The organism is Roseomonas gilardii subsp. gilardii, from assembly GCF_023078375.1.
In the GTDB taxonomy this organism is placed as follows: Bacteria; Pseudomonadota; Alphaproteobacteria; order Acetobacterales; family Acetobacteraceae; genus Roseomonas; species Roseomonas gilardii.
The window spans coordinates 2,971,660-3,026,027 of sequence record NZ_CP095554.1; the positions used below are offsets into that span (position 1 = coordinate 2,971,660).

At 69.1% G+C, this 54,368-nt stretch carries 55 protein-coding genes, 1 tRNA gene, 1 pseudogene and 1 other annotated feature (2 of these 58 only partly in view); of the genes and pseudogenes, 30 read left to right on the plus strand and 27 right to left on the minus strand.

Annotation, left to right across the window (positions count from 1 at the left end; translation table 11 throughout):
* Window positions 1–67 carry the beginning of a hypothetical protein gene (locus tag MVG78_RS13555; RefSeq protein ID WP_247552298.1) on the minus strand. Its footprint begins 1,358 nt before the window's first position, so 67 of the gene's 1,425 nt are visible here — the first part of the coding sequence; it begins with the start codon at window positions 65–67; the stop codon falls past the left edge of the window.
* Window positions 68–416: 349 nt separating this feature from the next.
* On the opposite strand from MVG78_RS13555, the gene MVG78_RS13560 reads away from it, so the two are divergent.
* The 5 genes from MVG78_RS13560 (at window position 417) to MVG78_RS13580 (ending at window position 3,322) form a co-directional block, all read left to right on the plus strand.
* Window positions 417–821, plus strand: coding sequence for a hypothetical protein (locus MVG78_RS13560; RefSeq protein WP_247552300.1), 405 nt, complete (start codon window positions 417–419; stop codon window positions 819–821).
* Window positions 818–1,174 carry a hypothetical protein gene (locus MVG78_RS13565; RefSeq protein ID WP_247552302.1) on the plus strand — a complete coding sequence of 119 codons (357 nt, stop codon included), beginning with the start codon at window positions 818–820 and terminating at the stop codon, window positions 1,172–1,174. Before MVG78_RS13560 ends, MVG78_RS13565 begins: the two co-directional genes overlap by 4 nt.
* A gap of 141 nt (window positions 1,175–1,315) precedes the next feature.
* Window positions 1,316–1,666 (plus strand): RidA family protein, encoded by a 351-nt coding sequence (locus MVG78_RS13570; protein WP_247552304.1) that lies wholly within the window; start codon window positions 1,316–1,318, stop codon window positions 1,664–1,666.
* A gap of 291 nt (window positions 1,667–1,957) precedes the next feature.
* Complete coding sequence (locus MVG78_RS13575; RefSeq protein WP_247552306.1) at window positions 1,958–2,689, plus strand: CHAP domain-containing protein; 732 nt, start codon at window positions 1,958–1,960, stop codon at window positions 2,687–2,689.
* A 117-nt stretch (window positions 2,690–2,806) separates the two neighbouring features.
* Window positions 2,807–3,322 (plus strand): YidB family protein, encoded by a 516-nt coding sequence (locus MVG78_RS13580; protein ID WP_247552308.1) that lies wholly within the window; start codon window positions 2,807–2,809, stop codon window positions 3,320–3,322.
* A gap of 51 nt (window positions 3,323–3,373) precedes the next feature.
* Here the strand turns inward: MVG78_RS13580 and MVG78_RS13585 are convergent, their stop codons facing one another.
* From MVG78_RS13585 to MVG78_RS13625, 9 genes are all read right to left on the minus strand, one after another.
* Complete coding sequence (locus MVG78_RS13585) at window positions 3,374–4,495, minus strand: toxic anion resistance protein (protein ID WP_247552310.1); 1,122 nt, start codon at window positions 4,493–4,495, stop codon at window positions 3,374–3,376.
* Window positions 4,492–5,193, minus strand: a complete 702-nt coding sequence (locus MVG78_RS13590) for a hypothetical protein (protein WP_247552311.1) — start codon at window positions 5,191–5,193, stop codon at window positions 4,492–4,494. Before MVG78_RS13590 ends, MVG78_RS13585 begins: the two co-directional genes overlap by 4 nt.
* A gap of 13 nt (window positions 5,194–5,206) precedes the next feature.
* Window positions 5,207–5,350, minus strand: a complete 144-nt coding sequence (locus MVG78_RS13595; protein WP_155984495.1) for a hypothetical protein — start codon at window positions 5,348–5,350, stop codon at window positions 5,207–5,209.
* Between the two features lie 71 nt (window positions 5,351–5,421).
* On the minus strand, window positions 5,422–6,324 hold the full coding sequence (locus tag MVG78_RS13600; RefSeq protein ID WP_247552313.1) for an ABC transporter permease: 903 nt from the start codon (window positions 6,322–6,324) through the stop codon (window positions 5,422–5,424).
* Window positions 6,321–7,268, minus strand: coding sequence for an ABC transporter permease (locus tag MVG78_RS13605; protein WP_247552315.1), 948 nt, complete (start codon window positions 7,266–7,268; stop codon window positions 6,321–6,323). Before MVG78_RS13605 ends, MVG78_RS13600 begins: the two co-directional genes overlap by 4 nt.
* A gap of 9 nt (window positions 7,269–7,277) precedes the next feature.
* Window positions 7,278–8,819 (minus strand): ABC transporter substrate-binding protein, encoded by a 1,542-nt coding sequence (locus tag MVG78_RS13610; RefSeq protein WP_247552317.1) that lies wholly within the window; start codon window positions 8,817–8,819, stop codon window positions 7,278–7,280.
* Window positions 8,816–9,877: an ABC transporter ATP-binding protein gene (locus MVG78_RS13615; protein ID WP_247552319.1), complete on the minus strand. Its 1,062-nt coding sequence runs from the start codon at window positions 9,875–9,877 to the stop codon at window positions 8,816–8,818. The genes MVG78_RS13610 and MVG78_RS13615 overlap by 4 nt, the downstream gene beginning before the upstream one ends.
* Window positions 9,874–10,875 (minus strand): ABC transporter ATP-binding protein, encoded by a 1,002-nt coding sequence (locus tag MVG78_RS13620; RefSeq protein ID WP_247552321.1) that lies wholly within the window; start codon window positions 10,873–10,875, stop codon window positions 9,874–9,876. The genes MVG78_RS13615 and MVG78_RS13620 overlap by 4 nt, the downstream gene beginning before the upstream one ends.
* The gene (locus MVG78_RS13625; protein ID WP_247552323.1) at window positions 10,872–11,603 is read right to left on the minus strand and encodes a DUF1028 domain-containing protein; all 732 of its coding nucleotides are present in this window, start codon (window positions 11,601–11,603) and stop codon (window positions 10,872–10,874) included. Before MVG78_RS13625 ends, MVG78_RS13620 begins: the two co-directional genes overlap by 4 nt.
* Before the next feature lie 98 nt (window positions 11,604–11,701).
* On the opposite strand from MVG78_RS13625, the gene MVG78_RS13630 reads away from it, so the two are divergent.
* Both MVG78_RS13630 and MVG78_RS13635 read left to right on the plus strand, forming a co-directional pair.
* Window positions 11,702–13,204: a YifB family Mg chelatase-like AAA ATPase gene (locus tag MVG78_RS13630; RefSeq protein ID WP_247552325.1), complete on the plus strand. Its 1,503-nt coding sequence runs from the start codon at window positions 11,702–11,704 to the stop codon at window positions 13,202–13,204.
* 74 nt (window positions 13,205–13,278) lie between these two features.
* Entirely contained in the window at window positions 13,279–13,611 is a 333-nt protein-coding gene (locus MVG78_RS13635; RefSeq protein ID WP_247552327.1) for a DHCW motif cupin fold protein, read from the plus strand.
* Window positions 13,612–13,614: 3 nt separating this feature from the next.
* Here MVG78_RS13635 and MVG78_RS13640 read toward each other — a convergent pair whose 3' ends face one another.
* Window positions 13,615–14,001 (minus strand): YraN family protein, encoded by a 387-nt coding sequence (locus tag MVG78_RS13640; RefSeq protein ID WP_247552329.1) that lies wholly within the window; start codon window positions 13,999–14,001, stop codon window positions 13,615–13,617.
* A gap of 67 nt (window positions 14,002–14,068) precedes the next feature.
* On the opposite strand from MVG78_RS13640, the gene ggt reads away from it, so the two are divergent.
* The 4 genes from ggt (at window position 14,069) to MVG78_RS13660 (ending at window position 19,187) form a co-directional block, all read left to right on the plus strand.
* Window positions 14,069–15,799, plus strand: a complete 1,731-nt coding sequence (ggt, locus tag MVG78_RS13645; protein WP_247552331.1) for a gamma-glutamyltransferase — start codon at window positions 14,069–14,071, stop codon at window positions 15,797–15,799.
* A gap of 221 nt (window positions 15,800–16,020) precedes the next feature.
* Window positions 16,021–16,830 (plus strand): substrate-binding domain-containing protein, encoded by an 810-nt coding sequence (locus tag MVG78_RS13650; RefSeq protein ID WP_247552333.1) that lies wholly within the window; start codon window positions 16,021–16,023, stop codon window positions 16,828–16,830.
* 129 nt (window positions 16,831–16,959) lie between these two features.
* Window positions 16,960–18,546, plus strand: coding sequence for an ABC transporter substrate-binding protein (locus tag MVG78_RS13655; protein WP_247552335.1), 1,587 nt, complete (start codon window positions 16,960–16,962; stop codon window positions 18,544–18,546).
* 161 nt (window positions 18,547–18,707) lie between these two features.
* Window positions 18,708–19,187, plus strand: coding sequence for a CreA family protein (locus MVG78_RS13660; protein ID WP_247552337.1), 480 nt, complete (start codon window positions 18,708–18,710; stop codon window positions 19,185–19,187).
* Between the two features lie 203 nt (window positions 19,188–19,390).
* Here the strand turns inward: MVG78_RS13660 and MVG78_RS13665 are convergent, their stop codons facing one another.
* On the minus strand, window positions 19,391–20,485 hold the full coding sequence (locus MVG78_RS13665; RefSeq protein WP_247552339.1) for an AI-2E family transporter: 1,095 nt from the start codon (window positions 20,483–20,485) through the stop codon (window positions 19,391–19,393).
* A 472-nt stretch (window positions 20,486–20,957) separates the two neighbouring features.
* Between MVG78_RS13665 and MVG78_RS13670 the strand changes: the two genes are divergently transcribed.
* Entirely contained in the window at window positions 20,958–21,839 is an 882-nt protein-coding gene (locus tag MVG78_RS13670; protein ID WP_247552341.1) for a helix-turn-helix domain-containing protein, read from the plus strand.
* 52 nt (window positions 21,840–21,891) lie between these two features.
* On the opposite strand, the gene MVG78_RS13675 is transcribed toward MVG78_RS13670, so the two are convergent.
* Window positions 21,892–24,513 (minus strand): bifunctional acetate--CoA ligase family protein/GNAT family N-acetyltransferase, encoded by a 2,622-nt coding sequence (locus MVG78_RS13675; protein WP_247552343.1) that lies wholly within the window; start codon window positions 24,511–24,513, stop codon window positions 21,892–21,894.
* Between the two features lie 102 nt (window positions 24,514–24,615).
* Between MVG78_RS13675 and MVG78_RS13680 the strand changes: the two genes are divergently transcribed.
* Complete coding sequence (locus MVG78_RS13680; RefSeq protein ID WP_247552345.1) at window positions 24,616–25,593, plus strand: alpha/beta hydrolase; 978 nt, start codon at window positions 24,616–24,618, stop codon at window positions 25,591–25,593.
* Between the two features lie 32 nt (window positions 25,594–25,625).
* Here MVG78_RS13680 and MVG78_RS13685 read toward each other — a convergent pair whose 3' ends face one another.
* The gene (locus MVG78_RS13685) at window positions 25,626–26,780 is read right to left on the minus strand and encodes an amidohydrolase (RefSeq protein ID WP_247552347.1); all 1,155 of its coding nucleotides are present in this window, start codon (window positions 26,778–26,780) and stop codon (window positions 25,626–25,628) included.
* Window positions 26,781–27,694: 914 nt separating this feature from the next.
* Between MVG78_RS13685 and MVG78_RS22075 the strand changes: the two are divergent.
* Window positions 27,695–28,282 (plus strand): annotated as a pseudogene (locus MVG78_RS22075) (autotransporter assembly complex protein TamA); the annotation flags it as partial.
* 116 nt (window positions 28,283–28,398) lie between these two features.
* Entirely contained in the window at window positions 28,399–28,758 is a 360-nt protein-coding gene (locus tag MVG78_RS22080) for a BamA/TamA family outer membrane protein (protein ID WP_428480659.1), read from the plus strand.
* On the opposite strand, the gene MVG78_RS13695 is transcribed toward MVG78_RS22080, so the two are convergent.
* Complete coding sequence (locus MVG78_RS13695) at window positions 28,731–30,062, minus strand: hypothetical protein (RefSeq protein ID WP_247552351.1); 1,332 nt, start codon at window positions 30,060–30,062, stop codon at window positions 28,731–28,733. The genes MVG78_RS22080 and MVG78_RS13695 overlap by 28 nt on opposite strands.
* On the opposite strand from MVG78_RS13695, the gene MVG78_RS22085 reads away from it, so the two are divergent.
* The 3 genes from MVG78_RS22085 (at window position 30,061) to MVG78_RS13705 (ending at window position 33,097) form a co-directional block, all read left to right on the plus strand.
* Window positions 30,061–32,673, plus strand: a complete 2,613-nt coding sequence (locus MVG78_RS22085; protein WP_428480660.1) for a translocation/assembly module TamB domain-containing protein — start codon at window positions 30,061–30,063, stop codon at window positions 32,671–32,673. The two genes, MVG78_RS13695 and MVG78_RS22085, sit on opposite strands and share 2 nt — an antisense overlap.
* Window positions 32,652–32,807, plus strand: a complete 156-nt coding sequence (locus MVG78_RS22090; protein WP_428480661.1) for a translocation/assembly module TamB domain-containing protein — start codon at window positions 32,652–32,654, stop codon at window positions 32,805–32,807. The genes MVG78_RS22085 and MVG78_RS22090 overlap by 22 nt, the downstream gene beginning before the upstream one ends.
* Window positions 32,808–32,908: 101 nt before the next feature.
* Window positions 32,909–33,097, plus strand: a complete 189-nt coding sequence (locus MVG78_RS13705; protein ID WP_247552353.1) for a hypothetical protein — start codon at window positions 32,909–32,911, stop codon at window positions 33,095–33,097.
* 124 nt (window positions 33,098–33,221) lie between these two features.
* Here MVG78_RS13705 and MVG78_RS13710 read toward each other — a convergent pair whose 3' ends face one another.
* On the minus strand, window positions 33,222–34,625 hold the full coding sequence (locus tag MVG78_RS13710) for a dipeptidase (protein WP_247552355.1): 1,404 nt from the start codon (window positions 34,623–34,625) through the stop codon (window positions 33,222–33,224).
* 268 nt (window positions 34,626–34,893) lie between these two features.
* Here MVG78_RS13710 and MVG78_RS13715 point away from each other — a divergent pair, with 268 nt between their 5' ends.
* Window positions 34,894–35,724 (plus strand): prephenate dehydrogenase/arogenate dehydrogenase family protein, encoded by an 831-nt coding sequence (locus MVG78_RS13715; protein ID WP_247552357.1) that lies wholly within the window; start codon window positions 34,894–34,896, stop codon window positions 35,722–35,724.
* A 77-nt stretch (window positions 35,725–35,801) separates the two neighbouring features.
* On the opposite strand, the gene MVG78_RS13720 is transcribed toward MVG78_RS13715, so the two are convergent.
* Together MVG78_RS13720 and MVG78_RS13725 are read right to left on the minus strand one after the other, a co-directional pair.
* Window positions 35,802–36,260: a GlcG/HbpS family heme-binding protein gene (locus MVG78_RS13720; RefSeq protein ID WP_247552359.1), complete on the minus strand. Its 459-nt coding sequence runs from the start codon at window positions 36,258–36,260 to the stop codon at window positions 35,802–35,804.
* Window positions 36,261–36,353: 93 nt separating this feature from the next.
* Window positions 36,354–36,584 (minus strand): hypothetical protein, encoded by a 231-nt coding sequence (locus MVG78_RS13725; protein ID WP_027280911.1) that lies wholly within the window; start codon window positions 36,582–36,584, stop codon window positions 36,354–36,356.
* A 181-nt stretch (window positions 36,585–36,765) separates the two neighbouring features.
* Here MVG78_RS13725 and MVG78_RS13730 point away from each other — a divergent pair, with 181 nt between their 5' ends.
* Window positions 36,766–37,734: an aldo/keto reductase gene (locus MVG78_RS13730; RefSeq protein ID WP_247552361.1), complete on the plus strand. Its 969-nt coding sequence runs from the start codon at window positions 36,766–36,768 to the stop codon at window positions 37,732–37,734.
* A 63-nt stretch (window positions 37,735–37,797) separates the two neighbouring features.
* On the opposite strand, the gene MVG78_RS13735 is transcribed toward MVG78_RS13730, so the two are convergent.
* The 3 genes from MVG78_RS13735 to MVG78_RS13745 all read right to left on the minus strand — a co-directional run bounded on the left by MVG78_RS13735 (window position 37,798) and on the right by MVG78_RS13745 (window position 39,282).
* On the minus strand, window positions 37,798–38,364 hold the full coding sequence (locus MVG78_RS13735; RefSeq protein ID WP_247552363.1) for a DedA family protein: 567 nt from the start codon (window positions 38,362–38,364) through the stop codon (window positions 37,798–37,800).
* Between the two features lie 174 nt (window positions 38,365–38,538).
* A complete protein-coding gene (locus tag MVG78_RS13740) occupies window positions 38,539–38,865 on the minus strand; it encodes a DUF2934 domain-containing protein (protein WP_247552365.1) in 327 nt (108 codons plus the stop codon).
* Window positions 38,866–39,072: 207 nt separating this feature from the next.
* Window positions 39,073–39,282: a hypothetical protein gene (locus MVG78_RS13745; RefSeq protein WP_247552367.1), complete on the minus strand. Its 210-nt coding sequence runs from the start codon at window positions 39,280–39,282 to the stop codon at window positions 39,073–39,075.
* Window positions 39,283–39,492: 210 nt separating this feature from the next.
* On the opposite strand from MVG78_RS13745, the gene MVG78_RS13750 reads away from it, so the two are divergent.
* Window positions 39,493–39,921, plus strand: coding sequence for a DUF6538 domain-containing protein (locus tag MVG78_RS13750; protein ID WP_247552369.1), 429 nt, complete (start codon window positions 39,493–39,495; stop codon window positions 39,919–39,921).
* A gap of 36 nt (window positions 39,922–39,957) precedes the next feature.
* On the opposite strand, the gene MVG78_RS13755 is transcribed toward MVG78_RS13750, so the two are convergent.
* A protein-coding gene (locus tag MVG78_RS13755; RefSeq protein ID WP_115359400.1) for an IS3 family transposase occupies window positions 39,958–41,186 on the minus strand; the annotation gives its coding sequence in 2 pieces (ribosomal slippage) (window positions 39,958–40,898 and window positions 40,898–41,186; 1,230 coding nt in all).
* Window positions 40,789–40,905, minus strand: a sequence feature (AL1L pseudoknot). (Overlaps the previous gene by 117 nt.)
* Before the next feature lie 428 nt (window positions 41,187–41,614).
* On the opposite strand from MVG78_RS13755, the gene MVG78_RS13760 reads away from it, so the two are divergent.
* Window positions 41,615–42,502 (plus strand): DUF4145 domain-containing protein, encoded by an 888-nt coding sequence (locus MVG78_RS13760; RefSeq protein ID WP_247552371.1) that lies wholly within the window; start codon window positions 41,615–41,617, stop codon window positions 42,500–42,502.
* A gap of 319 nt (window positions 42,503–42,821) precedes the next feature.
* A complete protein-coding gene (locus tag MVG78_RS13765; protein WP_247552373.1) occupies window positions 42,822–43,415 on the plus strand; it encodes a BRO-N domain-containing protein in 594 nt (197 codons plus the stop codon).
* A gap of 392 nt (window positions 43,416–43,807) precedes the next feature.
* Here MVG78_RS13765 and MVG78_RS13770 read toward each other — a convergent pair whose 3' ends face one another.
* Window positions 43,808–43,978: a hypothetical protein gene (locus MVG78_RS13770; RefSeq protein WP_247552375.1), complete on the minus strand. Its 171-nt coding sequence runs from the start codon at window positions 43,976–43,978 to the stop codon at window positions 43,808–43,810.
* A gap of 1,489 nt (window positions 43,979–45,467) precedes the next feature.
* Here MVG78_RS13770 and MVG78_RS13775 point away from each other — a divergent pair.
* From MVG78_RS13775 to MVG78_RS13800, 6 genes are all read left to right on the plus strand, one after another.
* The gene (locus tag MVG78_RS13775; protein ID WP_247560444.1) at window positions 45,468–46,247 is read left to right on the plus strand and encodes a BRO family protein; all 780 of its coding nucleotides are present in this window, start codon (window positions 45,468–45,470) and stop codon (window positions 46,245–46,247) included.
* 152 nt (window positions 46,248–46,399) lie between these two features.
* Window positions 46,400–46,876, plus strand: coding sequence for a ribonuclease HI (gene rnhA / locus MVG78_RS13780; RefSeq protein ID WP_247552377.1), 477 nt, complete (start codon window positions 46,400–46,402; stop codon window positions 46,874–46,876).
* Between the two features lie 179 nt (window positions 46,877–47,055).
* Window positions 47,056–49,443, plus strand: coding sequence for a transglycosylase SLT domain-containing protein (locus MVG78_RS13785; protein ID WP_247552379.1), 2,388 nt, complete (start codon window positions 47,056–47,058; stop codon window positions 49,441–49,443).
* A 213-nt stretch (window positions 49,444–49,656) separates the two neighbouring features.
* Window positions 49,657–50,067, plus strand: coding sequence for a VOC family protein (locus MVG78_RS13790; RefSeq protein ID WP_247560446.1), 411 nt, complete (start codon window positions 49,657–49,659; stop codon window positions 50,065–50,067).
* Between the two features lie 192 nt (window positions 50,068–50,259).
* Entirely contained in the window at window positions 50,260–50,625 is a 366-nt protein-coding gene (locus tag MVG78_RS13795) for a hypothetical protein (protein WP_247552381.1), read from the plus strand.
* 473 nt (window positions 50,626–51,098) lie between these two features.
* Window positions 51,099–51,680 carry a recombinase family protein gene (locus MVG78_RS13800; RefSeq protein ID WP_247552383.1) on the plus strand — a complete coding sequence of 194 codons (582 nt, stop codon included), beginning with the start codon at window positions 51,099–51,101 and terminating at the stop codon, window positions 51,678–51,680.
* Between the two features lie 175 nt (window positions 51,681–51,855).
* On the opposite strand, the gene MVG78_RS13805 is transcribed toward MVG78_RS13800, so the two are convergent.
* The 3 genes from MVG78_RS13805 to MVG78_RS13815 form a co-directional block, all read right to left on the minus strand.
* Window positions 51,856–52,707, minus strand: coding sequence for a hypothetical protein (locus tag MVG78_RS13805; protein WP_247552385.1), 852 nt, complete (start codon window positions 52,705–52,707; stop codon window positions 51,856–51,858).
* Window positions 52,708–52,917: 210 nt separating this feature from the next.
* Window positions 52,918–53,010: transfer RNA gene (locus MVG78_RS13810), tRNA-Ser, on the minus strand.
* A gap of 67 nt (window positions 53,011–53,077) precedes the next feature.
* On the minus strand, window positions 53,078–53,710 hold the full coding sequence (locus tag MVG78_RS13815) for a glutathione S-transferase family protein (protein WP_247552387.1): 633 nt from the start codon (window positions 53,708–53,710) through the stop codon (window positions 53,078–53,080).
* A 94-nt stretch (window positions 53,711–53,804) separates the two neighbouring features.
* Between MVG78_RS13815 and MVG78_RS13820 the strand changes: the two genes are divergently transcribed.
* Window positions 53,805–54,161: a TM2 domain-containing protein gene (locus tag MVG78_RS13820; RefSeq protein ID WP_247552389.1), complete on the plus strand. Its 357-nt coding sequence runs from the start codon at window positions 53,805–53,807 to the stop codon at window positions 54,159–54,161.
* A 64-nt stretch (window positions 54,162–54,225) separates the two neighbouring features.
* Here the strand turns inward: MVG78_RS13820 and gatB are convergent, their stop codons facing one another.
* Window positions 54,226–54,368: the final stretch of an Asp-tRNA(Asn)/Glu-tRNA(Gln) amidotransferase subunit GatB gene (gene gatB, locus MVG78_RS13825; RefSeq protein ID WP_247552391.1), read on the minus strand. The gene runs 1,312 nt beyond the window's last position; the window shows 143 of its 1,455 coding nt (coding positions 1,313–1,455); the start codon falls outside the window, past its right edge; the stop codon is at window positions 54,226–54,228.

Consider the following 54,368-nt stretch of genomic DNA (forward strand, 5'->3'; position numbering starts at 1 on the left):
CCACGCTCACCTCCGCCTGCTCCCGCAAGGCATGGAGCCAGCCGAGCCCTCCCTCGAAACGGCGCATCTGACCGCTGAGGCATACGCAGATCCTCGGCCGCGCCGCAGTCGTCCCCACCCTGTATCACCCTTCACGAAAGGCCCCGGTCGCCTCCGACAGGTTCCGGGTTGACCAGCCCCGCGGCACTGCATCGACGGCGGAAGTCCTGTCGTTTTGGGTGTCCTTCGGAAAACATCAAGACCGCGCCGGGCGCATCATCCCTCCGATGCCGCCGCCGGGGGCTTACGCCATCCCGCAGCCGGCACCATCTTCCCTGGGTGAGCAAGTTCGTCGGACGGGCACTGGGGCCGGATGGCCAGGTGGCCCATGCCCTTCCCTTCACCCCCGGACCATCCCGCCCGTCCCGCCCCGCGTGTTGCTGGCGGCCTGGGACAGCGCGCGGGAGGGAGCGGCCCTTGGCCTGCGCGGCCCCGAGCGCGCCCTGTTCTTCGCCAGCGAAGGCCCGGTGGCACCACCGGATTCGGTGCGGCTGGACCTGTCCGATCCCGATGCGCGCTGCTGGGCGGAGGCGATCGACCTGACGCTCGGCCTCGGCACCGTGTCAGGCATGGCGGTGCTGCTGCGGCTCCTGGCATTGCTGGATGCCATGGGGCGCCTGCCCTGGCTGCGCGGCATGTTCGAGATCAGCGCCGGCGAGACCGAGCTCCATCCCGCCCTCCTCGCGGCGGCGGCGGAACTCCCCCTGGACCCGGCCGCCAGACTGGACGAAACCAGCCTGCGGCGCCGACTCTCACGGCTGCCGGCCGGAGCCCGTTCATGAACCACCGATTCCTCGTCCTCACCCTTCTTCTTCCCATCCTGGGGGCCTGTGCCAGCGCGCCGGAGCGCAGCAGCGACCAACGCCAGGACGAGGCGAGGCTGGCCGCCTGCCGCCGCGATGCCGAGCGGGCCATCCTGTTCCGCGACCGCGGCCAGACCATGCGAAATGACGAGTTGGATGCGAGTTCCGGCGTGCAGAGCTATCTGGGCATCCGCAACCAGACGGACCGCCTGGGCGCGACCTTCGAGCGCAACCGCATGGCTGCCGCCTGCGCCCGCGACACCGCACCGGATGCCGCCGCTCAGGGCCAGGCCACTCCGGCTCAGCCAGGCGCAGCGCCCGCCGCGCGCTGAGCCGGCCGGGCGGGGGCCCCGCACTTTCCCCCCATGAGTTCTCCCATGATTTCTCCCATGATTTCTCCCATGATTTCCCTGGGCGCTGATCTGCTCTAGGACACCTTCCGTCCCGACCACGAGACGAGGAGAGGCTCCGCGATGAGCAAGATCAACCGCCACGGCAACAACCCGGTGCTGTCCAACGCCGTCGAGTACCACAACTTCGTGTTCCTGGCCGGCGTCACCGCCGACGACCTTTCCCAGGACGTGGTCGGCCAGACCAGGCAGGTCCTGGCCCGGATCGATGAGCTGCTGGAAGTGTACGGCACCGACAAGACCCGCCTGCTCCAGGCTCAGGTCTGGCTGAAGGACATCCGCGACCGCGACGCCCTGAACAAGGAGTGGGTGTCGTGGCTGCCGCAGGGCGGTGCGCCGGTCCGCGCCTGTGTGGAGGCCAACATGGCCGACCCGCGCCACCTCGTGGAAATCATGATCACCGCCTGTCGCTGAGGTGGTGGCGCGGCGATTCAGCCGCGTGAATCGCTGTGGCGGCAGTGCCGCCACAGTGTGACTTTGGCAGCGTTGCCACGGATGACATAGGACTATCTTCTCTATCGGCATGACCTGCGAGCTATGCCCCTGACAAATCACACCAATTCCGCCCACACATTGCTGTCACGGATTGGCGAGGACGAAACCCTCCGGTACCGCCTCCGCACCGGCATCTGCGATGCCGGTTCCTGGGTGGGGCCAGGATTAGCAATGGGTTACCGGCTTAGCTTACCAGCCCGTGGGGGGGTCATGCGGTTCAGGTCTTCGGCGATCACTGTCACGGCGCTCTGCGGGGCGCTGGTCCTTGCCCTTCCGGGCGGTGCGGAAGCGGCTCAGCAGAAGGGCGCGAAAGCCTCCCGCCACGGCGCCACGGCGCATGTCTCCAAGACCCTGAGCGCCACACCGAACTTCCGCAGCGCGTCGCTGAAGGCGCGGTCCTCCCGCGGCTATGACGGCACGGTCCGCAACGCGATGTTCACCGGCAGCATCTCCTGCGTCCCCTATGCCCGGATGGTGTCCGGCATCCAGGTCACCGGGAATGGCTACCAGTGGTGGGGCAATGCGGCGGGTCTCTATGAGCGTGGCCAGCGCCCTGAGCCTGGCTCGGTCCTGGCCTTCCGCTCCTCGGGCGGCATGCGCCTCGGCCATGTGGCGGTGGTGCAGCGGATCGTGAACAGCCGCGAGATCGAGATCGAGCACGCGAACTGGGAAGGCCCCGGCATCCGCAAGGGCACGGTGATGCGCAACGTCTCGGTGATCGACGTTTCCCCGCGCAACGACTGGACCGCGGTGCGGGTGCAGATCGGCCGCAGCGAAGAGAGCTTCGGCCGCGTCTATCCGACCTACGGCTTCATCCACAACCGCCCGATCGGCGCCTCGCCGCGCATCAACTACGCCCGTTCCCAGGGCTTCGAGGAAGTGGCCGAGGCACCGGCCTCGAACCGCCCGCTGGACATCACGGTGCGCAACACGGGCCGCTGACGCGCGGCCAATCCGTGTCCCTTTAAGCTTCGTCTTCCCTCAGCCGGGGCGTTATCCTTCGGAAACTCTTGTGCCGGCACCGGTGTTGCCGGCCCATCGGCTTTCAGGAGGACAGGCATGAGCGGAACAGCGCCCGACGAGACCCCGGCTGGCGGCGTGGGCATCACCCAGATTCATGAGATCCTGTCCTCCCTCATGGGCGGGCGAACGGACAGCGCTGGCGTGCAGGAGCTGGTGGGCCGGCTGCGCCAGGGCGGCATGGAAAGCCAGGTCGAATCCTGGGTCGGCACGGGCGAGAATCAGCCCGCCGACGGCACCTCCATCGAGCGGGCCTTCGGCAGCTCCACCATCGACAACGTCGCCTCCCGCTTCGGGATGACGCGCGACCAGCTCGTCAGCCTGCTGGTCATGGCGTTGCCGCTGGTCCTCGACCACCTCACCCCGAAGGGCCGGGTGCCGGCCAACGATGCCGAGATGCCCTCCGGCGGGCTGCAAGGCGGCCTGGGCGGCATTCTCGGCCGTGCCCTGGGCGGCCTCGGCGGCGGAAGTGCCTCCGGCCAGGGCGGCTCCTCGGCCGGGGATATCGTGGGCGGCCTCCTGCGCTCCGTCCTGGGTGGCCAGCGCGGAGCCTGAGAACCGTTCCGGCCGGTGGAGCCTCGAAGCAGGCTCTCCGGCCGGAGCCCTTCACTCCTGGCGCGGACTGCCCTGCGGTTCCGGCGCGCCAGGGGATGCGGCAGCGGATGGCGCACCGCTTCGGGGCGGGACCTTGGCCGCGATCAGCGCGCGGCGGATCTCCGCCTCGGCCTTCTCCAGCTCGGCCGCTGCCGAAAGGCGCCGGTTGCGCCCTTCCTCGGCGATCCGCAGCGAATCCTCGATCGTGCCGATCAGCGCCGCGTTCGCCTGCTTCAGCGCATCCATGTCCACCACGCCGCGCTCGATCTCGCCCCGCACCTGGGCATTGCCCTGGCGCAGCGCCTCGGCATTTGCGGTGAGGAGCTTGTTGGTCAGGTCGGTCGCCGCCTGGAGCGCCCCGCCGGCCTCCCGCATCCGCTGGATCGCCAGCGCCTGGGCGAGCTGCGCCCGCCACAGCGGCACGGTGTTGGCGAGCACCGAATGGATCTTGGCCGCCAGCGCCTTGTCGTTCTCCTGGATCAGGCGGATGCCCGGCAGGGCCTGCATGGCGATCTGCCGCGTCAGCCGCAGGTCGTGGATGCGCCGGTCCAGCTCGTCCCGCGCCGCGCGCAGGTCGCGGAGGCGCTGTGGCGCCAGCGGGTCCTTGGCGACCTCCACCTCCCATTCCGCCTTCGGCACCGTCTCGGTATCCGTGCGGTGCAGCACCTGCTCGCCGGCCTCGATGTGCTCCGCCAGGGAGTGGAACCATTCCAGCGTGGCGCCGTAGAGCCGCTCCAGCCGCTCCACATCCTCCATCAGCCGGGTGCGGTGGCCCTGCAACAGGTCGCCCGCCGCCTCGACCTGCCCGCGCACGCTCTCATAGCGTTGCAGGATGCCGACCGTGCCGCTGCTGGCGCGGCCCATCAGCCGGGACAGAAGACCGGGCTTCTCCTCGCCGCCGCCGGGATCGAAACCGCGCAGATGCGCGAGCAGGCCGGACAGCGCATCCCCCGCCTGCCCGGTCGCATCGTTGCGGGAGGCACCGAGCATGGCATCCGCCGCCGCCGTGGCCTGGCGCTGCGCCTCCTGCCCGAAGCGGAGGATCGAGGAGGCGTCGCCCAGGTCGATCTGCCGCGCCAGCTCCGCCGCGCGCGCCGACGCCATGCGCTGCTGCGTTTCCAGTGGTTCGCTCATGCCACCCCCTCTTCCCGAAGCCTCTGCCGCAGCACCGTCACCTGCACGTCCAGCGCTTCGGTCTCGGAGGCACGCAGCCGTTCCGCCGCCTGCGCGGCCGCGCGCTCCACATCCGACATCGCCGCCGTCAGTTCGCGCGGCGCGACGGCGCCGGCGGATAGCCTCTGGGCGATGCGCTCCAGCCCGTCCAGCCCCAGCACCAGCAGGTTGCGCGCCTGCCCGGCCATGGAGGGACGCAGCGCCATCTCCCGCAGCAGCCCGCGCAGCGCCGCCACCGCCCCGGCCAGCCGCGCATCCGTGCCCTCCAGCACCGAAAGGCGGCGGGCGAAGGGCTCCAGCCCGGCATCGCCCAGATAGGGTTCAGGCGGTTCCTCACGCAGCCCCTCATAGGCGAGGCGCAGCCCATAGGCCGCCGCCAGAGCGAGCAGAACGGCCCCCACCGTGCCGGTGCCGCCCGCCAGCGCCGCCGCGAAGCCGACACCCAGACCCAGCGCGGCCATGGCCCGCCGCCGGTCGCCATGCTTCGCGCGGCGCAGCAGGGCCACGGTCAGCCCAGTGCCCGCCAGACCGGCGAGCAGGCCGAGGATGGTCCGCGACTGGCCGCTCGCCAGGGCCAGCAGCAGCGCCGGCAGCATGGGCAGCGCCATGACCGGCAGGGCGAGGCCGCGCAGGGCCTTGCGATAGGTCTCGGGGAGCATCAGCGGGGCGCCATCAATGGAAGATGCGGATGATGGCCTGGACCAGGGTCAGCACGGACACGAGCCCCAGACTGGCCAGCATCAGCGCCGCCCCGGCGATCCGGCGGGCGGGAACCTGGAAGGGCCTGACGGCCGGGAGTGGGCGGTTCGGAGTCATTGCAGCGGAAAAGATGCGGCCCCCTGCCCCTCTCTTCAAGCGGTGGAGGGCCGCCCCGGCCCTCCGGCCACTCAGCGCCGCTGCGCCCGCGGGTCCAACGCGTCGCGCAGCCCGTCGCCGAGCAGGTTGAAGCTCAGCACCACCAGGAAGATCGCCAGCCCGGGGTAGATCGCCATCCAGGGCGCCTGGCTCAGGAAGCGCTGCGCCGCGTTCAGCATGGAGCCCCAGGAGGGCGCCGGCGGCTGCTGCCCCAGGCCGAGGAAGGAGAGCGAAGCCTCGGCGATGATGGCCTCCGCGATGGCCAGCGTCGCCTGCACCAGCAGCGGCGGCACGATGTTGGGCAGGACATGCACCACCGCCGTCCGCCAGGGCGGGTTGCCCAGGGCACGCGCCGCCTCCACCCATTCGGTGGCCTTGGCCTCCATCGCCATGCCGCGGGCCAGACGCACGAAGATCGGCGCGGCGGAGATGGCGATGGCCAGCATCGCATTCTCCAGCGCCGGACCGAGAAAGGCGGCGAGCGCGATGGCCAGGATCAGGAAGGGCACCGAGAGCATCGCATCGGTGATGCGGGAGATCAGCGCATCCACCCAGCCGCCCGCGAGCCCGGCCAGCATCCCCAGCGGCACGCCCGCCAGCAGCGCCGCCGCCACGGAAAGCCCGCCGGCCATCAGCGAGGCCCGCGCGCCCCAGAGGACCCGGGACAGCACGTCGCGCCCGTTCTCGTCCGTGCCGAACCAGTGCGCCAGCGAAGGCGGCTTGCGGATCAGCGACCAGGAGGTGGCGGTCGGGTCATAGGGCGCGACCAGCGGTGCCAGCAGCGCCACCAGCACGAAGAGCACGATCACGGCGAGGCCGAAGACCGCCAGCCGGTGCCGCAGGAAACGGCGCACCGCGCGCCGCCCCGGGCTGTCGCGGCGCGCGGCGGCGGGGTTCGCGGCGGCGCGCGGGCCTCGGGTGGCAGCCCTGCTCATGCCGCGCGCAGCCGGGGATTGATGAGCATGTAGAGCAGGTCCGAGAGCAGGGAGAGCAGCACGAAGATCACCGCCGTCACCACCACGACGCCCTGCACCACCGGGTAGTCGCGGTTGAAGACGGCATCCACGATCAGCTTGCCGAAGCCGGGAATGGTGAAGATCTGCTCGGTCAGCACCGCGCCCGCCAGCAGCTTGCCGAGCTCGATCGTGCCCAGCGTCACCACCGGGATCAGCGCGTTGCGCAGCGCGTGCTTGCCCACCACCACCCGTTCCGGCAGGCCCTTGGCGCGGGCGGTGCGGACATAGTCCTGCCCCAGCGCGCCGAGCATGGCGGCGCGGGTGTGGCGCATCAGCACGCCGGCGATGGAATTGCCCAGCACGAAGGCCGGCATGATCGTGGTGGCGAGCGACTGCCGCCAGTCCTCGGTCAGCGGCACATAGCCGGAGGGCGGCAGCCAGCCGAGCTGCACGCTGAAGAGCAGGATCATCATGATCCCCAGCCAGAAGTTCGGCGTGGAGATGCCGGCCAGGGCCAGCCCGTTGGCGATCCAGTCCGCCGGCCGGTCGCGCTTCACCGCGGAGAGCACGCCGAGCGGCACGCCGATGGCCACCGCGATGACGAAAGCCATGACGCCGAGTTGCAGCGTCACCGGCAGCTTCTGCAGGATCAGCTCCGTGACCGGTTGCCGGATGCGCCAGGAGAAGCCGAGATCGCCGTGCAGCAATCGGAAGAGCCAGGCGAGGTACTGCTCCCAGACCGGGCGGTCGAGCATCAGCTCCGCCCGGATCTGCGCCAGCACCTCGGGATCGCCCCGCTCCTCCCCCGCCATGATCAGGGCGGGGTCGCCGGGCATGAGCTGCTGCAGGCCGAAGACGAGGAGACTCAGGATCAGCAGCGTGGGGACGACCTGCCCCAGGCGCCGCAGCAGCCAACCGAACATCGCCCGGCTTTACGAGAGCGTCAGGTCCTGCACCCGGACCAGCCCGTCCGGATGGGGCCTGAAGCCGCCGACACGGCTGGCATGAGCGGCGATGTTCTTGATATACCAGAGGTAGGAACGCGCCTGATCCTTGTCCACCGCCTGTTCCCAGAGCTGGCGGTACAGGTCCTTGCGCCTGTCCTCGTCCAGCTCCTGCCGCTGCGCATCGAGGATGCGGTCGGTCTCGGCATTGCTGTACCGGCCGTCGTTCTGCGGCCCCCGGCTGTGCAGGAAGGCCCAACTGTTGCCGTCCGGGTCGGGGCGGCCCGACCAGCCGCTGAGATAAAGCTGGAACTCGCCCCGCACCGCGGCGGTGAGGCCGGAGGCGAATTCCACCGCCTTGATCCTGAGGTCGAAGCCCGCCTCGGCGGCCATGGACTGCATCACCTCGGCCACCTGCCGTGCCTCGGGGTTGTTGGCGACCATGATCTCGACGGCGAGCGGCGTCTGCACGCCGGCCTCCTTCAGCAACTGCTTCGCGCGGGCGACATCCCGCGTTGTCACCTTGCGCGCGGCGACGTGGTAGGGCGAGCTGGGCGCCACGGCCTGGGTGGCGGGGGTGAACATCCCCTCATAGACCACCTGGATGATGGCCTCGCGGTCCAGCGCGAGATCGAAGGCCCGGCGCACGCGGGCATCCTGGCCGATCGGCGTCTTCCCCTGTTCGCCATTGCCGATGTTGTAGGTGATGCCCCAGTAGCCGAGCCCGTCCGTGGCCGCGACCCTGAGGTTCCGGTTCCCCTGCACCTCCTTCACATCGGTCGGCGCGATGCTTTCCACGAAGTCGAGCGTGCCGGAGCGCAGGTTGGCGACACGCACCGTGCTGTCCACGATCACCTGATAGGTGATGCGGTCCAGGTGGATGCGCTTCGCGTCCCAGTAGTCCGGGTTACGCTCGACCACGATGCGGTCCTGCGCCACGCGCTCGACGAAGCGGAAGGGGCCGGTGCCCACGGGCTTCGCGCCGAAATCCTTGCCCGCCGCCTCGGCCGCCTTCGGCGAGACGACCATGCCGGCGCGGTCGGTGAGTTGCGACAGGAAGGCGGCGGAGGGCTCCTTCAGCCGGATGCGGACGGTCCTCGGGTCCACCACCTCGGCGGTCTCCATCGTGCCGATCTCGCCGCGGCGGAAGGAGCCCTGCATGGTCAGGTGGCGCATCAGCGAGTAGCGCACCGCCTCCGCATCCATCGCCGTGCCGTCATGGAACTTCACCCCCTCCCGCAACGGGATCAGCAGCGTCCTCGGGTCTTCCCAGTGATGGCCGGTGGCGAGCTGCGGCACGATCTCCAGCTTCTCGTCCACGTCGAAGAGCTTGTCGAAGAGGCTGGCGAAGACGATGCGCCCCATCAGGGAGCGCGCGAGAGTCGGATCGAGGATATCCGGGTCCTCGCGCAGGCCAAGTCGGAAATGCCTCGCCCCCTGGGCCGCGGCGGGACGCGCAGCCGGCGAGGCGGCGGCCAGGGCGCCGAGGGCCAGCGGCGCGAGGCCGCGCCGGGTGATGACAGGATTCATGCGGCGTCTCCCGTGACGTCGGTGCGGTCGAAGAAGCGTTGCAGCCGGGCCTGCCGGTCGCCCGTGGCCCGGCGCTCGCGCAAGGGCAGGACCGGCGGCAGCCCGTTCTGGAAATGGCAGGCCGTGCGGCGCAGGGAGGCTTCGGTGGCCCCCATCAGCGCCGGGTCCTCCAGCGCGCAGATCTCCTTGGCATGCGGGCAGCGGGTGTGCAGCCGGCAGCCGGAGGGCGGCGCGAGCGGGCTCGGCAGGTCGCCCGGCAGCGGCGCGCCGCCGCCGGTGCCGGGCACGGAGGCCAGAAGCGCCCGCGTATAGGGATGGCGCGGATCGTCGAAGATCGCCTCGGCCGGCCCTTCCTCGACGATGCGGCCGAGATACATCACCGCCACCCGGTCCGCGACATGGCGCACGACGGCGAGGTCGTGGCTGATCAGCACGAAGCTCAGCCCCAGCTCGCGGATCAGCGCCTGCAGCAGGTTCACCACCTGCGCCTGCACGGAAACGTCCAGCGCGCTCACCGGCTCGTCGCCCACGATCAGCTTCGGCCCGCTGGCCAGCGCCCGGGCGATGGCGATGCGCTGGCGCTGCCCGCCGGAGAATTCGTGCGGCCAGCGGTCGGCATGCTCGGGCCGCAGCCCGACGCGGGCGAGCAGTTCCTCCATCCGCGCGCGGCGCCGCTCCTTCGGCAGGAGGCGATGGATGCGCAGCGGCTCCTCCACCGCCTGCCCCACCGTCATGCGCGGGTCGAGGCTGGCATAGGGGTCCTGGAAGATCATCTGCATCCAGCGCCGCTGCTGCCGCAGGCGCCGCCGGCCCATGCGGGTCAGATCCTCTCCGCCGAAGCGGACGATGCCGGCATCCGGCTTCTCCAGCCCCAGCATCAGCCGCCCCAGCGTGGACTTGCCGCAGCCGCTCTCGCCCACCACGGCCAGCACCTCGCCCGCCGCCACCGAGAGCGAGACGCCGTCCACCGCATGCACGGCGCCACGCCGCTGCCCCAATGCGCCGCGCACGGGGAAATGCCGCACCACGCGGTCGAGTTCGAGCAGGGTCTCGGTCATGCGGCGTCCAGGAACTGATCCAGCGGCGTGCGGTGGCAGGCGGCCCGATGGCCGCCGCCAAGGTCGAGGAGAGGCGGCGTCAGGTCGCAGGCGGCGATGCGGAAGGGGCAGCGCGGCGCGAAGCGGCAGCCGGGCGGCGGCGCCATCAGATCGGGCACCGTGCCCTCCACCGTCGCCAGCCGGCCACCGCGCGGCCCGTCCAGCCGCGGCGCGGCGCCGAGGAGGCCGACCGTGTAGGGATGTTGCGGCGTGCCCAGCACCTTCGCCGCCGGCCCCTGCTCGGCGATGCGGCCGGCATACATCACCACCACCTCATCGGCATGGTCGGCGACCACGCCCAGGTCATGCGTCACCAGCAGAACCGCCGTGCCGGTCGCGGCGCGCATCTCGTCCAGCAGCGCCAGGATCTGCGCCTGCACCGTGACGTCGAGCGCCGTGGTCGGCTCGTCGGCGATCAGCAGGCGCGGCTGGCAGGCGAGCGCCATGGCGATCATCACGCGCTGCCGCATCCCACCCGAAAGCTGGTGCGGATACTGCGCCACGCGCCGCGCCGCATCGGGGATGCGCACGGCGTGCAACGCCCGCACCGCCGCCTGCGCTGCCTCCCGCCGCCCCATGCCGCGATGCTGGCGCAGCGCCTCGGCCACCTGGTCGCCCACGGTGAAGGCGGGGTTCAGGCTGGTCATCGGTTCCTGGAAGATCATCGCCATGGCACCCCCGCGCAGGCGCCGCTTCTCCTCCGCCGGCAGCTCGGCGATCTCGCGCCCCTCCAGCCGGATCGTCCCGCTCAGCCGCGCCGTTTCCGGCAGCAGGCCCATCACCGCCAGCGAGGTGACGGACTTGCCGCAGCCGCTCTCCCCCACCAGCGCCACGGTGCGCCCCGCCGGCACGGAGAAGGAGATGCCGTCCAGCACGCCCAGCGGCCCGCGCTCGGTGGCGAAGCTGAGGGAGAGGCCGATGACCTCCAGGGCCGGAACCGGGACCGGGCCGCCGCTCACGCCCGATTTGCCTTCGCGATGGCCGCGTTCAGCACGGCGCGGTCGAAGACGCCGGGGTGGTCCCGCCCCTGTTCGTCCCGCCCGGCCATGAAGCGGCGGAACTGCGCGAAATGCTCGCCGGAGACGGCATGCAGGCGCCGCAACTCGGCCAGCGGGTCGGGATGGTCGTCCACGCGGATATCCAGGTCGGGATAGGGATCGCGGCTGGCCACGACCAGCGCCGCGGATTGCCGCCCTCGCTTGTCGCCGCCCTCCGCCTGCCCGGCCTCCAGCGCCAGCAGCAGACGCTCCGCCATGGGCCGGCCGGCGCTGGCCAGGAAGGTGTCGCGCGTCGCCTCCACGACGCGCGGGCCGGCCAGCATGTTGCCGGCCACCGAGACATCCGGCCCCGCCACATGCCCCGCCCAGCCCACGCAGCCGCTTCCGGTATGCCGGGCGCTGCCGCCATCGTTCGCCCCCGGGGCCGCCGACAGGATGTGCAACTGCCTCGCCTCGCGTCCCGGATCGGCGGCGATCACGGCGGCCAGCACCTCCCCGGCGCCGCCGCCGGCCCGCAGCCCGTCCAGCGCCTTTTCGCGCAGCATGGGATTCACCAGCGCCTGGCTGGCGACCGCGCCGACGCGCCCTTCCACCCGCAGGCAGAGCGCGCCGACAGCGAAGAATTTGGTGGCCACCGCCGCGCCGAGCTCGCCGGTCTCGGGATCGCGGGCCAGGATGCTCCAGGTCATGCCATCAGGTTTGCACGCGCCATGCCAGGAAGGGCAAGACACCACCATGCGCGGCAGGCGGGTTGAGGGAAGAATAATGTCGTTCTAGCATAGATTGTATGACCATGGCCCGCGTCGTGACCTTCGCTTTCAACGGCATCGACGCCATTCCCGTCGAGGTCCAGGTCCAGATCGCCGCCGGCCTGCCCGCCTTCAATCTCGTCGGCATGCCGAACAAGGCCGTGGCGGAGAGCCGGGAACGGGTGCGCGCCGTGCTGGCGGCGCTGGGCCTGGCACTGCCGCCCCGCCGCGTGCTGGTGAACCTCGCCCCTGCCGACCTGCTCAAGGAAGGCACGCATTTCGACCTGCCCATCGCCCTCGCCTTGCTGGCGGCGATGGAGGTGGTGCCGGCCGACGAACTCCAGGGCTTCGCGGCGCTCGGCGAACTGGCGCTGGATGGCGCCCTCACCCCGATTCCGGGCATCCTGCCCGCCGCGCTGGCGGCGGCGCAGGCCGAGCTGGGCCTGATCTGCCCCGCCTCCCAGGGGCCGGAAGCGGCCTGGGTCTCCTCCGCCGAGATCGTCGCCGCGCCGGACCTGCACCGCCTGATCGCGCATTTCACCGGCCGGCAACTCCTGCCCGCGCCGAAGCCACCCCTACCCGCCCCAGTCACCGCCGGTGCCCCGGCCCCCTGCCTGTCCGAGGTGCGGGGCCAGGAAAGCGCCAAGCGGGCGCTGGAGATCGCCGCGGCCGGCTTCCACAATCTGCTTTTCGTCGGGCCCCCAGGGGCCGGGAAATCCATGCTCGCGGCCCGCCTGCCGGGCCTGCTGCCAGACCTCTCGGCGCAGGAGGCGCTGGAGGTCAGCCTGATCCGCTCCGTGGCCGGGCTGCTGGAAGGCGGCCGCCTCAGCCTGCGCCCGCCCTATCGCGACCCGCATCACTCCGCCTCGCAGGCGGCGCTGACCGGCGGCGGCCCGCGCGGACGGCCGGGCGAGATCAGCCTGGCCCATCGCGGCGTGCTGTTCCTGGACGAGCTGCCGGAATTCCCGCGCCCGGCGCTGGAGGCGCTGCGCCAGCCGCTGGAAAGCGGTACCGTCTCCATCAGCCGCGCCAATGCCCATGTCTCCTATCCCGCCCGGGTGCAGCTCGTGGCGGCGATGAACCCCTGCCGCTGCGGCTATCTGGGCGAAGGCGGGCGCGAATGCGGCCGGGCGCCCCGCTGCGGCGAGGATTATCGCGGCAAGCTGTCCGGCCCGGTGCTGGACCGGCTGGACATGACCATCGCCCTGCAGCCGATCCCGGCGGGGGAACTGGCCCGTGCCCCGGCCGGGGAGCCCAGCGCCGTGGTCGCCGGCCGGGTGGCACGGGCGCGGGCGATGCAGGCCGAACGCTGGGGGCGGAACGGGCCGCGCACCAATGCGGAGGCCAGCCTCGATCACCTCAAATCCAGCCTCTCCGCCGAGGCGCTGGTCCTGGCCGAACGGGCGGTGGAGCGGCTCCGGCTGTCCAACCGGGGCTTTATCCGGATGCTGCGCGTGGCGCGCAGCGTGGCGGACCTCGCCAGCTCCGTGGCGGTCGGCCGGCCCCATGTGGCGGAGGCGCTGGCCTACCGCGCCCGCTGAGGCGGCGGGGCCGGACCGTTGCACCCGCCTGGCCGGGGGCGCAGAACATCAGCGACCGATACGGAGCCCTGGCCTTGAAGCTGCCCACCCTGCCCTTCACCCCCGTCCACTGGGATGCCCTGCCGGCCACCGAGCACAAGGGGGAGGCCGGCACCGCGCTGTGGCGCACGCTGAACAACGGCGAGGTGCGCATGCGGGTGGTGGAGTATTCGCCCGGCTATGTGGCGGACCATTGGTGCGACCGGGGCCACATCATCTACGTGCTGGAAGGCACGCTGAAGAGCGAGCTGAAGGATGGCCGCAGCGTCATCCTCACCGCCGGGCATGGCTACACCGTCTCGGATTTCGGGGACTCGCCGCACCGTTCCTCGACGGAGACGGGCGCGAAGCTCTTCATCGTGGACTGAATTTCAGTCGCCCAGCCGGAAGGCATCGGCGATGCGCCGCATCCGGCCCGCGCCATCCACCAGGATGACGTCGAAGCGGATGCCCGCGCCACCATGGCCGGGATGGGCGGCGAGCCAGGCTTCCGCCGCGGCCAGGAGCCGCGCGCGCTGCCGTGGCCCCAGGGCCAGCGCCGCGCCGGCGAGGTCCGACCTGGCCTTCACCTCGACGAAGGCGAGCAGACCCTCCCGCTCGGCGATCAGGTCGATCTCCCCCGCCGGCGTGCGCGCCCGCAAGGCCAGCACCGCCCAGCCCTCGGCCCGCAGCGCCTCCGCCGCCAGGGCCTCGGCCACCCGGCCCCTGGTCTCGGCCCGCCTCCGTCCTGCCTTCGGATCGGCGCAATCCTGGCGCAATCCGGCCGCCGTCCCATTTGGGCCGCATCCGTCCCGGTCCTGGACACAGCCTGTCGGAGTCCGCCTCATGCGTCGCCTCGTCCTCTGCCTCGCCCTTCTCGTCTCACTGCCGGCGGTGGCACAGGATAGCCTGAACGCGTCCCGTCCACAGGCCGCCCTCGCGAGGAAGCACATCGTGGCGGCGGCCCATCCCCTGGCGGCGGAGGCCGGCCTGGCCATGCTGCGGCAGGGCGGCAGCGCGGTGGATGCGGCGGTCGCGGTGCAGGCCATGCTCAGCCTCGTCGAGCCGCAATCCTCGGGCATCGGCGGTGGTGCGCTGATGCTGTACCGGAACGCGGCCGATGGCCGGATCACCGCCTGGGACGGGCGGGAGACCGCCCCCGCCGCCGCGCAGCCGGGCCTCTTCCTGCGCGACGGCCAGCCGATGCCCTTCCACGATGCCGTGCTCTCCGGCCGCAGCATCGGCGTGCCCGGTGCCATCGCCATGCTGGAGGCCGCCCACAAGGAAAGCGGGCGGCTGCCCTGGGCGAAGCTCTTCGAACCCGCGATCAAGGCGGCGCGGGAAGGCTTCCGCGTGTCCGCAAGGCTGGCTGGAGCGATCGCAGACGATGCCGACCGGCTACGGCGGAATCCCTCGACACGGGACTACTTCTTCTCCCCCGCACCCCTGGCGAATGACCCGGTGCCGCTGCCGGAAGGGACGGTGCTGCGCAACCCGGCCCTGGCCGACACGCTGCAGGCCATCGCTGACGGCGGCGCGGCGGCGCTGCTGCGCGGCCCCATCGCCTCCGACATCGCCGCAGCGGTGCGCAATTATGGCGAGGGCGGGCTGATGACCACCGACGACCTCGCCGGCTATGCGCCGAAGCGCCGGCAGCCCGTTTGCGGGCCCTATCGCCTCTATATCGTCTGCGGCTTCCCGCCGCCCTCCTCCGGCGGCGTGGCGGTGGCGCAGATCCTGGGCGTGCTGGAGCATTTCGACCTCCCCTCCCTCGATCCGCGCGGCGCCGAGGCGGCGCATCTCATCGCGGAGGCCGGGCGCCTCGCCTTCGCCGATCGCAACCAGTACCTGGGCGACAGCGACTTCCTGCCCGTGCCGCTGCGCGGGCTGCTGGACCCGGCCTACCTGACCCTGCGCGCGCAGGCGGTGGCGCCCGGGCGCGCCATGGCCCAGCCCGCCCCCGGCAACCCGAGCTGGCGCGACCCGAACGAGGTGCCCCTCTCCCCCATGCCGCCGCAGCCGGAGCATGGTACCAGCCAGGTGATCGTGGTGGACGATGCCGGGAACGCCCTGGCCATGACCACCACGGTGGAGGATGCCTTCGGCGCGCGGCTCATGGTCCGCGGCTTCGTCCTGAACAACGAGCTGACCGACTTCTCCTTCCGGCCGGAGGTGGATGGCCGGCCGGTGGCGAACCGCGTCCAGGGCGGCAAGCGCCCCCGCTCCTCCATGTCCCCCACCCTGGTCTTCGACCGCCAGGGCCGGCTGGTCGCTGCCGTGGGCTCCGCCGGCGGGGCGCGGATCATCGGCTATGTCACCCAGGCCCTGCTGGGCATGCTGGACTGGAAGCTCGACCCGCAGGCGGCGCTGGCCCTGCCGCATGTCGGCACGCTGGGCGGCGCGGTGGAACTGGAAAGCGGCACCGCCGCCGCCGGCCTCGCCCCGGCGCTCCAGGCCATGGGGCACACGGTGGATATCCGCCCGATGAATTCGGGCACCCAGGCGATCCGCGTGACCCCGGAGGGCATGATCGGCGGCGCCGATCCGCGCCGCGAGGGCGTGGCGCTCGGGGACTGATCCCCTGGAAACGGGCGACGCTCGGACCTCCGGCTTTCGCCGGGGTGGAGGATTCATGACATCCGCACCCCGGGTGTCCCGCTCCGGCCATGGCACCTGCTCCTGCCGGGCGCTCCCGGATGCCCGGCAGGAGTGCTTTTGCTGTTCCCGAACACCCCGGCCCCCCGGGACCGGCACGACAACCCGCCCGGGGGCCATCCGGGCGAGCAGGGAGAAAGCACATGTCCGCCCCGAACCTTTCGCGCCGCGACGTCCTGGCCCTGGCCGGGGGCTCGCTCGCCCTCCTGGGCGCACGCCCCGCCCTGGCGCGTGGCGCCACGCTGCATGTGGTCAGCTCCGGCGGTTTCGCCGCCGCCTATCGCGCACTGGCGCCGGGCTTCGAGAAGCGCAGCGGCGATCGCCTGGTGATCGGCTGGGGCCCCTCGATGGGGGACACGCATGACGCCGTGCCGGCCCGCCTGAAGCGCGGCGAGCCGCTCGATGTGCTGATCATGGTGGGCTACGCGCTCGACCAGCTGGCGAAGGAGGGCAAGGTGATCCCCGGCAGCCGCGTCGATCTCGCCCAGTCTGGCATCGGCGTGGCGGTGAAGGCCGGCGCGCCGCATCCCGCGATCGACAGCGTGGAGGCACTGAAGCAGGCCCTGCTGAACGCGAAATCCATTGCCTATTCCGACAGCGCCAGCGGCGTGTACATCCAGAACGAGATGTTCGCGAAGATGGGCATCGCCGATGCGATAAAGGGCAAGGCCCGCATGATCCCGGCCACCCCCGTCGGCGAGATCGTGGCGCGTGGCGAGGCCGAGATCGGCTTCCAGCAGCTCAGCGAGTTGAAGCCCATCGCCGGGATCGACATCCTGGGGCCGCTGCCGCCAGAGCTGCAGAAGATGACGGTCTTCTCCGCCGGCATGGTGCGGAGTTCGCAGCATCCCAGGGAGGCGGAGGCGCTGATCGCCTATCTCGCTTCGCCCGCCGCCGCCGGCGCCATCCGCGACAGCGGCATGGAACCCCTGGGCCAGCCCGACCGGCGCTGAACCCGACCGGCCTCCAGGCGCCCGGGGCTCTCGCCCGCTGGCACGGCCCGTGCTGACATGCCGGGGATCGGGCGCGCCGCCCCGGGAAACCGGGGCGGCGGCCACCTTTTTGCCAGCGGAGATGCCGCCATGTCCTCTCGCCGCGGGGCCCTCGCCCTGACCCTGCGCCTCGCCGCCGCCAGCCTGACCGGCGCGGCCATGCTCGCCTCCGCCCCCGCCGCCCAGGCCGACACGACCCTGCGCGTGGTGCTGATCAACGATCTCACCAGCCTCGACCCGGTCTTCTCCCAGGCGGCGGTGGTGCGGAACCACGGCTTCTTCGTCTACGACCAGCTCTTCGCCCTGGACAGCAAGGGCGTGCCGAAGCCGCAGATGGTGGACCGCTACACCGTCTCCGACGACCGCCTGACCTGGAGCTTCACCCTGCGCGACGGCCTGGCCTTCCATGACGGGCAGCCAGTGCGGGCGGCCGATGCCGTGGCCTCGATCAGGCGCTGGGCGCAGCGTGACGTGGTGGGCAAGGCCATGGCCGCCGCCACCGCCTCGCTCGACGCGGTGGACGAGAAGAGCTTCGAGCTGAAGCTCAGCCGGCCCTTCGCCCTGGTGCTGGAGGCGCTGGCCCGCCCGACCGGCTCCGCCCTTTTCGTGATGCCGGAACGCATCGCCCAGACCCCGGCGAACACCCAGATCACCGACGCCACCGGCTCCGGCCCCTTCATCTTCCGCAAGGAGGACTGGCGCGTCGGCGACCGCACCGTCTATGTCCGCAACCCCGCCTACAAGCCGCGCCCGGAGCCGGCGGACGGGCTGGCCGGGGGCAAGGAGCCCAAGGTCGACCGCATCGAATGGCTGGCCATGCCCGATGCCGCCGTCGCCGCCAACGCGCTGAGCAATGGCGAGATCGATTTCATCGAGCAGCCGCCGCCGGACCTGATCCCGCAACTGGAGCGCAACCGGCAGCTCACCGTGAAGCCGATCAACCCGGTCGGCTACATGGTCTGGCTGCGTCCCAACCACACGCAGCCGCCTTTCGACAACGAACGCGCGCGGCAGGCCCTGCTCCATGCCATCAGCCAGAAGGACGTGCTGGACGGCATGGGCATCCGCCCCACCGAGCAGGTGCCCTACTGCCCCGCCTATTTCATGTGCGGCACGCCACTGGAAACCGCCGCCGGGGCGCGGGGGCTGAAGGAGCAGGACCTGCCCCGGGCGCGGGAATACCTGCGCCAGGGCGGCTATGACGGCCGGCCGGTGGTCTTCCTGAATTCCACGGACCAGCCGCTGAACAACGCGGCGACGCTGGTGATGGCGGAGGCCCTCAAGCAGGCCGGGATGGATGTGGACGTGCCCTCCATGGACTGGGGCACACTCGGCCAGAGGCGCAACAAGAAGGAGGGCTGGAACCTTTTCGTCACGGTCGCCAATGCCTTCGACGCGGGCGACCCGCTGTCCAACTTCTACCTCGCCAGCCCCTGTGACGGCGGCCTGTCCGGCTGGCCCTGCGACCAGGAGCTGGAGACGCTGCGCCACGAGTGGTGGAGCGAGAACGACCCGCAGAAGCGCCGCGCGCTGCTCGACAAGGTGCAGGCCCGTGCCTACGAGACGGTGCCCTATATCAATGCCGGGCAGTTCCGCACCAACGCCGCCTGGCGCGCCAGCCTGACCGGCATCCGGCCCACCACGGTCCCGGTCTTCTGGGGTGTCGAGAAGCACTGAGTCCCCGACGGGTGGCGCGCCGCCGGCCTTTGCCACGGCGCGCCACGCAACCCCGCGCCGCCACTCCCTCCGGCGCCTCCCCTCTGGCGTCCCCCTCTGGCGTCACGGCCCCGGCCCCGGCATTCCTGCGGAGGTCTGCCCGGAACCGGAGCCCTGTCCCCATGAGCCGCCCCCACCGCATCGCCCTCGCCGCCCTGCTCGGCACCTGCCTCGCCCTGCCCGCCTCGGCCGACGAGACCAGGCAGATCGGCTATGTGAACACCGCGATCACCAATCTCGGCCTCACCCGTTCCCACCGTGTGGTGGTGGAGCGCTTCAACGACCCTGACGTGCCCGGAGTGGCCTGCTACATCAGCCAGGCGCGCACGGGCGGCGTGTCCGGCATGGTCGGGCTGGCGGAGGACCCCGCGCGCTTCGGCCTGAACTGCGTCGCCACTGGGCCGGTCCAGGTGACCGACAGGGCCAAGCGCGGCGATCGCGGCGAGAAGGTCTTCGAGAGCAACACCAGCCTCTTTTTCAAGGAGACGCGGGTGCACCGCTTCATCGACGAGGAGCAGGGCGTGGTCGTGTATCTCGCCTGGTCCACCAAGCTGGTGGATGGCTCCCCCTACAACGTCGTCGCCGCCGTTCCCTTCCGCTGACGCGGCCGCAGGGCGGATTCACGCCTCCGGGCTACGCCCTACGGCGATCCGCCAGCATGGCCGCAGGGCGGATTCACGCCTTCGGGCTGCGCCCTACGGCGATCCGCCAGCATGGCCGCAGGGCGGATTCACGCCTTCGGGCTGCGCCCTACGGCGATCCGCCAGCATGGCCGCAGGGCGGATTCACGCCTTCGGGCTGCGCCCTACGGCGATCCGCCCTGGTCCACCCCCGCCACAGGCGGCTGGTCGAGCCATTCCTTGAGGATGGTGAAGCCCACAGCCAGCAGCACGGGGCCCAGGAAGAGGCCGAGCAGGCCGAAGGCGAAGGCGCCGCCCAGGGCGCCGAGGATGGTCAGCAGCAGCGGCAGGTCGGCACCGCGCGCGATCAGCCAGGGGCGGATGAAATTGTCCACCGAGGAGATCCCGCCCGCGCCATAGACAAGCATGAAGGCCCCGGCCCAGCCGCGCCCGTCGATGAACAGCCAGATCGCGGCCGGGATCCACACCACCGGCGCACCGACCGGCAGGATGGAGATGCAGCCGGCCACGACGCCGAGCAGCACCGGCTGGGGCACGCCCACGAGCCAGAGGCCGAAGCCGGTCATCACCCCCTGCGCCACCGCCGTGCCCAGCAGCCCATAGACCACGCCCTGGGTCACATCCCCGGCCAGGAGCACCAGGTGCCGCCCGCGCGCGCCGGCGATCCGCTCCGCCATGCGCTGCACCGCATCCGCCAGCCTCGCGCCGTCGCGGAAGAAGAAGAAGGCCAGCAGGATCGCGATCAGCAGCTCCGCCAGCCCGGACAGGATGCCCAGCAAGCCGGAGAGCAGGAGCTGCGCGACGCTGCCGATATAGGGCTGCAGCGTCTGGAACAGCCCCGAAAGGTCCATGCCCAGGCGCTCCACATAGCCCTGCAGCCAGGGGCCCAGCACGGGAATGGAGCCCACCAGGCCGGACAGGCTCGGCAGGCCGCCATCCGTGGCCCGGCGCACCATCTGGCGCAGGTTCTCCACATCCGCCCCGCTGGTGGGCGCCGCGAAGAGCAGCGGCAGGCCCAGCACCAGGAACATGGCGCAGACCATGATGGCGGCGGCGAGGTTGGCGGAAAGCCCCAGCCTTTCCCGCAACAGCCGGTAGGCCGGCCATGTGGAGTAGCTCAGGATCGCCGCCCAGAGCAGCGCGGACAGGAAGGGGCGCACCACCAGCAGGCAGCCCACCAGCAGCGCCAGCAGGGCAAGGGCGCCGATCAGCTGTGCCGGCCGGAAGGAATCGTCCGGCGTTTCCGGGGTTCGTGCCATGTTCTCGGCGTCCAAGGATTCAGGCGCGGGGTCCCATCATGGCGCCCACCCCGGATACGGGCCGGACCGACCCGCCCGCGCGTTCCCGCTCTAGGCCGGATCGGCCCCCAGGGAAACCTGTGGAGGGAACGGATGCCCCTGGCGGGGCACCTTGCGCGAGGGTGGGGCCGCCGTCGAATCGGGCGCGGCTGGCGAGGCCGGGACCCATGACACCGCCGGGGTCCGGGTAACCGCGGCCTCCATGCATCCGCTGCGTCCTACCTGCCTTCGGCACATCCATTAAAGATAGTGGAAAGAAGCAGAAAGACGATTTCCATGGCGTGCCTCGAAGCACTGATCGTTGCGACGCATCAAAAAATGTAGATTCCTGTTGATACGCTTCCGGCGTCGCCGCATTTTGCGAGAAATGCTTCGGTTCGGCTATGGGGCTCGGCCGACCGGAGGCCAACACGCTTAAATCACGAGGGGTTGCATGCGGTTTGCCGATATCGGGCAGCAATTACGCGCCTACAGGCTCGAATCGGGTCTCCGGGCCGAGGAGATCGCGGCGCGCCTCGGCGTGTCCCGCGCAGCGCTCTATCGCTATGAGAAAGGCGAGGTCATCAAGCTGGACACGATCCGGCGCCTCGCGGAGCTGCTGAAGATCTCGCCACTCTCCCTGCTGGGGATCGGTGTCGAGTATTTCTCCCGCCCGCTCGCCCTCACGGAGCGCCTGCGCCAGATCGAGGAACAGGCCGACCAGCTCCTGCAGGTGGGCGGGGCGCTCTGCGTGCAGGTGTCCTCGGATGCGCTGGAGGGGGCGCTGGCCGAGGCCCTGGCGGAGATCGCCGATGCCTCGCCGGAGCGGATGCAGGCCCGCACCACGGCGGAACAGGCGCTCAGCCAGCTCGCCACGCGCAAGCGCCTCTATGCCCAGCGCCGGCCCTCGATCATCGCCATGCTGGGCGAAGGCGCGCTGCGCCGGCTGCTGGAGGATGGCGTGGCCGGCAGCATGCCGCTCTCCGACCGCGTCCGGAACCGCTGCCGCCTGGCGGCGCGCGCCGAGGTGGAGCGTATCGCGGAACTGATGGAAAGCGAGCCGATGGGCCTGCAGCTCGGCCTGCTGCCTGGCGGCGATCCGGCCGGCACCTTCGTGGTCTTCCGCGACCGGGAGCGTGCCCATCTCTGCGCCAACCCCTTTGCTCCCGATGTCTCGCCCTTCAACGCCGTCGGCGTCGGCATGATCACCGGGGCGGATGAGGCCGTGTCCATCCACCAGCGCGTGGCGGAGTCGGTGTGGCGCGACGCGCTCAAGGGCGCCAGCGCGGCGTCCCGTGTCCGCGAGCTGATCCAGAGCCACTCGCGCAAAGATTGATCCCGCCGGGGGCGGCACCGGGTCCACCCCCGGGCCCGCCTCCGCCCCCTCCTCAGAGATCGAGGCTCGCCTCCAGGACGTCGTCCTCCAGGCGGTGCAGATGGAAGCCAAGCTTGGTCACGAAGGCCTGCATCGGCGTGTTATCCGCCAGAACCTGCCCCACCACGCGGCGGATGCCGGTTTCCCGCCCCCAGTCCAGCACCCGCGTCATCAGGTGGCGGCCCAGGCCCTTGCCCTTCCAGCGGGGCAGCACCACCACGGCGAACTCGGCGCTGTTGCCCTGCCCTTCCCGCGTCAGCCGGGACACGCCGACGATCCGCTCCACCCCGTCCTCGCCCGTCTCGATGGCGACGAAGGCCATCTCCCGGTCGTAGTCGATCTGCGTCATGCGGGCGATCTGGGCACGCGGCAGCTCGCGCATGGAGCCGAAGAAGCGCCAGCGGATATCGTCCGGGTCCATGTTCCGGAAGGCCTCGGCCTGGGCGGCCGCATCCTCGGGCCGGATCGGGCGCACCATCAGCCGGCGCCCGTCCGGCGCTGTCCAGGGCGCCGCCAGTTCCGCCGGATAGGGCGGGATGGCCAGCATCGCGGCCTCGCCTTCCGCCCGCAGGCGCAGGTCGGCATCCACGGCGACCACGCCCGCGGCCGAGGCGATCAGCGGGTTGATGTTGGCTTCCTTGATCTCGGGGAAGTCCACCACCAGGGCCGAAAGCCGCACCAGCGCATCGGACACCGCCTCGACCTTCACCGCCTCCTGGTCCCGCCAGCCGTGTAGGCGGCGCGAGATCCGCGTGCGGCCGATCAGCGCCGTGGCCAGGACGCGGTTCAGCGGCGGCAGGTCCACCGCCTCGTCCGCCTGCAGGTCGGCGGTGGTGCCGCCGGCGCCGAAGCCGATCCAGGGGCCGAACATCACCTCGTCGCCCAGGCGCAGGCGCAGCTCCGCGCCCGGATGCGCCTGCCGCTCCACCAGCAGCCCGTCGATGCGGCAATCCGGCCGTTCCTGCGCCGCGCGCGTCAGCATGGCGAGGCCCGCGGCGCGCACGCTCTTCACGTCCCGCAGCCCGACCGCGACACCGCCGATCTCGGTCTTGCGGGGCAGTTCGGCGCTCAGCAGCTTCAGCACCACCGGGAAGCCGAGCTCCATGGCCGCCTTGCCCGCATCGACGGGGCTGGCGACCACGCGGCGCGCGATGGTCGGCACGCCATAGGCGTCGAAGACGCTCAGCGCCTCCGCCTCGTTCAGCGCCAGCCTGCCCCGGGCGCGCACCGTGTCCAGCAGCCGGCGCACCGCCGCGCGGTCGGGCGCGAAGTCGAGCACGTCGCGCGGCGGCAGTTCCGCCGCGGCATCGCGGTTGCGCCGGTCCTGCGCCAGGTGCAGCGCGCCCCGCACCGCCCGCTCCGGAGTGGGAAAGACGGCGATGCCGGAGCGGGCGAGGAAGGAGCGCTGCGGGCCGCCGGTCGCCTGTCCGAGCCAGCCCACCAGGATCGGCGCGCCCCGGATGCCGCTGAGCCCGGCCATGGCGGCGGCCACGGCGTCACTGTCCTCCTCCGGGTTCGGCGAATGGATCGCCACCACCGAGCCCACTTCCGGCAGCGTGGCGATCATCGCCGCCACCTCGGCCAGCCGGTGCCCCTCGCCATGCGGCAGGACCAGCGGGTTGCCGCCGTGCCAGCGCGGCGGCAGCGACAGGTGCAGCATCGGCCAGGCCGCCTCGGGGATTTCCGCCAGCCGGCCGCCACGGCGCAGCGCGGAATCCGTGGCCATCTGGCCCGTGGCGAGGCCGTTGGACACCACCGCGATCCGGTCCGCCTCCGCCCCGCTGCGCAGCGAGGAGACCCGGACCCGTGACAGCGTCTCGGCGGCCGCGAGGAGTTCTGCCAGATCCGCCACCCGCAACACCCCGGCGCGGCGCAACGCCGCCTCCATCACCGCATCCGCCCCGCCCAGTGCTTCGCGGGAGGCGCTGCCGGGGCGGATCGCCACCACAGGCCGGGTGCGGGCCGTGGCGCGGGCGGCGGAGATGAACTGGCGCCGGTTCTTGATCCGCCGCAGGTCCAGCAGCACGGCGTTGGTGGCCGCGTCGCGCGCTAGCCAGTCCAGCGCGCCGGCGAAGCCGTAATCCGCATTGCCGCCGATGCCCGCGATCAGGCTGAAGCCGAAGCCCTGAGCCTCGGCATAGTCCAGGAGCGCCCGTGCCAGGGCCGAGGACTGGCAGAGCAGCGCCAGCTTCCCCGGCCGTGGCAGGAGATGCGAGAGCGTGGCGTTGAGGCCCAGTGGCGGCACCGCCAGGCCGAAGGAGCGCTGCCCCAGCGCCCGAACGCCGCTGCCGCGCGCGAGGGCGGCGAGGTCGGGGGAAGCGACCGGCACCACCGCCGCGTGGCAGCCCCGCGCAGCGAGGGCGGCGAAGGCGGCGGGCTGCGCCTCCGGCGGCAGCGAAATCACGGCGAGTTCCGGCGCCTCGTCCAAGGCGTCGAGGCTTGGCGCCTCCTCCAGCCCGTCCCAGCGGAAGCCGATCGTGTGCAGCACGCCCTTGAACCGGCCGGCGACCAGGTTCCGTGCCAGGATGGCGGTCTCCGGCAGGGCGGGATCGCCCAGGAAGGCCACGCGCCTGGGCGCGAAGAGCGAGGCGGCCCGGAAACCGGGCCGGAGGCTGGGAGCGTCGAAAGGGGTCATCGCCGCATCAGGGTGGTGATTTCCGGGCGATGCGGCAATCTTGCTTTCGGGCCTTCCCGTCAATGCCATTCGGCGGGGGCATGAAAAGGAGAGGCCGTGCCGATGCCGCAGGATTCGCGCTGGGACCCGGAGATGCTTCGCTTCACCCGCGCGATGGAGGCCGCCGCCCTGCCCGATCCGATCCCGGACATCACCCGGGACACGGCGCGGAACCTCGCCGCCGGGCGGGCGCGGACCGAGGCGTTGAACCTGCCTCTCGCGGCCGGGGGCCATGCCATGGCGGAAAGCCGTGATCTGCGGCTGGACCTGCCCGGTGGCCCGCTATCCTGCCGACTCCACCGCCCGCATGGGGAAGGCGGGCATGGTGGCACCCTGCCGGTGATGGTGAACCTGCATGGCGGCGGCTGGGTCTGGAACAGCGTCGATACGCATGACCGGCTGTTCCGCGCCTATGCCCATGCCGCGGGCTGCGCCGTCCTGGCACCCGACTACAGCCTGTCGCCCGAGGCCGCCTTTCCCACGGCGCTGGAACAGAGCGCGGCAGTGGTGCGCCATGTGGCGGCGCATGGCGCCCCGCTGGGGCTGGACCCCGCGCGCATCGTGCTGGGCGGCGATTCGGCCGGCGCCAATCTCGCCCTCGCGGCGGCGCTGCTGCTGCGCGAGACCGATCCGGGCCTTACCCTGCGCGGGCTGCTGCTGGCCTATGGCTGCTACGACGCCCGCTGCGGCACGGAAAGCCAGCGCGAATTCGCCGAGGGCTTCGGCCTGACGCGGGAAAGGATGAAGCTGTTCTGGCGCCTCTACGCACCGGAGGAGGAGGCCCGGATGAGCCCCCTCGCCTCGCCGCTCTTCGCCGATCTCCGTGGCCTGCCCCCGGCCCTGTTGCAGATCGCGGAGCTGGATGTGCTGCGCGATGACAGCCTCGCCATGGCCGGGCGGATGCGGGAGGCGGGGGTAGAGGTGCTGTCGCGCCTGTTTCCCGGCACGGTGCACGGCTTCCTGCGCGCCCAGGGCCGTGTCGGCGCGGCCGATGAAGCGGTGGCGGAAGCGGGGCGCTGGCTGCGGGAAAGGCTCGCCTGAGCCCTCCCGGCCAGCCCGCTCCCCGCCCGCGATCAGCCCTTGGCCGACAGCGCCCGCCTCGCCGCCTCGGCGAGGTAGCTGCTGGCCACCGGCAGCACGCGGTCGTCGAAATCGTAATGCGGGTTATGCAGTTCCCGGCCGCCCTCGGCGGGGCCGTTGCCGATCCAGACGAAGGCCCCCGGCACCTTCTGCAGGAAGGCGCTGAAATCCTCTCCGGTCATCGCCGGCGCCATGTCGCGGCGCAGGGGGGCCACGGCGGCGGCGGCCCCGGCAGCCAGTTCGCGCTCCGCCGGATGATTGACCGTGGCATCCACCCCGGCCAGCACCCGTACCTCGGCCTGCACGCCGAAGCCCGCTTCCAGCCCGGCGGCGATGGCCTTCAGGCGCTCGATCATCAGCGCGCCGACCTCGTCGTCGATGAAGCGGATCGTGCCGTCCAGCACCACCTCCGCCGCGATCTGGTTCGTGGCCTCGCCGCCATGGATCGTGGTCAGGCTGCACACCGCCGTCTTCATCGGGTCCACCGAACGGGCGACGATGGACTGCGCGGCGGTGATGGCATGGCCGGCCGCGAGGATCGGGTCACGCGTCAGGTGCGGCAGGGCGGCATGCCCGGCATGGCCCCGGATGACGATCTTGAAGCGCCGCCCGGCCGCCATCACCGCGCTGTCATGAACGGCAATGGTGCCCACCGGCAGGCCCGGCCAGTTGTGCCAGCCGAAGATCCGGTCCATGGGGAAACGCTCGAAGAGACCGTCCGCCACCATGGAGCGGGCCCCACCCCCGCCCTCCTCGGCGGGCTGGAAGACCAGATGGACCGTGCCCGACCAGCTCCTGTCCTCCAGCAGCAGAGCCGCCGCCCCGAGCAGCGCCACCGTATGGCCGTCATGACCGCAGGCATGCATCACGCCCGGCCGCGTCGAGGCCCAGGGCAGCCCGGTCGCCGCCTCCTGGATCGGCAGCGCGTCCATGTCGGCGCGCAGGCCGACCGAGCGGTTGCCGCCGCCGCGCCGCAGAGTGGCGACCAGCCCATGGCCGCCGATGCCCTCGGCGATCTCGGTCACGCCAAGCTCGCGCAGACGTGCGGCCACATAGGTCGCCGTGGGGCCCTCATCCAGGGTAGGGGCAGGGTTGGCGTGCAGATGGCGGCGCCAGCCGGTCAGGGTCTCAACGAGTTCCGGGTTCATGGTTTTGGGGGATAGCCCGTTCATTGCCGATGCTCCATCGTCTTCCGGCCCTGCTCGCCTCTTTCACCCTCGTGGCCGCGATGCCGGCGGAAATATCGCTGGGCCAGGGGTTGCCCCAGGGCGGCGATCCGCCGTCCACGGTGCCTTCCGCACAGGCGGCCTCTCCTGCCACTGAATCCGGATCGGGGGATCAGGATGCCGGGGACGAGGTCACGGTCCCCTACGAGACCGAGTTCCGCCCGACGGGGGATTCCGCGGTCGATTCCGCGATCTCCAGCATCTCCTCCCTGAAGCGGCTGCAGAGCCTGGCCCCCACCTCGGCCGAGGGGCTGGTCGCCCGCGCGCTTCAGGAACAGGGGCTGGTCACACGCGCGCTGCGGGCAGAGGGCTTCTATGCCGGGCGCCCGGAGGTGCTGATCGACGGCCAGGCGCCGGATACGCCGCAGCTCGCCGCACGGCTCGCAGGCCGGAAGCAGCCGGTGAAGGTGACTGTCGGCGCCGCGCTGGGGGAGCGGTTCCGGATCGGCGTGCTCCGCGTCGCGCCGGCGGAGCCAGACCGCGACCTGGGCGCCGCCGGCGAGGTCACCGGCCTCGCCAAGGGCGATCCCGCCCGGGCCGAGGACGTGATCGCCGCGGGCGACCGACTGGTCACCGCCCTGCGCGACGCCGGATACCCCTTCGCCTCCATCCCCCGGCGCGAGGTGACGGTCGATTTCGACACGCATCTGATGGACGTGGTCTATCACCTCCAGCCCGGGCCGCAGGCGCGCTTCGCCACGCCGGAGGTGGAAGGCGCCACCCGTGTCAGCCAGCGCATGCTGAACGCCGTGGCCGGGCAGCTCACGGACAAGGAATACAGCCCGCAGACCCTGAACCGGGTGCGGCGGGACCTGGTGGACCTCGGCGTCTTCGGCATGGTGCGGGCGCAGGAAGGCACGGCGCTGGACGGCAGCGGCCGCCTGCCGGTCACCTTCCTGGTTTCCGAGCGGCCGCGCCGGGCCCTGGGCGCCAGCGGCGCCTACGAGACCCGCAACGGCCCGACCGCGACGGTGTTCTGGGAGCACCGCAACCTCTTCGGCGCCGCCGAGCGGCTGCGGCTGGAAGGCTCGATCGGCCGGACCACGCAGAGCAGCGCAGGCAACAGCTTCAACGCCCGGGTGGGCGCCAATCTCCGCTCGCCCTGGATCTTCGGCCGCAACATGACGCTGGTGATCGACACCGCTGCGATCCGCGAGCGCCTGCTCGCCTATGACCGTGACGCCATCACCGGCGCGGTGTCGATCGAGACCAAGCCCGATCCGCGCCTGACCCTGGCGGGCGGCGTGATCGGCGAGTTCGGCAGGACGAAGGAGTATGGGGCGAGCAAGCGCGACTACCAGCTCGTCGGCCTGCTCGGCACGGCCTTCTGGGACGATACGGACAGCCTGCTCGACCCCTCGCGCGGGGTGCGGCTGAACGGGCTGATCTCACCGATCTATGCCATCAATGGCGGGCAGACCTTCGTGCGGATGCGCGGCACCGCCACCGCCTATCACGACCTCACCAGCGACAGGGGCACCATCCTGGCAGGGCGCAGATCTCCGTCGGCAGCATCCTCGGCACCTCCTCCTATTTCGACGTGCCACCGCATATGCGCTTCTATGCCGGCGGCGGCGGCTCGGTGCGCGGCTATGACTTCCAGCGCATCGGGCCGCGCCGCAGCAACGACACGCCGACCGGCGGCCTCTCGGTCGTCGAGGCCAATCTGGAGGTGCGGCAGCGCATCTCGGGCGCCTGGGGCATGGCCGCCTTCATCGATGGCGGCAGCGTGCAGGAGGACAGCGCGCCCGGCTTCAGCAACCTCGCCTTCGGCGCGGGCCTCGGCGTGCGCTACGCCACCGCCATCGGCCCGATCCGCGCCGACGTGGCCTTGCCGCTGAAGAAGCTGCCGGGCGATTCCGGCTATGGTCTCTATATCGGCATCGGGCAGGCCTTCTGATGCGGCGCGCGCTGAAATGGGCCGGCATCCTGCTGCTGGTCCTGATCCTCCTCCCCGTCGTCGTGGTCGGCGGCGTGCTGGTCTTCGCCAACACCTCGCCCGGCCAGGCGATGATCGCCCGGCTGGCCGGGCAATACGTGCCCGGCCTGACCATCGAGGGGCTGCATGGCGGCCTGCCCTTCGGGCCACGCATCGACCGGATCACCATGGCCGATGCCAAGGGGACCTATCTGACCGTCGAGGATGCACTGCTGGAGGTGGATCTCGGCGCGCTGCTGCGGCGGGAGGTGCGCATCCGCCGCCTCTATGCCGGCCGCCTGGATTTCGAGCGCGTGCCCGAAAGCACCGCCCCGGCGCCGGAGCCGCAACCCAGCGAGCCGGGCGGCAGCCTGATCCCGTCCCTGCCCCAGCTTCCGGTCGGGCTGGCGCTGGAGGCGCTGGAGGTGAAGCGGCTGGAGATCGGCCAGGCGGTGGCCGGGATGCCGGCGGCGCTGAACCTGCAGGCCGGCGGGCGGCTGGGCGGCGATGGCGCCTTCCTGGGCGTGAAGGCCCGGCGTCTGGACATGCCCGGCGCGCTGGATGCCGATGTCGCCCTGGCCCCCGGACAGCGGGTGAAGCTGAACCTCGCCTATGACGAGCCCGCGGGCGGCATGGTGGCCGGGCTGCTCGGCCTGCCCCCCTCTCCAGGCAGCGCCAGGATCACCCTGGACGGCCCGGCCGAAGGCGCCGCGCTCACCCTCCGCGCCGCCATCGGCGACGCGCTGAAGGCGCAGGCGGATGGCACGCTGGCCCTGCCGGCCACGGGCGGGCTCGGCCTCGTGGCCAAGGGCAATGTCCAGGCCCCCGGCCTGTTGCCCGCCCCCGTGACCGGCGGCGACTTCGCCGTGGACCTGCGCCCCGAGGGCTCCGGGCTGCGGCTGAACAGCTTCCTGGTCTCCGCCGTGCCCGGCCGGGTGGAGGGCAGCGGCTATGTCGGCGACAACAGCGACCTGACCCTCAAGGCGGCGTTCGGCAACTCCGGCGCCCTGGGCAACCTGCTGCCACAGGGCCTGGGCTGGGACGCCATCGAGCTGAACGCCCATGTCACCGGCTCCACCAGCGCCCCGGGCATCGAGGCCCAGGGCGTGGTGCGCCAGCCGCGCATCCCGCAGGCGCCGCCGACCCTGGTGGGCGATGCCATCCGGATGGACCTCAAGGGCGACGGCGAGCGCATCGAGCACCTGACCGTCGCGGGCGCCGGGCTGAACCTGGAGGCCTCGGGCCGCTACCGCGACAGCCTTGATCTCGCGCTCAAGGCCCCGCATGGGCGATGCGAAGGCGCTGGGCGAGCTGCTGCCGGCCGGCATCGGCTGGGGCGCGCTGGAACTGGACGGCACCGTCACCGGCACGCAGCAGGACCCGTCCGTGGACGCGAAGCTGGTGATGCACGACCCGCGCCTGCCGGAGCCCGCCCCTGGCTTGCTGGGCAAGGAGCCCGTGCTGACCCTGCGCGGTGGCCTGAAGCGGATCGATCATCTGGAACTGACCGGGGCGGGGCTGAGCGCCACCGCCTCGGGCTCCTACCAGGACCCGCTGGACCTGACGGCGCAGATCCGCCTCGCCAATGCCGAGGCCACGGGGCAGCCGGTGCGCGGACGGATGCAGGCCGATCTGCATGTCGGCGGCACGCTCGCCGCCCCCACCGTGCAGGCGAAGGTGAACAGCCCCGAGCTGATCGCGAAGGGCCACAAGCTGGAGAACCTCCGGCTCGACGCCGATCTCGCCCGGCTCTCGCCCCCCACCGGCTCGGCGAAGCTGAGCGGCCGGCTGGACGGGCAGCCGCTGAGCCTCGACGCGGCCTCCGAGCTGAACGATCAGGTCCTGCGCATCGAGCGCCTCGCCGCCGCCCTCGGCCCGCTGCGGCTGGATGGCGGCGGCCGCCTCGACATCGCGAAGCTGCTCTTCGACGGGCAGGTGAAGCTGGAGGCCCGCGACCTCGCGCCGCTTTCCGGCATCGCCGGCATGCCACTCGCCGGCGGGCTGAACCTGGAGGCCCGGGGCATGCCGGACAGCCGGGGCGTGCAGGCGGTGAATGCCGATCTGCGCCTGAACCGCCTGACCGCGCAGGGCACGCCGGTCGATGGCACGGTCAGGGCCGAGGGCGCGCTCGACGCGCTGAACCTCCAGGCCCAGATCGCCGCCATGGACGCCCGGCTCAACGCCCGCGCGAGGATCGACGCGGTGAGCGCGGACCGCACGGTGAACCTCGCCGCGCTGGACGTGACCCGTGGGCAGCTCGGCCTCCGCCTCACCGCCCCCGCCACGGTGACGCTGCGGCAGGATGGCGGCATCCGCATCGGCGACATGGCGCTGGCCGCCCGGCCGGGCGGCACGCTGCGGCTGGGTGGGCAGTGGGGGCCGCAGCAGGCCGACCTGCGCGCCACCGTCGCGAACCTGCCAGTGGCCATCGCCAACCTCTTCGTGCCCGATCCGCGCCTCGCCGGCATGGTGAATGCCGATCTCCGCGTCACCGGCGCCACCGCCACGCCGAACATCGATGGCGAGGTGCGCGCCACGGGCCTCCGGGCGGATGCGCCCTATGCCGCCGGCCTGCCGCCCGCCAACCTGACGGTGAACGCGAAGATGCGCGGCCAGGCGATCGAGGCGGTGGCCAATCTGGTCGCCGGCAGCGCCGCCCGGATGACGCTGGAGGCGCGCCTGCCGCAGGGGGCGACCGGGAATGCGCCGGTCCAGGCCAGCCTGCGCGGCAACGCCAATCTCGGCACGATCACGGCGCCGCTGCTGGCGGCGGGCGCCAACCGGGCGACCGGGCAGCTCACCATCGATGCCCGCGCCGCCGGCACGGTCTCCGCCCCGCAGCTCAGCGGTGGGGCGACGCTGAGCAACGGCAGCTTCCGCAACCTCGAATACGGGGCGGCGCTGCGCAACATCGCGGCGCGCATCACGGCGCAGGGCGACCGCATCGTACTGGAAAGCCTGACCGCCAGCGGCACCAAAGGCACGCTGAGCGCCCGGGGCGAGGCGCGGCCCTTCGCGCCGGGCCAGCCACTGCGCATCGCCCTGACCAGTCAGGGTTTGCAGCCGGTGACGAGCGATCTCTTCACCGGGCTGTTCAACACCGACCTGCTGCTGGATGGCGGGCTGGCCTCCGGCCTGCGCGCCTCGGGGCGCATCGAGATCCCCGAGGCCACGCTTGGCATTCCCACCGGCCTGCCCGGCAGCGTGGCGGATCTGGGCCATGTGCGGGAGATCGGGCGCGGCGCCCCGGCGCCCGCATCCCCCGGAGCAGGGCGCGGCACCGCCACCCCGGCCGCCGCGCGCCAGCCCGATCCGCAGGCGGCGCCGATCGCGCTCGACATCAATGTGGTGATCCCCGGCCGCTTCTATGTGCGCGGCCGCGGGCTGGATGCGGAGATGGAGGGCAACCTCAAGGTCGGCGGCACCGCCTCGGCGCCGAACATCAATGGCTCGCTCGACATGGTGCGCGGCACCTTCACGCTGATCGACCGGCGGCTGAGCTTCTCGCGCGGCAACCTCGCCTTCCATGGCGGGGTGATGCCGGATCTGGACTTCCTGGCCACCAGCACGGTCCAGTCCACCACCATCAATGTCGCCATCTCGGGCAAGCCGACCGAGCCGAAGGTGGAGTTCACCTCCTCCCCCGAACTGCCGCAGGACGAGGTGCTGGCGCGGCTGCTCTTCGCCCGCTCGACCAGTCAGCTTTCACCCTTCCAGATCGCCCAGATCGCCCAGGCCCTGGCGGGTGCGACCGGGGCGCTGGGCAGTGATTCCGATGGCGGCTTCTTCGGCCGCATCGCGAAGCGGCTGGGCCTGGACCGGCTCGGCGTGGATTCCACATCGTCTGGGAGCTGGGCGTCAAGGCCGGCGGCTATGTGGCGGACGGCGTCTATGTGAACGTCGATCCGGGGGCGACGACGGGCCAGCCGCGCGTGGGGGTGGAGATCGAGCTGACCCCGCGCCTCAGGCTCAAGAGCAGTTCCGGCACGGACGGGCAGAGCGCCGGACTGTCCTACGAATATGAATACTGACCGGAGCGAAGGGGCTGGCGGGCATCCAGCAGCCCCCCTTTGCCGTTTTCCGCCCGGTGGAATAGCTTATGTTCACACAGTGTTCAGGGGATGTGAGCCCGATGCGTGCCTTCGAGGGCCAGTTCAGCGACAACAAGCCGATCCAGCGGAACCGCGAGGAGAAGCGCCGCCTCCTGCGCGAGCTGGAGGAGACCCTGGCGGGGATGAAGGCGCATGCCTCGCCCAGCCTGCGCGAGAGCCTGCGCACCCGCATCCAGGCGCTGCGCGCGGAACTGGCGCCGCGCGGCTGATCCGAGACGGAGGGGTGCCGTTCCCCTGCGGAACGGCACCTTACATTACCCCGGTTCATCATCCGGGGGCGCGATGGCCGGAAGGGAACTCGCCCCTTCCGGCAGCACCACCCAGGCGACGGCCTCAGCCCGCCAGGGTGCCGAGCAGACGGGCCTGGGCGCGGGCGCCGCGGGTCAGGCAGCGCCACTCGAACTTCTCGTTCGGGCTGTGCACCTGGTCGTCATCCAGGCCGAAGCCCATCAGCAGCGAGTCCAGCCCCAGGATCCGCTTGAAGCTCTCCACCACGGGGATGGAACCACCGCAGCCGATCATCGCCGGGGCCTTGCCGAACTCCTCGGTCAGGACCTCCTTGGCGGCGGCGACGAAGCGGTTCTCCACCGGCACCACCACGGGCGCGGCGAGGCCGAAGACCTGGACATCGGCGGTGCAGTCCTTCGGCAGCCGCGACTGCACGAACTCCTTGATGCCCGCCACGATCCTCGCCGGGTCCTGCTTGCCGACGAGGCGGCAGGAGAGCTTGGCATGCGCCTCGGCCGCGATCACCGTCTTGGAGCCGTCGCCGGTATAGCCGCCCCAGATGCCGTTCAGGTCGCAGGTCGGCCGGGCCCAGAGCCGTTCCAGCGCGCCGAAGCCGCGCTCGCCCGCCGGCACCGACAGCCCGACATCGCCGAGGAAGCGCGCCTCGTCGAAGCCCAGCTCCGCCCATTGCGCCGCCTGGGCATTGGAAACCGGCTCCACCCCGTCATAGAAGCCGGGGATCTGCACGCGCCCGTCCTCGTCCTGCAACTCGCCTAGGATCCTGGTCAACAGGTTGATCGGGTTCCGCGCGGAGCCGCCATACATGCCGGAATGCAGGTCGCGGGAGGCGGCGCGCAGGTCGATCTGCACATAGGCCATGCCGCGCAGCCGGGTGGAGATGGCGGGGGTCTCGAAATCCCACTGGTTGGTGTCGCTGACCACCACGACATCCGCCACCTTCAGCTCTGCGGCGTTCTCCCGCAGGAAGGCGTCGAGGCTGGGCGATCCCACCTCCTCCTCGCCCTCGATCAGCGCCGTGACACGGACCGGGATGCCGCCGCCGACCTCGTGCCAGGCGCGCAGCGCGGCGAGCCAGGTCATCACCTGCCCTTTGTCGTCCACCGCGCCGCGCGCGACGACGCGGTCGCCATGCGGGCCGGAGGTCACCGTCGGCTCGAAGGGCGGGCTGGTCCAGAGCTCGAAAGGCTCGGCCGGCTGCACATCGTAATGGCCGTAATAGAGCAGGTGTGGCGCGGAGCCGGATTGTGGCCCCGATTGTGGTCCCGGATGATGCGCCACCACCACCGGATGGCCCGCCGTGTCACGCACCCGCGCCTCGAAGCCGATGGCGCTGAGCTCGGCGGCGAGGAACTCGGCAGTGCGGCGGCAATCGGCCGCATGGGCGGGCTGGGCGCTGACGCTGGGAATGCGGAGGAGCTCGAAATACCGCTGGCGGAGCTGCGCCTCCTGCTCGTCCAGGTGTCGCAGCACAGTCTCGGTCCGACTCATCGCGTCTCTCCTCGCAAGGGTGCGCAGGTTCCGCCCCAGCGGCGCGTCCCGCAAGGGTGGCACGAGCAGGAACCGGCCCGCATTGACGCGGGGCGGCAGCATGTCATCATACGGGGCATGATTCAGGCCCAGCCCCTCGGCGAAGCTATTACCCGCGTCCTGACATGGCGCGGCAAGGATCAGTCATTCCCGATTGAAACGAGGCCGCCGGAAGGCGGCACACTCGTTCCTGCATCCCTCCGGCGGCCCCTGCCGGAGCGCCGATGCCATGACCCCCTCCCTTCCCCCCGCTCATGCGGAAGAACCGTCCCTGCCCGGCCTCGGCCTGATCGGCGCGGGCGCCTTCGGCAGCTTCTGCCTGCCGCATCTGCGTCCCTTCTTCCGCATCCATCTCGCCGATCCGCGGCCCGACCTGACGGAACTCGCCGCCCGCCACGGGGTCCGTGCCGTCAGCCTGGCGGAGGCCGCGGCTCAGCCTTTCGTGCTGCTCGCCGTGCCGGTGGCCCAGGTCGCGGCGGCGGGCGCCGCCATCGCCCCGCATCTGCGCCCCGGCGCACTGGTGGTGGATGTCTGCTCCCTGAAGCTGGAGCCGCTGCGCCTGTTGCAGGAGGTGCTGCCCGGCTCGGTCGATCTGGTCGGCACCCATCCGCTTTTCGGGCCGAACAGCGGGCGCGGCGGGATCGCCGGGCTGCGCATCACCGTCTGCCCGGGGCGCGGGCGCCGGCACAGGCTGGTGGCACGCTTCCTGGAACGCGCCCTCGCCCTCACCGTGATCCGCTCCACCGCCGAGGCGCATGACCGGGAGATGGCACAGGTGCAGGGGCTGACCCATCTGGTCGCCCGGCTCGTGGACAGCCTCGCCCTGCCGCGCCCCAGCCAGACCACGCCGAGCTTCGAGCAGTTGATGCGGGCGGTGGAGGCGGTGCGGGACGATTCCGAGGCCCTGTTCCGGGCGATCACCCAGGAGAACCCCTTCGTCGCGCCGCTGACGGCCCGCTTCTTCGCCGCGGCGTGCGAGATGCAGGCACGGATGATGCCCACCACGGCATCCCTGCCTCTCTCCGGCATGAGGGAAGAGCCGATGGAGGATGCCGCCTGACGGGGGCCGCCCCGCCAGACGCATAGCGCCGGGCCGCGGAAGCCTCGGCTGCCGCGGCCCGCATCATCTCTCCCCGGTCAGTCTCCCGTATCGGGCACCAGGCCGGCGGCCTTGATCCCAGCCACGGCAGCGGCCTCGTCCTTATCGGACAGGTCGCCGGACACGCCGACAGCGCCCAGGATCCTGCCGGCGGCATCCCGCAGCAGCACGCCGCCCGGCACCGGCACCGCGGAGCCGCCGGTAAGGTCGGATAGGGCGTTCATGAAGGCCGGCATGTTCTGCGCCCGCCGGGCCAGCTCGCGCCCACCGAAGCCGAGCGCCAGCGCCGCATTGGCCTTGCCCTGGGCGATGCCGGGGCGGAGCAGGCTGCAGCCATCCTCGCGCAGCATGCCCTTGAGCTGCGCCGCCTGGTCCAGAACCACGACGGTCAGGGGCGCGAGGCCGAGGCGGCGGCCTTCCGCCAGCGTTTCGCGCAGGATCGTCTGCGTGGCTTCCAGCGTGACGCCGTGATCGAAGCCGGTCGGGGGATTGGCCATGGTCGAGCCTCCGGAAATGCGATCCCGCAGAACAACCACGACCGGCCGCCCGCAGCCAGCCCCCGAGACATCCGAATCCGCGTGGTCGCGCGCTCAGGGCGCCGGTTCGGGGCGTTCCATGCTGTAGGGCAGCGGCGTCCAGCTCTCGCCATCGAAACTCCAGGAACGTCCGTCGGTCGTGTCGATCAGGAAGGCCGCCACGCCGCCTTTCGGCAGGCCGCTGCAGACGATCTGGAAACGCCCCACCGGTCCGGTCGCCGATTGCGCCACCGCCGCCAGATCGGCTTCGGCCGGGAAAGGCACCGGGTCCGTGACGTCGCTCATCCTCTTCTCCTTCGCGCGATGCCCTGACGCCGGGCAGGCATGGTCACCCCCGTCAACGCCGGAAGCCGTGGCCGGCTGCCTGCGCCCTGCTGTGTCGTCTTGCATCGCCCAAGCGGCTTATGCCTTGCCCGGCTTTGCGGCAGACCAGTGCGGCGCGACAGCAGCGAAGGAGACTCGCTCCATGAAGTACAGACAGCTCGGCCGCAGCGGCCTCACCGTCTCGGCGGTCTGCCTGGGGGGCAATTCCTGGGGTGCCGCCGGCCGGCGAGCCTGGGGCGCCTTCGACGAGGAGGGCTCGAAGCCCTTCTTCCGCACCGCGCTCGATGCCGGAATCAATTTCTTCGACACGGCCGATGTCTACAACCTGGGCGAGAGCGAGCGGATCATCGGCACCACCCTGCTGCGCTTCGCGAAGCGCGAGGAGGTGGTGGTTTCCACCAAGATCGGCAACGCGATGAGCGACCGGCCCAATGGCACGGGCGTGGGCCGCAAGCACCTGCGAGAGGCCATCGACGCCTCGCTGAGGCGGCTCGGCACGGATTACGTGGACCTGCTGGAAATCCACCGGCTGGACGCCGTCACCCCGATCGAGGAGGTGATGGAGGCGCTGAACGACATGGTGCGCGCCGGTAAGGTCCTGTACATCGGCGGCTCCACCATGCCGGCCTGGCGCTTCGCCCAGATGTGCGCCGTGGCGCAATACCGCGGCTGGGCGAAGCCGGTGGCGATGCAGAACCTCTACAACCTCGTGCAGCGGGAGGAAGAGCGGGAGATGATCCCCCTCTGCCTGGAACAGGGCGTCGGCCTGGTCCCATACTCGCCCCTGGCACGCGGCTTCCTGGGCGGCAACCGGAGCCGTGCGGGGGCGGAAAGCCAACGCGCGAAGACGGACAAGATCGCTGACGGCCTCTTCCGGGAAAGCGACTTCGCCGTGCTGGACGCGGTGACGGCCATCGCGGCGGCGCGCGGGGTGAAGCCGATGCAGGTCTCACTGGCCTGGCTGCTGAGCAAGCCGGTGATGGCCGCGCCGATCTTCGGTGTCTCCGATCCGGCGCAGATCGCCGATGCGGCGGCCGCGACGGACATCACCCTGACGCCGGAGGAAATCGCCTCCCTGGAGGCGCCCTACGCGCCGCGCGCCACCGCCTGAAAGCGGAACGGGGCGCCTTCCTCGTGGAAGGCGCCCCGTCCGATGACGTCAGGTCCGGAAGGGTTATTCGGCTGCGACCAGGGCGCGGTTGCGGCGCTGGCGGATCAGCTTCACCACCAGGAAGAGAATGGCCCCGAAGCCGATCGCCCCCAGGGCATAGAAGGTGTTCTTCTCGCCCAGCCAAGCCACGGCATACCAGCCCGCGCCCACGAAGGCGCCGGCCCAGATCCCGGCGGCCACGAAGTTCAGCAGCATGAAGCGCAGGCGCGGCATCCCCGCCACACCGCAGGCAGCGGCAGCGACGTTGCGGATGCCATAGGCGAAACGGAAGGTCAGGACGAACAGCGCGCCATAGCGTTCCAGAATGCCCATCGCCTGGGTCAGGCGCCGCTCGGCGCCGGGGATCTTGCGCACGGCCTTGGCGCCATAGCGCTGGCCCAGCGTGAACCAGAGCTGGTCGCCCAGGAAGGAACCGCCCCAGACCGAGAACATCAGGATCCAGGGATCGATCAGCCCTGTGGCCCGTCCGGCTGCGGAGGCAAGGAGCACGAAGGTTTCGCCTTCGAAGAAGGCCCAGCAGGCCGCCGCTACATAGGCCAGCGCGCCCCAGTCCGCCCAGAATTCAGCCACCAGATGCGCTCCCGACACCTCTGTAGAGGTTAAAATGCCCGACCCCAAGGAATTGTGAAACAGCTTTCTGTGGCGTCGTCGCGAATTTCGAGATGCCGAGGCTGCGCCCGCTCCGCCCCCATGTCCCTTCCCATCCGGACATGGCTGCGTCCCGATACGGCCCGGCATCCGCCCTCATACCTTGGCCTTGGGCTTCTTGGTGCTCTTTTCCGTCTTCACCGCAGCCTTCCTGGACCCGGTCGTCACCCCTGCGGCAGCGGCGGCGCTGGCCACCCTCGGCCGCCGGATCTTCGCGGCGACGGTCTTGGCCTCTTCCTCGGCCTTGGCGGCCGCGGCGGCCTGCAGCTCCAGCGGCTCGCCACCGGAAGACTGGCCGAACAGGATCCGGCACGCCTGCTCCCAGTGCGCGCCCGCCATGCCTTCCGGGGAGCCGGCATCCTTCCAAAGGAAATAGGCGAGTTCCCGGATGCGAGCTTCGTCGTCAGGTGCGTTCCCGGCCATGCGACCTCCTTTTCCTCGAATCAGGTCCCGGCCTCACGGTCGAGGCTCCTGTCATGGTCAGCATGAAATCTGGCGATCATCCGGGCCAGTTGAAGGGCATCGGGAATCGGAAGGCCTGGCATTCACAATTGCGATGGACCTCGTGCCTTCACGAACACACAGCCCAGAGGAGCTTTCTGCCGAAAATTTCCATGAAAGAAAAAGATTTCAATCAAAAATGAGATTTTTCAACCATAGGTTGGTGGAGATAGACGAGGCATTCGGACAATTTCCCATTGCTGCGGGCGCGGTGCCAATCACGACCAACCCCCGATATGGCCCCGAGAGCCCCCCTCCTTTGGCCCGCAGCTTTTTTCCTTTTCCGATGAAGAAAAGCCCCGCTTCGGCCAGGAACCGCCGCAACAGACGCGTCGCCATGAACAATGTTCTGGCTCTATAGATGGCGATCGCCCGGAGTGCGGGACAGCTTCCTGTGCCGTCGGGTTATGCGCGTGGTTCAGGGAAAGAAAATGGCGGAGGGGATGGGACCCTCTTCTGGGCTTTTCCAAGCTCCTGAAAGCATTGCTCTTCAACCCCTTAGGACCTACCGTAAGGGGGAGAATGTGAGGGGTGGCGTGAGGGGGAGGAATGGCGAAAGTCCCTGGCTATCTGGAGCAACGGCGGCAGAGCTGGGAAGCCGTGGTGGACGTGCCCCCTGCCCTTCGTGAGGCAGTTGGACGCAAGCGGTTGCGGAAGGGTCTCGGCACCAGAGACAAGGCTGTGGCCAAGGCACGTCTCCCCAGGGCCCTCCTGGAACTCCACAGGACCATCGAAGAGGCCCGTAAAGCTCACCCGAAGACGGACCCTCTAACGGCCGAGGCGATGGCCCTGAGAGAGCAACGGGAGATGGTGAAGGCCGGTCGGTGGGCTGTCACCTCAACACACGAGGTATGGGACCCTGATGCCGGTGCGGTGGTGGAGGTGGAGGCCGATGATGCCGAACACCTCATCACGGACGCCATCCAGGCCCGTTCCGAGGAACTCCGGAAGCAGGAGGGGCCAGAGAGGGCAGCCTGAACCGCCCCGGGATTGCCGGAGGCCATTGGGCTTAAATTATGCGGCCATGGGAGTGCCGTCCAGCATGGCGTAGTAGCGTTCTTCGGCTTCGGCAGGTGGTATATTGCCGATGGGCGCGAGAAGCCGGCGGTTGTTGAACCAGTCCACCCATTCCAGCGTGGCGTATTCGACGGCCTCAAAGGATCGCCACGGACCACGCCGGTGGATCGCCTCGGCCTTGTAAAGGCCGTTGATCGTCTCTGCCAAAGCGTTGTCGTAGCTGTCGCCTACACTGCCCACCGATGGCTCGATCCCGGCTTCGGCAAGGCGCTCGGTATATTTGATCGAGACATACTGGCTGCCGCGGTCGCTGTGATGGATCAGGCCACCACGACGGACAGGACGCCGATCATGGATCGCCTGCTCCAGGGCATCCAGCACGAAGCTGGCATGCGCCGTCCTGCTTACCCGCCAGCCCACGATATAGCGGGCGTAGACGTCGATCACGAAGGCCACGTAGACGAACCCTGACCAAGTCGCGACATAGGTGAAGTCCGACACCCACAGCATGTTCGGCGCCGGGGCGTGGAACTGCCGGTTCACCTGGTCGAGCGGGCAAGGCGCGGCCTTGTCGCTCATCGTCGTGCGCACCGGCTTGCCGCGGATCACGCCCTGCAAGCCCAGCTCGCGCATCAGCCGCTCCACCGTACATCGGGCTATGTCGAAGCCTTCGCGCCGCATCTGTCGCCAAACCTTGCGCACGCCGTAGACGCCGAAGTTCTCGGTAAAAACCCGCATCACCTCTGGCTTCAGGGCCCGATCACGCTGGGCACGCGACGATAAGCGCGAGGGATCGCGCCGCTGCGCCAGGTGCTCATGGTAGGTGGATGGGGCGATCGGCAGAACCCGGCAGATCGGCTCGACCCCATAGTCACCGCGATACTCGTCGATGAACGCGATCATCGCTTGAACGGGCGGTCGAGCTCCGCCTGGGCAAAATACGCAGATGCCTTGCGCAGGATCTCGTTGGCCTGGCGCAGCTCGCGGTTCTCGCGCTCCAGCGCCTTGAGCTTGTCAGCCACATCGGTGGGCACACCAGCTCGTTTGCCGCTGTTCACCTCGGCCTTCTTCACCCACTCCAGCAGCGTGTGCCCCGAACAGCCGAACTTCTCAGCAATGGATGTGATTGCGGCCCAGCGGGACGGATGGTCGCCTTCGTGATCCAGCACCATGCGGACCGCCCGTTCACGAACCTCCGGTGCAAACTTGTTCGTCGTCTTGCTCATAGTAGACCCTTCCTCTCAGGAGTTGGGGCCTCCGACAATCCCGGGGCGGTTCAGCCGGTATCGCCAGGAGGTGGGAGTGCATGAGCGGGAGGAAGGAAGAAGGCGGAGCCGCGTCAACTTCCACTCCTTCCGCCGCTGGTTCATCACCAAGGCGCTCCAGGCGGGCCAGCCAGAGCGCGTTGTGAAGCAGGTGGTGGGTCACTCGTTGCAGGGGGACGTGACCCTCGGGGTGTACTTTGGGGGTGATTTGATGCCCGCGTTAAGGAAGTGCGTGGAGGCCGTGAGGCTGCCAGAATGTTAGCCGCGCAGTTCCCAGACCTTCATAAGAACACAAATCGCAGACTACCGGATTTTTGAAAAATGCTGTAAATCAATACTCAGAAAATTAAATGCATTGGCAGAGAATTCATCGAACAGGAACGTTAACCATGAGCACAATCGAACAAGCAACTCCTCTTTGCCCTTGCGTACAATGCAAAAGAAACACCAAGCACAAAGTCGTGCACGAAATCGAGGAGCAGTATCGGGACGAGTATCGTTGCGCCATCTCGCATTCAATTATCGAATGCCTCGGCTGCGGCGGAAGATCTTTCAGATATGTATTCAGTGATTTTGAGAACTCTTATCCGACTGACGAACATGATTGGGAAGTACCACAAGATATAGAATATTATCCGAAGTATGACCCCCATTATATAAGCCTAGATAGCACCCATTCCGTTCCCGAATTGGTCAGTGAAATATACAAGGAGTCGATCCACGCAGTACAGGCAGGAGCGCTCACATTGGCAAGCCTAGGTCTGCGTGCGACAATCGAAGCGATATGTAATGACAAGGCGATATCTGGACGTAACCTGGAAGTCCGCATTGCCAAACTTGCCACTCAGGGTCTCATCTCGAATAAAGATGCAGAGCGTCTACACGCAATTCGATTCCTGGGAAACGACGCAGCACATGAAATTAAAAAACCGCGATCAAATCAGGTATCAGTTGCACTCAAAATAATTAATCATCTTATCCAAAGCGTCTATCTACTCGAAGACGAAATGTCTCGGAAATTAGACACAATCGTCACAGATTCGGATGAATTTAAGAGACTATTGAATAAGCATATTGCATCCCATCAAAAAGGCTCCGAATATCCACTTGCTGCATATCTAGGGAAAGATTTACGAAGGCTTGGTGCAGGCGCCGCACAACTTGAAACACAACTTCTGGCAGAAATTCATTCCGGTACTTATACAAAATTAGCTGTAGGAAAAGTGGCGCATTACCAGGGCTCCAAAAATCCAGTTCAGCATTTCATAATAAACTAGGTCTCCTTCGTCCCCTCGGCGTACTTCATCCCAGGCACCGGAGCGGCGGGCCTCAAGCTGAACCTGGAGGCCGTCCAGGTTATCAAGCTCCAACAGGGCGGCGCCCGTGACGCCTCGGCCTACGGCTTCGGTGCCGAGGAGGACGGTTACTCCTACGAAGAGGAGCAGCAGGGCGGCTTCTCGGACGAGAGCGGGTCCGACGAGGGCGGCGACACCGAGGGCACTCCGGACTTCTGAATCCCCAAGCACATCAACATGAGAGGGCCGTGGGCGCCGCAGATGCGCCCGCTCGCCCCGACAGCATAGGACCAATCAACCCATGAACACTTTCACCTTCCCGATCACCCAGCAGTCCATCCGCGTGGTGGAGATCGAGGGCCAGCCGTGGTTCGTCGCGGCGGATGTTTGCCGCATTCTTGACCTCAAGATGTCCGCCTCGGGAACCTTCGTGGTGCATCTCCGGCGATTGGATGTCTCAGAGATGCGCCGCGAGATGGTGCCTACCATCGTGAGTGGTAGGGAGCTGCGACGGCAAAACATGCTCATCTCCGAGAGCGGCCTCTACAAGCTCATCATGCGCTCTGACAAACCCGAGGCCCGCCGGTTCCAGGATTGGGTGACGCGGGATGTCCTCCCCGCCATCCGCAAGGACGGCTCCTATGTGATGGGAGAGGAGAAGGTCCGCACCGGAGAGATGAGTGAGGACGAGCTGATCCTCCGGGCCGTCCAGGCCCTCCAGCGCAAGGTGGACCGCCTCACCGAGGAGAAGGCCGAGGTGGAGCGGGAGCGCGACGAGATGGCCCCGAAAGCGGCCTTCGTGGATGAGCATGTGGAGGACGTGAGGATGACCCTGGCGCGGTTCGGGAGGACCCTGACGGGGCTCCGGAGACTTGTAGCCCACACATGCCAATAGAAGTGTTACCTTCCCAGGTGCAGTTGACTACACCTGAACGGTTCTTCCCTTCACCGGCCCGCCACGGACCTCCAGCGGTTCACCATCTCGGGCCCGATATCCTGCCGGTAGCAGACCGGAGAGCGGCCTCCTGGGCGGCTGTAGGCACTGCGTCCACCGCAGGCCCGGCCGTTCCTCATGGTCGAGTAGGGACAGGCGCAGTTGCCGGGATAGCTCGCGATGCTCTCCGCGATGATGCGGTCCCGGATGGTGTCGTCCGAAGAGGACAGATCGCGGGCCGATAAGGGCCCCGCAAAGGCCACTCCTAGGACACCCAGGAGGAGCCCGGCGAAGGTTCCCCGTAGGGAGACCAGCGAAGCCACCGGCACGAGCGCCACGGCTGCCCCCCTTCCTCAGTAGCGCCGGTAGGAAGAGCCGTAGCCGGAGGAGCGTGAGGACTGCCCGTAGCTGCCGCCATAGGAAGGCGCGGGGTTCCGATAGCCCGGCTCACCCGTGAAGGGATTGGTGTTTCCGCGCGTGGTGTAGTTGTTCAGCGGCGTGCTGTCCGGGGCGAAGCGGAGCATGGGCCTGTGTGTCCTTCCCAAGGGGTGTCCCGGCGCACCTCCGGGGACCCGTGGAGGGACCGAAGGGACGATCTATAAAGATACGATATGCAATAATTGAGACGTTCCACACAAGACTGATTCGCTCCTGAGACGATGGAGGCGAGGCTTGGCCGCCCGGCCACGCGCCCGGAACCTCAGAGCCACCTCAGCGGCGGCCAGGACAGCCCCAGGAAGCCGCCACGCCTCTTTCCACATGTCCGGGAGGGGCACTGTCACAAGGGCATTCAGGGGCTTTTAAAAAGGCGATTAGGCATATTCGCGAAAGACTAAATATCCTTCGCATATGTCACACGAATAAATCCAAGGAAACCAAAAAACATCTTCCCGAAAACGCGAAGACCTATTATCCAAAATAAGAAATCAAGCTGTGGACGGATTGATGCCTCTGTCACCACGAACAAAAATCATCCTGGCGCTGCGAGAGTTGCGCCTGATGTTCCCAAATATCAAAGTGAGTGAGGCAGAAGTCCTTTTCCGGATCGCTGCAAATGAAGGGGTTTGCCAGCATGAGCTTATTGACGTGATGAAGCCTTCCTCAGTCGGCACACGCACGGTGATGAACCGAACGTTCTTGACTTTCGCGGCAGGCGGCCCCGATGGTCCGTTGATCCAGATGCACCAAAAGCGCGGAGAGCGTGGGTTTCCAGCGAAGGAAACGTTCCTTACGGCTGTGGGACAGAACTTCGTAAGCCGGATCGAAAGAATCCTAGAGAGATAATAGCCAACCGAAGAGGGTGCCGGGAAGAAGCTCCATCGTACTTCCGGCCCACATGTGATAACCCAAGCATTGCGCTTCAAAGGTGATTTGTCCGGGTGCAGTGGACTGCACCTGAGACCCAAACCCACAGACCGCCCGATGGTGGTCACATGACGACAGCCGGGGGACTGTCCGAATGGGGGTAAGAGGGAAACTGAAAGTGTTCTTAAAGAGAACCTGATGGTTCCCGAGACAGATCACCTCAGAGTTTCACTTCCTCTCACTACCTCCAGGAAAGAACCTCACTGAGAAAACCTCTGAGGTTCACCTTAAAGGGAAACTTCCTGTATCCCTTCAAAGTGCAGTGGACTGCACCTGAGAGCCCTTCGGGCGGAAGACACCCCGCAGGCCGCCTCACTTTCTGTCTTCCCCTCAGGGAGTTTCCCTGGAGGTGGGTCTTCGAAGGAAAGGCGCAGGAGGGTGAACACCCTCAGTCCCCTTCCATGGGTGTCTTCCGGCACCGCCTTCCGGTGCCCCTTTAGGTCCCCGTCAAATCCCCGCTCACAGGTGCAGCCGACTGCACCGACAGCGCCCCTTCGCCATTTCCTGAACAGCACAAGGAACCCAATGCCTCACGATGCTCTTTCCACGTCCCGCTTAACCCCTGGGCAGGACACCGAAGCCTTATTACCCGCCTCCGCGACCCCGCGTGTCTTCACCTTCCCCGACACCCGCCAGCCGGTCCGCACGGTGACCCGCGAGGGTGAACCCTGGTTTGTCCTGGCAGACGTCTGCCTTGTCCTGGCGCACAGCAATCCGTCCGTTGCTGCGGGCCGCCTGGATGACGAGGAGAAGGGGGTAAGCAGTGTTTATACCCCCGGCGGTCTCCAGGCCATGACGGTCATCAGCGAGAGCGGCCTCTATTCCCTGATCCTGACGAGCCGCAAGCCGGAGGCCCGTGCCTTCAAGCGGTGGGTGACCGGAACCGTCCTTCCCACCCTGCGCAGGGACGGCGCCTATGTCATGGGCGAGGAGAGGCTCTCCGACCTGGCCGCGTCGGTGGACGACCTGGAGGCCCTCAACGACCGCATCGTCTCCCTCCTGCGCCACAAGGCGGAGCTTCTGGAGGCCCGCGTGGAGCGCGAGAAAGCCGCCCGTCTGGCTGCCGAGGCCACGGTGCAGGTGATGGCGCCCAAGGCCGCGCTGGCGGACGAACACTTCGCCCAGGCCGGAACCATGACGCTGGCCCGCTTCGCCCGCACGCTGGGGGGCCTGAACGCGCACCGGATCAAGGCCGACCTGGAGCGCCACGGCTTCCTCTACCGCACCGGCCGGAAGGGCTCCTACCGGGTCCGCACGCCGTTCCGCGACACGCTCTTCGTGGAGAAGGCCCATCCCGCCCATCCCGGCACCATCGAAATCCACCCGACCCCGAAGGGCTGCCAGCGCATCGTGGCCCTGTATCAGTCGGGCCAGCTCACGATGAAGCTCGGGCACGGGCCGAAGGCCCCCACCAGGGTCGCGGCTTAGCCCCCGGCGCAGACTTCCCCAGGTGCAGCCGACTGCACCGACAGCGCCCCTTCACCACACCCCCTTCCCGCGCCCTTCACGCCCCGCCCGGTTTCCCGGTGACGGGCCCCCGGCGCCTGTCCCCACAGCCATCACGAAAGAACCGAACCCCGATGAACGACACCGAGTTACAAACCCCCGACACCCCCGCCCCTCGCCCTGCCGTCGAAATCTGGACAGACGGCGCCTGCGCGGGAAATCCCGGCCCCGGCGGCTGGGCCGCGATCCTGTGCCAGGACAGCGAGGAGCGCATGCTCACCGGCTCCGCCCCCTGGACCACCAACAGCCGCATGGAACTGACCGCCGCCCTGGAGGCCCTCAAGGCCCTCCCCCACCCCTCGCGGGTGACGGTGCGGAGTGACAGCCAATACCTCGTGCGCGGCATGAACGAATGGATGGGCAACTGGCTCCTGCGGGGCTGGCGCACCGCTGGCGGCAAGCCGGTGGAGAACCGCGACCTCTGGGAGGCGCTGATGCGGGCTTCGGCCCATCAGCTCGTCACCTGGGTCTGGGTGAAGGGCCATGCCGCCGATCCGATGAACCGGCGGGTGGACCGCATGGCCGTGGCCGCCTGCAACCGGCAGGCATGAGCCATCCGGCGGCGGCTCGATAACGGCCCCGCCTCCCTTCGTGTCTTCCCCGGCGTCCCCGCGACGCCACCCCACCGATCCCCTTCCCGCGCCCTTTCCGTGCCCGCTCCGGTTCCCCGGTGACGGGCCTTCGGCGCTGGCCCCTTCCCGGCTCTCACTTCCCCAAGGATGCAACGCCCATGAGCGGCTCCCAACAGAACACCTTCCGCCCGGCTGCCTCCCCGACCCGTCAGGCGGCCCTTCCCGGACGCCCCACGCCCAACCCCGCGCCGCTGCGTCCCTACGACCGCATCGCGCCCCAGCAGAACACCGCCCCCACGCCACCGCCACGGGGCGACAGCGGGGCGATGCAGGTGGCCCGTGCGCTGTCCGACATGAACCCCCGTCTCGGGGCCCTGATGGACACCTACATGGCCCAGCAGCGGGTGGAGGAGGCGGGCGAGGCCGACAGCGCCGCGACCATGGCGGCCCTCCAGTCCAACATCTCCTCCTGGGCCGATGCGGTGAAGGCCACCCCCGACCTTGCCGACCGCTCGCCCTACTTCCGGCGCATCTACGAGGACCGTCTCGCCCGCATGGCGGTGCAGCGCCGGGGCAACGAGCTGACGGCCGAGTACTGGAACAGCCCACTCGCCGGATCGGAGGACCCTGCGGCCATCAACGGCTGGCTCAATGAGCGCATGGTGGAGACCCTCAAGGGCTTCTCGGAGAACCCCAACCAGCGGGCCGCTGCGGCCGAGGAAATCCGCACCCAGGCCCAGCAGCTCATCCGGGGCCATCAGGCCAACGCCGTGCGCAACCTCGTCTCCCGCAACGAGGACAGCTTCTCGTCCGCCGTGGGTGCCGTCTTCGACACGGCGGGCCAGCGGTCCATCCCCGCCACGCCCGGCATCGGGGCCCTCGCACCGACCGAGCTGCGTTCCCATTACGAGGCGGCATCGGCCGAGACCGGCATCCCCGTGAACGTCCTCATGGCGCAGGGCCACCACGAAAGTGGAGGGTTCGCGGCGGATGTTCTCAACGGCACCCGCAGGGGCACCCGAGGGGAGATCGGCTTGGCCCAGGTGCTGCCCTCCACGGCGGCCGATCCGGGCTACGGGCTGGCCCCCATCTCCGAGGCCGACCTCCTGGACCCCGGCAAGGCCATCCTGTTCCAGGCCCGCTACCTCAAGGCCCGTGCCGAGGCCGCCGGGGTGAAGGACTGGAGCAACCCGAACGAGGCCGTGCGGGGGCTGGCCAGCTACAACGGGCAGGGTCCCGCCTCCCTCGGCTACGGCCGCGAGGTTCTGGGTAAGGCCGGGGGCGTGGGCGGTGTCGCGGGCAGCAACCTGGACCTTGCCTCCTCCCTGGAACGGCTGGAGGCCGAGGCCCGTGCCCAGGGCGTGGACGGGCGCAGGATCAACTCCATCCTGGCCCACGCCACGGCCGAGGCGATGGTGCGGCAGGGCCGTGAGGACTTTGCCGAGCTGGGCTTCCGCAAGCGCCCGGACGGCACCCCCGGCTTCGCCACCACGGCCGAGGGGCGGCAGATCATCGACCGCGCCCGCGAGCGCATCCTCTCCCGCCGGGTCCAGGAGGAGAACCGCCAGTGGACCCAGGAGCAACGCGCCAAGGCCACCCGCACGGAGGACGTGTCGAAGCTCGTAGGGGATGCCCTGATCGGCCAGCTCGCCCAGGGACAGGCCCCGATGCTGACCCCGGAGGTTCTCTCGAAGGTCAACGAGGTGGGCGGGGCGGATGCCGTGAAGGCCGTGATGACCCTCAACGAGGCCCTCCAGAAGCCCGCCGAGCAGTCCCGCGCGGGGGTCCTGGCGCAGCTTGAGCTACAGGCCACGCAAGGGAAGCTGGATGAGCAGGACTTGCTGCCCCTCCTCGGCAACCGGATGGTCTCCCTCGGGGACTTCCAGCGGGTGGCCACGATGGTCCGTGACGTGCGGGCCGATCCGATGCTCTCCGATGGCACGGTGCAGACCGCCATTGCCCAGGCCCAGGATATCGTGGGCGACCCGGACAAGATGGCAAGCAGGACACCCTTCTTCCGCCAACCGGAGGCCGCCAACGCGATCCGTTCCGCCCTCATGGAAAGCCTGATCGCCTTCCGCAAGGAGAAGCCCACCTCCTCGCGGGGCGAGGTGATCGAGCATATCCATCGGGAGGTGGAGCGCCTCGTGCCGGTCTATGCGCCGGGCAAAGACCTCGCGAGCTGGCGGCTGGCGCAGGTGCAGGCGAAGGGCGTGCTGCCCGATGGCCGTCGCATCGCCCAGCCGGGAGACGGCAGCAGTAATCCGCCACCGTCCTCACCGCCGCCCGCCACGGAGACCCCGAAGGGCCCCGCAGAGGGCAGCTCCGGGAAGCCCGGAACGGTCACGACCGGGGACGTGATGCCTGCCCCTGGGGTGGACTGGAGGACCACGCCGGTCTTTGCCTCCAGGGCACGGCTGGCCGAGGCATTCCGGGAGTGGCGGGAGAACCCCACGGGCACCGGCCCCTATGCCCGCTGGCTCCTGGAGGCAAAGGGGAGCGACGCCCTGACCTTCTACCGGGCCCAGCAACGGCTCTTGCGGTAAGCGGCCCGGATATTTGGGCCCCGTACCTGAGAGCCCATCCTCCCGTGCCCGCGTTGCGGTTCCCCCCGGTGGGGGTGGGCGGGCCCGGCAGGGTGGTCTTCGCGGGACCCTGGCGGGCCCCTTCGGGTGCAGTCCGCTGCACCTGGGGGCCACCCCCTCCCTCCCGGAGGGGCCAATGGACAGCCCACCGCCGGGGCCCTTAGCGTGCCCACCATGGACACTCCGGCCTCGCCTCCTGTCCCGAAGCTCCGCGTCGCCCGTCCCACGGATCACCTGGAGGCGGTGGTGCGGTTCTACCGGGACGGGCTAGGACTGGAGGAGCTGACGCGCTTCCAGGACCATGAGGGCTTCGACGGGGTGATGCTGGGGCAGCCGGGCGGCCCCTACCATTTCGAGTTCACCCATGCCCAAGGCCACAGCGCGGGACGGGCCCCGACCCGGGACAACCTTCTGGTCTTCTACCTGCCCGACCCGGCGGCGTGGGAAGCGGCGGTGGCCCGGATGAGGAGCCACGGGCACGAGCCGGTACCCTCCTTCAATCCCTATTGGGACCGCGCCGGGGTCACGTTCGAGGACCCGGACGGGTATCGGGTGGTCCTGCAACGGGCCGCCTGGGGGCGGTGAACGTGGCCGGAGAGCGTCTCAGGAAAAAGATTAGTCCCGGATGCGGGAAGGCTATTGCGAGTCCGATCCGAGGGTTAGCCAAAGTTGCCCACACGATCCCGGATACGGTATTAAAATCAATGCTTTACGTCGAATTTCGGAAGATTCATAGCTTCGGCACCGGGGCACCAAACCTTTCCCGGAGGAGCCAAAATGAACATCAGCCCGTTCTCTGATACCACTCCCGGCGGCTTCGGCGGGGAACATGAAGGAGGGCTTTACGTGGATAGCCCGATGCGCGGCTGTGTCTGCTTTCGCGTGGGCCGGAAAATGGAAATAGAGCTGTATGCCTGGGGCGGCCGGGATATCAGGAGCGGCTTTGCCGGGTTCCGCCGAGGCTACAGCGCCTTCGCGCGGTGGCGCTTCTTCTCATGCTGGCTCGGGCAATCAGCCATCGTGGTCCATCGGAAGATCGCTCGCCCTGATCCCGTGCTCGTTGAAGAGCTGGAAACAGCCGTAGCCGACAGGCTTTTCGGCGCTCACACGAAGTGGGGCAGTCGCATAAGCGAAGGCGCCTAACGCTCCCTCCCTCCCCAACCCGCCCTCAAGGGCCCCTTCCGGTCACTCCGGAGGGGGTCTTTGTCGTTTCCGGGGAAGGCTGTGCCCGCAACGGGCCGTGCCATAGAGCCGCCTAGCGGCGACCGGGGCGCCTCTGGTGGCGGCGAGAACCCTTCCCGCATCCTCCGGAGGGGTCACTGTCACAAGCTCTTCCACGGGCCCTTGGAGCGGCCCTGTGAGGGTGTGCGGAAGATCGTATCCGTTGCGGTGTCACATGAGGGTGGCGGGGCGTGAGCTGTCGCAGGACATGGAGGCCGCCCCTCCTTCCGCGCCATGCTCCTCACGGTCACGACACAGCGCTGCTCAGTCCATTTAGAGCCTGCTCATACTGGACTTTTCCGCACCCCTCCCAGACCGTCCATTTGAAATGGGTCTTGCATTCCTGGACGGATAGTCCATCAATGTCTTTGACCATTCTGGACGGAGACACCCCCATGTTCGTCGGCTACGCCCGCACCTCCACCGTGGACCAGGAAGCCGGGCTGGAGGCCCAGCAACGCGACCTCCGGGCCGCCGGGTGCGAACGACTCTTCTCGGAGCGGGTCTCCTCGGTGGCCAAGCGGGCCGCCCTGGAGGAGGCTCTCCGCTTCGTCCGGGAAGGTGACGTGCTGGTGGTGACGAAGCCCGACCGCCTCGCCCGCTCCACCGCCGACCTCCTGGCCCTCGTGGGGCGACTGGAGGCCCGCAAGGTGGCCCTGAGGGTCCTCTCCATGGGTGGCCAGGAGATCGACACCCGCAGCCCCACGGGGCGCCTGATGCTGACCATGCTGGGGGCCGTGGCGGAGTTTGAGCGGGCCCTGATGCTGGAGCGCCAGCGGGAGGGCATCGCCAAGGCCAGGGCGGATGGGAAGTACCGGGGGAGGACCCCCACGGCTCAGCGCAAGGCTGCCGAGGTGGTGTCCCTGCGGGCCGAGGGCCTCACCGCTCCCGCCATCGCCGCCAAGCTCGGGATCGGCCGGGCGAGTGTCTTTGCGATCCTCAAGGCGCACCGGGAAGGGAGCGTGGAGGTGGTTTGAAGGGGCCGGTGGAGGCCAGTGAGGGGCAGCCTAGGGGCACAGGATGGGGCCATGATAGGACCGATCCGGACCTTATGGCTTGCCTGTCTTATCGCATGTTGTTTTCGGGTTGATAGGTCCGATACGGACTTATCGGGGTGGTAAGGGGCACCGCTTATTGTTTTTCGGGGGACCCTCAGGAACCCCCAGACAAACCAACATAGGCGAGCGCCTTGCGGACGGCTTCCACCACATCAGGCGCCGCAGTGACAATCTGCACAGTCTGCCAGATGGCCTGGAGGTTGCTGGTCAGCTTTGTCTTATTAGGCTTTTCCTGCTTGATGAGCGTGCTGCATTCCTCGGCTAGTTCCTTGATATCGGTGGCCTTGTCGGAAGGAAGGCCAAGGCTATCAAGCTTCTCAAGCAGCACGCTCATGGCTGCCTCAACGGCATCTTTAGACTGACCGTCTAAGCGAATTGAAACCGTGGAGCTGGTTAAACCCACCAAGACAATATTGTTGCTGCCATGCACATTGGCAGAGGTCGCCATTGGGGAAGTTCCTTGATTAGCAATCTGGATGGACGCCGCCTCTATAGCCTCCAAATCAAGCTGTAACGTCTCTTCGGCTTCGGCCACCATCTTATTGAATATCTGCTCTTCCAGGATGGCAGCAGCGCGGGCACATGTAGGGGTGCGGAACGAGGCGTGGCTCCGCATCTCGCCTCTTAGAATCTCGATTTGCTCATGGATGAGCGGCCTTAGAACTAAATATGCCCGCTCCGCAAATCCTGTGCCCTGCCGACCACCGAAAGCGGCCATCGCCTGTTGAAGGACAAGAAGCGCCTGTCTGTATCTGTAGGTGACCTCACTGCCATAGGCATCGATCACAGCCCCTACCGTTACACCGGAATGTTGGCGGCCTGCCGCAATCATTGGCGATATGGTCTTGTTTAGCTCGCGGTGAAAGTTTCGCCCCCGCTGGTCGGCTTCGATAGCAAGCCGTCGCTTGACCTGCTCCAGGACCCAATCGGGAAGCGTCTCGGGCAAATCTACGTCCCCATCTATGCCGCCAAGGTAACACAAAACTTCGTGGTTACGCAGAACTTACGGCACTGCGCCAACAAGGTGTCTGCGAATCGCCTACGCCCTCCCAAACCGTGAGGGGGAAAACGTGAGGGGTGGCGTGAGGGGGAGAGCCTGCGGGCAACTACCTCTAACACGCTGATTTATATGGATTATTCGGCAGATAAGGGGAAATGGCGGAGGGGATGGGATTCGAACCCACGATAGGACTTGACATCCTATAACGGTTTAGCAAACCGCCGCCTTCGGCCACTCGGCCACCCCTCCGCAGGAGTGGAAAGTCTCACGGCGTTGCGGGGGTGCTTCTAGCCGTGACCGAAGGCGCCGTCAAACCTCAGGACAGCGGGATTTCGAAGCCGCGCTTCACCGCTGGCCGGGCCATCATCCGGTCGTACCAGGCGGCCACGCTCGGCAGATCGTCGAAGGGCACGAGATGCCGCTCATGCCGCCAAGCCCAGCCGAGGATGGCGAAGTCCGCCACGCTGGGCTCCCCCTCGGTGGCCACGAAATCCCGCCCCGCCAGCCGCCTCTCCAGCACGCCGTAGAGCCGCTTCGTCTCCTTGCCATAGCGCTCCACGCCATAGTCGCGCGCCGGGCCCTCCGGCTGGCCCAGGAAGTGGTGGACCTGTCCTGGCATGGGGCCGAATCCGCCCATCTGCCACATCAGCCATTCCAGCACCGGCACCCGGGCGCGCAGGTCGCGCGGCAGGAAGCGGCCCGTCTTCTCGCCGAGATAGAGGAGGATCGCGCCCGATTCGAAGACGCTGATCGGCCTCCCGTCCGGCCCTTCCGAATCGACGATGGCCGGGATGCGGTTGTTCGGGCTGATCTTCAGGAAGTCCGGCTCGAACTGCTGGCCCTTGGTGATGTCCACGGTCTTCACCGTATAGGGCAGCCCCATCTCCTCCAGCGCCACGCTGATCTTGCGCCCGTTGGGCGTGTTCCAGGTGTGCAGCGTGATGCTCATGCCGGGCCTCGTCCTGTCATGGTGGCTGGACCACTCCGGCGCGGCGGCCCGCACCCCTATATGGAAGGGGAAGAGGCCGAAGAGGATCTGCCGGATGTCACAGTCCTTCAACGTATCGCCCAATGGGCTTCCCCAGGGGTTTCCCCAGGGAGCCACGCCGGGCGACGCGATGATGATGATGCAATACGATGCGAACAAGAAGTCGGCCCTGGTCGCCTATGTGCTCTGGTTCTTCCTGGGCTGGCTCGGCATCCACCGCTTCTATCTGGGCCGGACCATGAGCGGCGTGGTGATGCTGCTGATCACGGCGCTGAGCTGGGTGCTGAGCCTGATCCTCATCGGCCATCTGGGATTCCTGCTGGTCGGGATCTGGCTCTTCGTGGACATCTTCCTGATCCCTGGCATGACCCGCCGCTACAACAACGACCTGATCGCCTCCCTGCGGCGGTAGCGCATGAAAAAGGGGCCGGCGGCGCATGCCACCGGCCCCTTCCCTGTCCTGGCCGCTTTCCGGCTCAGCCGGCGAGCTTGGCCTTGATCACCTCGTTCACCAGGGCCGGGTTGCCCTTGCCCTGCATCGCCCGCATCGTCTGGCCGACGAAGAAGCCGAAGAGCTTCTCCTTGCCGGAGCGGTACTCCGCCACCTTGTCGGCGTTCT

What these genes read in the sequence shown, in the direction of transcription:
- MVG78_RS13720 (WP_247552359.1), bottom strand. Translation starts at nt 36,260, where the DNA reads ATGGCCAATCCCCCGACCGGCTTCGATCACGGCGTCACGCTGGAAGCC.
- MVG78_RS13695 (WP_247552351.1), bottom strand. Translation starts at nt 30,062, where the DNA reads ATGCGGGGCCTTGAGCGCGAGATCAAGGCTGTCGCGGTAGCGGCCCGA.
- MVG78_RS13650 (WP_247552333.1), top strand. Translation starts at nt 16,021, where the DNA reads ATGTCCGCCCCGAACCTTTCGCGCCGCGACGTCCTGGCCCTGGCCGGG.
- MVG78_RS13665 (WP_247552339.1), bottom strand. Translation starts at nt 20,485, where the DNA reads ATGGCACGAACCCCGGAAACGCCGGACGATTCCTTCCGGCCGGCACAG.
- MVG78_RS13585 (WP_247552310.1), bottom strand. Translation starts at nt 4,495, where the DNA reads ATGAGCGAACCACTGGAAACGCAGCAGCGCATGGCGTCGGCGCGCGCG.
- MVG78_RS13795 (WP_247552381.1), top strand. Translation starts at nt 50,260, where the DNA reads ATGAACATCAGCCCGTTCTCTGATACCACTCCCGGCGGCTTCGGCGGG.
- MVG78_RS13605 (WP_247552315.1), bottom strand. Translation starts at nt 7,268, where the DNA reads ATGTTCGGTTGGCTGCTGCGGCGCCTGGGGCAGGTCGTCCCCACGCTG.
- MVG78_RS13800 (WP_247552383.1), top strand. Translation starts at nt 51,099, where the DNA reads ATGTTCGTCGGCTACGCCCGCACCTCCACCGTGGACCAGGAAGCCGGG.
- MVG78_RS13740 (WP_247552365.1), bottom strand. Translation starts at nt 38,865, where the DNA reads ATGGCCGGGAACGCACCTGACGACGAAGCTCGCATCCGGGAACTCGCC.
- MVG78_RS13785 (WP_247552379.1), top strand. Translation starts at nt 47,056, where the DNA reads ATGAGCGGCTCCCAACAGAACACCTTCCGCCCGGCTGCCTCCCCGACC.
- MVG78_RS13580 (WP_247552308.1), top strand. Translation starts at nt 2,807, where the DNA reads ATGAGCGGAACAGCGCCCGACGAGACCCCGGCTGGCGGCGTGGGCATC.
- MVG78_RS13765 (WP_247552373.1), top strand. Translation starts at nt 42,822, where the DNA reads ATGAACACTTTCACCTTCCCGATCACCCAGCAGTCCATCCGCGTGGTG.
- MVG78_RS13745 (WP_247552367.1), bottom strand. Translation starts at nt 39,282, where the DNA reads ATGGCGACGCGTCTGTTGCGGCGGTTCCTGGCCGAAGCGGGGCTTTTC.
- MVG78_RS13760 (WP_247552371.1), top strand. Translation starts at nt 41,615, where the DNA reads ATGAGCACAATCGAACAAGCAACTCCTCTTTGCCCTTGCGTACAATGC.
- MVG78_RS13575 (WP_247552306.1), top strand. Translation starts at nt 1,958, where the DNA reads ATGCGGTTCAGGTCTTCGGCGATCACTGTCACGGCGCTCTGCGGGGCG.
- MVG78_RS13625 (WP_247552323.1), bottom strand. Translation starts at nt 11,603, where the DNA reads ATGACCTGGAGCATCCTGGCCCGCGATCCCGAGACCGGCGAGCTCGGC.
- MVG78_RS13675 (WP_247552343.1), bottom strand. Translation starts at nt 24,513, where the DNA reads ATGACCCCTTTCGACGCTCCCAGCCTCCGGCCCGGTTTCCGGGCCGCC.
- ggt (WP_247552331.1), top strand. Translation starts at nt 14,069, where the DNA reads ATGCGTCGCCTCGTCCTCTGCCTCGCCCTTCTCGTCTCACTGCCGGCG.
- MVG78_RS13660 (WP_247552337.1), top strand. Translation starts at nt 18,708, where the DNA reads ATGAGCCGCCCCCACCGCATCGCCCTCGCCGCCCTGCTCGGCACCTGC.
- MVG78_RS13770 (WP_247552375.1), bottom strand. Translation starts at nt 43,978, where the DNA reads ATGCTCCGCTTCGCCCCGGACAGCACGCCGCTGAACAACTACACCACG.
- MVG78_RS13595 (WP_155984495.1), bottom strand. Translation starts at nt 5,350, where the DNA reads ATGACTCCGAACCGCCCACTCCCGGCCGTCAGGCCCTTCCAGGTTCCC.
- MVG78_RS13710 (WP_247552355.1), bottom strand. Translation starts at nt 34,625, where the DNA reads ATGAGTCGGACCGAGACTGTGCTGCGACACCTGGACGAGCAGGAGGCG.
- MVG78_RS13705 (WP_247552353.1), top strand. Translation starts at nt 32,909, where the DNA reads ATGCGTGCCTTCGAGGGCCAGTTCAGCGACAACAAGCCGATCCAGCGG.
- MVG78_RS13590 (WP_247552311.1), bottom strand. Translation starts at nt 5,193, where the DNA reads ATGCTCCCCGAGACCTATCGCAAGGCCCTGCGCGGCCTCGCCCTGCCG.
- MVG78_RS13790 (WP_247560446.1), top strand. Translation starts at nt 49,657, where the DNA reads ATGGACACTCCGGCCTCGCCTCCTGTCCCGAAGCTCCGCGTCGCCCGT.
- MVG78_RS13600 (WP_247552313.1), bottom strand. Translation starts at nt 6,324, where the DNA reads ATGAGCAGGGCTGCCACCCGAGGCCCGCGCGCCGCCGCGAACCCCGCC.
- MVG78_RS13655 (WP_247552335.1), top strand. Translation starts at nt 16,960, where the DNA reads ATGTCCTCTCGCCGCGGGGCCCTCGCCCTGACCCTGCGCCTCGCCGCC.
- MVG78_RS13680 (WP_247552345.1), top strand. Translation starts at nt 24,616, where the DNA reads ATGCCGCAGGATTCGCGCTGGGACCCGGAGATGCTTCGCTTCACCCGC.
- MVG78_RS13630 (WP_247552325.1), top strand. Translation starts at nt 11,702, where the DNA reads ATGACCATGGCCCGCGTCGTGACCTTCGCTTTCAACGGCATCGACGCC.
- MVG78_RS13715 (WP_247552357.1), top strand. Translation starts at nt 34,894, where the DNA reads ATGACCCCCTCCCTTCCCCCCGCTCATGCGGAAGAACCGTCCCTGCCC.
- MVG78_RS13685 (WP_247552347.1), bottom strand. Translation starts at nt 26,780, where the DNA reads ATGAACCCGGAACTCGTTGAGACCCTGACCGGCTGGCGCCGCCATCTG.
- MVG78_RS13610 (WP_247552317.1), bottom strand. Translation starts at nt 8,819, where the DNA reads ATGAATCCTGTCATCACCCGGCGCGGCCTCGCGCCGCTGGCCCTCGGC.
- MVG78_RS13670 (WP_247552341.1), top strand. Translation starts at nt 20,958, where the DNA reads ATGCGGTTTGCCGATATCGGGCAGCAATTACGCGCCTACAGGCTCGAA.
- MVG78_RS13815 (WP_247552387.1), bottom strand. Translation starts at nt 53,710, where the DNA reads ATGAGCATCACGCTGCACACCTGGAACACGCCCAACGGGCGCAAGATC.
- MVG78_RS13565 (WP_247552302.1), top strand. Translation starts at nt 818, where the DNA reads ATGAACCACCGATTCCTCGTCCTCACCCTTCTTCTTCCCATCCTGGGG.
- MVG78_RS13570 (WP_247552304.1), top strand. Translation starts at nt 1,316, where the DNA reads ATGAGCAAGATCAACCGCCACGGCAACAACCCGGTGCTGTCCAACGCC.
- MVG78_RS13615 (WP_247552319.1), bottom strand. Translation starts at nt 9,877, where the DNA reads ATGACCGAGACCCTGCTCGAACTCGACCGCGTGGTGCGGCATTTCCCC.
- MVG78_RS13820 (WP_247552389.1), top strand. Translation starts at nt 53,805, where the DNA reads ATGTCACAGTCCTTCAACGTATCGCCCAATGGGCTTCCCCAGGGGTTT.
- MVG78_RS13730 (WP_247552361.1), top strand. Translation starts at nt 36,766, where the DNA reads ATGAAGTACAGACAGCTCGGCCGCAGCGGCCTCACCGTCTCGGCGGTC.
- MVG78_RS13725 (WP_027280911.1), bottom strand. Translation starts at nt 36,584, where the DNA reads ATGAGCGACGTCACGGACCCGGTGCCTTTCCCGGCCGAAGCCGATCTG.
- MVG78_RS22085 (WP_428480660.1), top strand. Translation starts at nt 30,061, where the DNA reads ATGGGCGATGCGAAGGCGCTGGGCGAGCTGCTGCCGGCCGGCATCGGC.
- MVG78_RS13750 (WP_247552369.1), top strand. Translation starts at nt 39,493, where the DNA reads ATGGCGAAAGTCCCTGGCTATCTGGAGCAACGGCGGCAGAGCTGGGAA.
- rnhA (WP_247552377.1), top strand. Translation starts at nt 46,400, where the DNA reads ATGAACGACACCGAGTTACAAACCCCCGACACCCCCGCCCCTCGCCCT.